Source organism: Candidatus Clostridium eludens (genome assembly GCF_045310515.1).
GTDB lineage: Bacteria > Bacillota > Clostridia > Clostridiales > Clostridiaceae > Clostridium_B > Clostridium_B eludens.
On record NZ_JBJHZX010000035.1, the window covers coordinates 1 to 47,254 of the forward strand.

Genomic DNA, 47,254 nt, shown 5'->3' on the forward strand with positions numbered 1-47,254 from the left:
GAAACCAGTAGATCCTGAGTTTTCTCCCACATTAAATAATATTTTAAAAAAACCGGGTCTATAATATTATGCTTGGGTCTCATTATACAAACATGTTGATTTACTCTTCCACCTACTATATCCTCAGGTACTAAAGTACATCTTAAAGTAGAATTTACATTTGTATTAATCAGTAGGTCTCCCTGTTCTAATTCTATGGTTTTCATCTTTTCTGCCGTATCGGCTTCAATAAACACAAGTCCATTATAATCAAACATATTGTGACATACATTTTGACTTCTTACAAACGGGATTCCAGATTCTTTATAGATTTTCTTACCATCTTTTGGAGTAATTCCTCTGCTTATTTGGGAACAAACATCACCTAATCTAACTTTTTTACGACTATTCTCCATACCCCAGTTCCTCCAAATTAGCTTTTATTGCCTCATCCAACTCATTACTTTCCTTTATCTGTTTATATAGTTTATCTGTAAGTTCATTCATTTTCTTTTTAAAAGGAACATCATTACTTTCCACTGTGACTGTAACATAGTCATTGTTAGTTATGATCTCTCTAATTTCTTCTGTAGAGGAATTCTGAACATCCTTGTAGTTTTCTTCTTTTTTACCTGGATGATGAATATCAACTATCCTTTGAATTCCTTCTGATGTTTGTGCCATTATTACTTCCTCCTAAAGCTGTAAAGCAACAATTTAATATTTACAATTAAATCTATTTTCAAATTCAGTTATTAATTCATCTCTAAATTGAGGGTGTGCAATTTTTATAAGTTCCCTTGCTCTTTCTCTCAATGTTTTACCTTTAAGCCTTGCAATACCATATTCTGTGATTACATACTGAAGATCATTCCTTGAAGTGGTGATTGCCGCACCTTTACTCAAGAACGGAACTATTCTTGAAACCTTACCGCCTCCTGTAGTAGATGATATAGCAAGAACTGATTTTCCACCATCAGCCATACTAGCTCCTCTCATGAAATCAACCTGGCCACCTACACCACTTATCTGTCTTAAGCCTACACTTTCAGCACATACTTGTCCCATTAAATCTATTTCTACACAAGAATTTATACATACTAACTTAGAGTTTTTCATAACCACCATAGGATCATTTACATAATCTACAGGATAAGCTTCTACCATAGGATTATTATTAACAAAATCATATAGTCTTTGCGTTCCCATTAAGAAGGTTACAACTATCTTTCCAGGGTGAAGTGCCTTTTTCTTGTTTGTGATTACTCCAGCTTCAACTAATTCCACAACTCCGTCAGATATCATCTCCGAATGTATTCCAAGATCTTTTTTATTCTTCAAAAACAGGAGTACTGCATCTGGAATAGCGCCTATTCCAAGCTGGAGGGTAGAACCATCTTCTATAAGTGATGCACAATATTTTCCTATTGTTTTTTCCACATCCCCTATTTTAGGAGGTTTTAACTCAACCATTGGACGGGAACTTTCCACTATATAATCAATATCAGAAATGTGTATAAAATTATCACCAAAAACTCTTGGCATATTTTCACTTACTTCTGCAATTACAAGTTTAGCCTTTTCTGTGGCTGCCTTTATATAATCAGTTGATACTCCATAACTACAGAATCCATGTTCATCAGGCTTGCTTACTTTAATAAGTGATACATCTACAGGTATATAATCTTCTTTAAATAATCTTGGTATTTCATGAAAGAAACATGGAATATAGTCTGCTCTACCTGAACTGATAGCTTCTCTTGTTCCTCCTCCTACAAATAGAGAGTTGTAATGTATATGGTTTTCTACTCCTTCTTGAACATATGGTTCATTTTTAGTCATAGGTATCATATTATATAATTGTACACTTCTATACTTTTCCTTATTTTCAGCTAATGCTTCAAGAAGCGTCAATGCTGATGCACAGGCATTACCAAAAACCACCCTATCTCCACAACTTATTTTAGATACAGCTTCATCTGCGCTGACAACCTTACTTTTGTATAACTCCTCCAAATTTTTAAAAATCATTTTTAAAGCCTCCTTTTGAAAAATTGTTTTTATAATTTTTAAATAAAACTTTTTGTAACAATTAAACTTTAAAATTAAAACTTTATCTTATTTTCCATTAAATTATATTGTCTAGTTTAGGTAACGTTTTCTTTGCATGATGTTTTTATATAATATTATATAATAAAAATTGAATTTATAGTTATTTTATGGTATAATAAATTTATAAAATCGTTTAAACTCGTAAGTCACTTTTGTGAATAAGTTAACATAATTAATTATGACTTCACAAAGTAAAGTAACTCGATACAGAAATTAGTCATAAACTATTATTTCTACAATTTTATTTTAACATATACTATAATTTGTACTAATAGTCCTGCTTTTATACAAATCTATAATCTCATAAAAATAACTTTCAACACCACCTTTAAAATAAAATTTTTTCCCTAATAAATTGATAGTTTGTACCAATAAAATTAGCATTAAGCCATAAATTTAAGTTCTGAGGTTGAGCAAAATCTTTATTTCTGGTCAGAGTCATAGAGATTTATGCCAAGTCTTTAATTTAGGTTTTTTGCTTAAATAAAAATACCTTTTTATTTATTTTATAGAAAGGTAGTATATATTTATAAAAAGAGAACACCCAAAGAGTTCTCTTTTTATACCTTAAAATAATAATCTAAAGTTAGAAATAAGATACATCATATACTTAAGGTAATATAGAATCGAAATCTTCCCCACCGCAAGAATTAACAAAAATATTAGGCAGGTCTTCTAGCTCAAATTAATCCTAATTCCTTTGCATTTCCAGCAATATAATTAAGATTTTATCCCCTTATACAATAATGGTGGGCTACATTCTTACATTTTCCCTATTAACTGTTATAACAACACCTAATATTATGTATTAAATTTTCACAAAATACCTATCATTTATTGTAAAATATATCACATAAAATAATCAAAGTCAATATTAATATTGAATAATGTATAAATGCACATAAATAAAAAGTTAAGCAAATAATGCCATTAGAGAACTATCTAATATAACACTACTTGCTTAATATATTTATTAAAAAGACTACATAAGTATTATGATTTTGTCAGAGGCGCTCTTATTCAAGTAAAACCTTTTTTTACCAAGCAATAGACTTTATGGTAAAAAAATCCCTTCAGGATCAATTTTATTGTAAAGTAATTCAACTTGTTTCTTGGTAGGAGGTAATGTTTCTCCAGATACCCTTGACACATTGAGATCAAAACCAACATTTTCAGTAACATCCTTCACGGTAAATCCAGGATGTACTGTTTCAAGGTACATCTCTCCATTTTCATCAAAACGGAATACAGCCATATCGGTAATTACACCAGCAACTCCACCTTGAAAGTATGAACCATAAACTTCTTGTTTTGAACTCCATTCTCCAGAAGGCCATTTCCTTATTTTCCAGCCAGGTGAAGTTATATAATCAACATGCTCTTTAAATCTACGTTTTTCCTGTACCATAATAAATACAGTTCTTTTTGCATAAGCACAGATGTCGGAGTTACCACCACTTCCACTAAACCTTTTTTTAGGGTGATTATAATCACCAATTACTGTACAATTTACATTTCCATATTTGTCAATTTCAGCTCCTCCCAAGAACCCAAGATCAACATATCCTCTGCCAAGCTGACCATAAAATGCATCAAACAATCCAGAAGCTCTGGAAGCCTGATAAGCGCAACGTGCATCACCAACAGAAGTTGGCATATCTAACGGCCTTCCGTCAATACTACCTGCTTCATATACACATACAGAATTTGGAGCATGTTCATGTTGAGCCAAAGTTATGGCTAACATAGGTAATCCAGTTCCTGCAAAAACAACATCACCATCATGAACTTCCCTAGCAGCTGCAGCAGCCAATAAATCTATAGGTTTAAACTCACCTGGTTTACAGTATTCAGCAGAATTACTCATTTATCTCTTCCCCCTCTTTACCCTAGTTGAATAACCCATAATAGAACTTGCACGCAGTTCTTCTAGCTTTTTCACTCCCAATTTTTCTAGATATTCTTCCTGGCTGCTAACACCGAATATCCACTCATCAGCAAATTCATCAAATGCTTCCTGACTACGTACCTTATTAAAATTCTTTAAGAATTCGGCATCTGTATCATAGTAGAACTGTGATCCAGTTGGGTGAGCTGCCCATGGGCATTCAACCACATAATCAATCTGATAACCTGAAGCTATATTTGCAGTAGGATCTCTTCTCAAATATTCATCGGGTACAACTTCTTCACATATTACGATTACTTTTTTACAAGCTTTAATAACTTCTTCATCATTATAAGTCTGAGAGAGTACACGTACAGTGCCTTCATCGCCTACTATAGGTGCATAAACTAAACCTACATCAGGATTTACAGCAGGAAATACTGCACATTCTCCTCTACCAAAGAATGGATCATCTATCATTACATATTTTTTAGCCGGGATATTACGATGTTTTCCATCTCTTAGACCAGCTTTAGCTAACTGATCATATTCTGGATTGAAAATATCACTTCCCATAGCCAATGTACAAGGGAAAAATGGCAATCCCAATGCTCCTGCCATTAATCGTCCAGCATTGTGACCATGACTATAATCATCAACTAAAATTTCCCCATTAATCTGCTTACGTGATAAATTCTCCCCTATTTTACCCAGCATTTCCTGGCCCATAAAAGCGCCTTCCCATATTTTAACACAGCCTGCACCAATCAACAAATCACTGTGGAATCCACCCTGCACTTCAAATAAGTGTAAATCTTTTTTCTTTTGTCTAATTATTTCGTAGCAAAGCGCCACAGGACGTCTCCAAATAGTAAAACCACTAAAAGCAATCTGATCACCATCATTTATCAATGCAGCCGCCTCTTTTAGTGTAATTTTTTTAGGCTTACTCAATTTATATCCCTCTCTTTCTTAATCCATATTTACATATATAAACTTGATTTTCCGTAAAATTATTTCAGATAAGTAATTATTTCAGGAATTTTAGTCATATTTTCAGGTCCATCTTCTGTCATGATAAAACTGCTTTCTGTACCAATCGCTCCTTCCGGAAATACAAATTTTGGTTCTAATGCAAAAGCCATTCCTGGCATAATAGGCATTTTGAATCCTTTTGCCAGTACTGGCCATTCATCTAACTCCAAGCCAATTCCATGCCCCAAAAATTTAACCTTATCCTCTTTATAACCCATAAAGTTATCCTTATATCCCATTTCTTCTGCCATTTTCAGAGCAAGAAAATAGGGTTCCTCCGCTGATATTCCAGGTTTCATAGCTTTTACTACCTCTGATTCAATATAAACCGCATCTTCAAACGCTTTTACCATACGAGGATTAAGTTCCCCCATACAGAATATTCTCGTCTGATCACCCGCATAACCGTCAATAACACAAGTATAATCTATATAAACCACTTCATTACGGTTTACTTTTTTCCACCCAGCGCCCTGAGGAAAGGACAGCGAGACACCCGATCCTCCCACTGGTCCATCAAAAAAACTAGGATAAAATCCACTATCTCCTGTACATACATTGCCATAAAAGAAGTCCTGATTAAATGCTCTAGTTCTACAGCCTGAATAACCTCGCTTACGCATTTCTGCCTCAAATAATGCTGCCAACTCTATTTCTAACATCCCTTCTTTTAAAAAAGAAGGTACAGCCAAAAATGCCTTATCAATTACACTAACAGCATTACGTAAAAGTTCTATTTCGTAAGGCGATTTTATAGCTCTCATTCCTTTAACAATGCCAGAAACATCATAAAATTCAGCATTAGGGAAAATGTTTTTATACGTTTTATAAATATTAAATGGTATTACATCTAACTGAAATCCTATTTTTCTAAAATCTTTATAACCAAATTCTGATAAGATCTCAGGAATTTGTTTAGGATTTTTAATTGGCACAATATTTTTAAGAGGTGATTCATCTTTTCCTCGTCGTAAACTCCTCTTCACCATAAGTACCGGTTCACCACTAACAGGTACATACAGATATGAATTCTGAACCGTACCTGTAAGATAGAACATATCACTATTCAATAAAATAAATGCTCCATTAAGTTCTTGTTCTGTTAGCTTTTTTTGAAAACAGGAAATTCTCATATCAATTTCTGATTTTGGAGTATAGTTCATACTTTATTTTCCTCCTTGTACCTAAAACTACAATTACTTTATTAATTCCGTTTTCATATACCTTTGTGATACTTGCTCAGCTAGTGTATATGGATCCGCTTCTTTGCTAATTAATTTATTAATCATTTTTTCCATTTCTCCATCTGCATTAAGCTTGTTTAACACAGGCTGAAGAATATTGGCCCAGAGCACCTCATTCAGTTCAGCCGTGGCCTTTCGTCGCACACGACTAGATAAAAGTTCGCTTTGGACTAGATATTGATAATGCTCCTCTATCCTGTCACGTAATTCTTCAACATTTTGTGAAAATTTTTTAGGTTCATTAAAACCAGTTACTTTAACAACAGGTATTTTCCAATTCCCACTTTTCGAAGACATAGATATCATGTTTATCAGTTCCTGATAGAGCTTACCGGCACCATCTCTATCTGCCTTATTTATGACAAAAATATCGGCAATTTCCATTAAACCTGCTTTAATAGCTTGAATCTCATCACCCATACCAGGTACTAGAACAACCACCACTGTATGGGCATGATTTATAACATCTACTTCTTGTTGTCCCACTCCACAGGTTTCCACAATAATTTTTTCCTTTTTCAGAGCCTCCATGACATGGATTCCTTCACCAACAGCCTTTGATAATCCACCCATGTAACCTCTTGTGGCTAGACTTCTTACAAATACATCCTTATCCTCAGAATGATTCAACATACGAACTCGATCTCCTAAAATAGCTCCACCAGTAAATGGACTAGTTGGATCAACCGCTAATACACCAATAGTTTTTTTTTCTTTACGACATGCAGTTATAAGTTCATCAATCAATGTACTTTTCCCTGCCCCTGGTGCACCAGTAAGTCCTATTATGTGGGAGCAGCCAGCTGCAGTAAATAGTTCTCTCATAACTACATCAGTACCACTTATTTGATCTTCCAAGTTTCTTATGATATGAGAAGCTGTACGCACATCTCCTGATAGAACTTTTTTACTCAATTCATTCATCATGTTCACATCCTTGGAGTTACATTATTCTTAATCCAGTTAACAGTCTCTTCTAGAGGACTCCCTGGTGTAAAAATAGCCTTAATTCCTGCTTCATACAAAGCTGGCATGTCCTGTTCTGGGATGATACCGCCACCGAAAACACTTATATCTTCAGCTCCTTTTTCCTTTAAAAGCTTAGTTACTTCTGGAAATAAAGCCTTATGTGCACCTGATAAACAGCTTAGACCAACTACATCCACATCTTCCTGAATGGCAACGGATACAATTTGTTCAGGTGTTTGATGACAACCTGTATAAATTACCTCAAAGCCAGAATCACGGAAGCACCTTGCAAGTACTTTGATCCCACGATCATGACCATCAAGTCCTGGTTTAGCAAGTAATACACGAATTTTTCTATTTGACATAACATTTACCTCCCTCAGTTATTTGATTAATATATACCAGGATCACGGTATTCACCGTAAACATCTCGATAAACATTACAAATCTCTTCAACAGTTGCATAGCTTTTAACTGCTTCAATACAATAAGGCATAACATTATCACCTTTCTTACACGCATTTTCCAAGTCTTTAAGAGCTTTAGCAAGCTGATGGTCATCACGTTTTCTTTTTACTTCAGCCAAACGTTTAAGCTGTTCAGCTTCCACAGATTCATCAATTTCTACCATTGGAATATCTACTTTTTCATCCTCTTCAACATATTTATTAATACCAATAAAGACCTTTTTCTTTGCATCAATCTGCTGTTGGAACTTATAAGCCGCATCAGATATTTCCATTTGTGGATATCCTTTTTCTATAGCTGAAACCATTCCACCCATTTCATCAATCTTATTAATATACTCCCATGCCTTCTCTTCCATTTCATTAGTAAGAGATTCAACGAAATATGATCCAGCTAATGGATCTATAGTATTAGCCACACCAGTTTCTTCTGCTAAGATTTGCTGGGTTCTTAAAGCAATTTGAACCGCATGTTCTGAAGGCAGACATAAAACCTCATCTAATGAGTTAGTATGAAGCGACTGAGTTCCTCCCATAACGGCTGCTAATGCTTCAACCGCAGTTCTGATAACATTGTTATAAGGCTGTTGAGCAGTTAAAGAACATCCCGCAGTTTGAGTATGGAAACGCATCCACCAAGAACGAGGATCCTTAGCTTTAAAACGTTCACGCATAAGCTTGGCCCACATTCTACGTGCAGCCCTCATTTTGGCAATTTCCTCGAAAAAGTCAATGTGAGAATTAAAGAAGAAAGATAATCTTGGAGCAAAATCATCAACATTCAATCCTTTACGCCTAACAGCATCCTCTACATATTCCACACCATCTCTCAAGGTGAAAGCTAACTCTTGAACAGCAGTTGATCCAGCTTCCCTAATGTGATATCCACTTATACTTATAGTATTCCATCTAGGTACATATTTGGTACCGAACTCAATAGTATCACTAATGAGCTTTACTGAAGGTTCAGGCGGACACATAAAAGTCTTCTGGGCAATAAATTCTTTTAACATGTCATTTTGAATAGTTCCGCTTATCTTAGTAAGAGGAATACCCTGAATTTGTGCTGATGCACAATACATAGACCACAATATAGTTGCTGGAGGATTAATAGTCATAGACGTACTTATCTTATCTAAAGGGATCCCCTTAATGAGATCCTGAAAATCTTCAATAGTATCTATAGCCACTCCGCACTTTCCAACTTCACCTTTAGCTTTTGGAGAATCACTATTATAACCCATAAGAGTTGGGAAATCAAAAGCCGTACTTAAACCAGTCTGCCCCGTAGATAAAAGATAATGCCATCGTTTATTAGTTTCTACAGCTGTACCCATACCAGAAAACATCCTAAATGTCCAATATTTCCCACGATAGCCAGTAGGATGATTGCCCCTTAAAAATGGATATTGACCTGGATATGCTATATCGTTTTCAAAACTTGTATTTTTAACATCTTCAGGACCATATATTCTCTTTATCGGCAAATCAGAAACCGTAGTCCATTCTTCTTTTTGATCTGCATGTTTAGCAACTGTCTTTTTAACTTCTTCTTCCCATTTTTTGTATAACAAACTAGATTTATCAAGAAATTCTTTATCAAACAATTTCTATTCCCCCCATTTCTTAGTTTAGAGAAATATCTTACAGAACCTCTCTATTAAGTAGTAATTTATAAATATATTTCCCGGCTAATAGCGCGGTTACATAAGATACTTTTTTAAATCAAAACCTATAATTTCTTACTAAGCTTTTATTAAAAAATCAAATTAAAATTAATAACAATAAGCACTTAAATATACTAGAATTTTCAGCTAACAATTAGTATTCTATGCCAGCCCGACCTTCAATTCCAGCTTTATAATGATGCTTAACTTCATTTACATCACTTACCATATCTGCAACCTTTTTGATTTTATCCGAAGCATATCTCCCGGTTAATAACAAGGTTAACTCAAACGGCTTTTTCCTAATTAAATCTATTACCTCTTGTTCAGGAATTAACTTGAAATCAACAGCAACATTAATTTCATCTAAAACAATTAGGTCATATTGTCCACCTTGTACAGCCTCTTGAGCCTTCTGCATACCCTGTTTAGCAAGATCAAGATCTACTGGATCCGGGTTATCTTTCGTTACAAAACTATCAAGACCACATTGAATAATTGTAAGATCCGACAAATATTTTTCTGCAGCCAGAACCTCCCCATATTTTCTTCCTTTCATAAATTGAATAATCAGTACTTTATACCCATGACCAATGGCACGTAAAGCTTGACCAAATGCAGATGTTGTTTTTCCTTTACCATTACCCGTAATTACCATTACTAATCCTCGTTCAGTAACAATATCTTCTGGATATAATGTCCACACATTCTCACCTTCTTTCTTAAATTATTTTAGTCCTGAGCATAACTCTACTGCACAGATAAGAAATAATTCCTTCTTATCACTAAAATATATATCATAGGATTTTCCCTTGTTTAGACATAATTTTTACAAATTACTGAAAACAAAAATATAAATGGGAATCCTCTATGTATCAGCATTAAGACCCTCTCTAGATATTCATAATTCCATAAAACTTGTTATTTTTGTTCTTTTTTTAACAATCTTATATCCTCTGCTATAACTTTCCATTTTATCTCCATTTATTTTATCAGATACTTTTGATTTTTGCAATATAAAAAATTTAATTTTTTCCACTTATACAAAAGTATTGATTAATATAAATATATTTAACTATAAATATATTTATGATTATAATTAAAATTTATTTATAGAATATGACTTACCTTTAAATTATCTGAAATAATTAACTTAGCTTCAGTATTTTTAATTACTTCATTTACCGTGCTTTTTTGAGCTATTTCTTTTAAAACTAGTCCTTCATCCGTAACTTCTATTACAGCTTGTTCTGTAATGATTAAATTCACTACCCCAACGGCTGAAATAGGTAAAGAGCATTTTTCCTTAATTTTAGACAAACCATTTTTAGATTTATGTGTCATAGCAACTACTACTTTTTTAGTTCCCACAAGTATATCTATAGCTCCTCCAAACCCCGGTACATATTTGTCATTTCCATATGGGATTCCCCAGTTAGCTATGCTTCCACCTGAATCTACTTCTAGGGCACCTAATATTGTTATATCTACATGACCTCCTCTTAATATTAAAAAAGATGTAGCTAAATCTACTATAGAACATCCTGGTAATGCAGTTATCGGTGCTCCACCCGCTCCACAAAAAAACGGATCATCTTCTCCATACTTTACACTTGATGTAAAGTTTAAGGCTCCACTTTCAGATTGTAATATAACATTTACTCCATCTGGAATGTAGTTTGCCGCTAAAATAGGAATGCCAAATCCAAGATTAGCTATCATTCCATCTTTTAATTCTTGAGCAGCTCTTTTAGCTATTTTATTTTTTATATTCATTCATAATCCCCCTATCAAAATATCATTTGAACTTATATATCCTATTCCACATTTGCCTCATCTTATACTGATACTGCTCATAACTATATCCCACACATATTGCATTAATAAAAATTCCAGGAGTCTGTATCTCCTCTGGACTGATCTCTCCAGTTTCCACTATTTCTTCAACTTCGGCTATTGTAATATCTGCAGCTGCTGCCATTATTGGGCTGGCATTAGGTGTACCTCTATAAACAAGATTCCCCATCTTGTCCGATTTCTGCGCTTTAATTATAGCTATGTCCGCTTTTAAAGGAGTTTCTAACAAATACTCTTTTCCCTCTACTTTTATTATTCTCTTACCTTTTTCTATTAATGTACCTACTCCCACAGGTGTTAAAATACCTCCTAATCCTGCTGCAGCGCAGCGCACTTTTTCAATAAAAGTTCCTAAAGGATAGTACTCAACTTCAAGCTTATCTTCTATATACTGTTTTACTGCAGTTGGGTTGGTTCCTATATGAGAACCTATAAATTTCTTTACAAGCCCATGATCAAAAAGCAGCCCTATATCGAATCCTCCCCCTGGAAATGAGTTTGTTGAGGATATAAGTGTTAACTCACTTATTTGAAGCTCCACCAGCTTATCCACTGCCATTAATGGTGTATTACTTCCCAAGAATCCCCCAAACATAACACTTGATCCATTTTTTACATATTTTTTTATTGCTTCTTTAATTTCTAGAATTTCTGACATTTTCATATTGTCCCCCCTTATAATACACGTTAATCTTAGCTCATAGTAATTATTTTCCACAACATATGTTCCATATCATTTTATTGCAAATAAATACTATCTGTCAACAAATGGGTATATTCCATGTTAGCAATGGCAGTCTTAGGATAAGTTAGATAACATATAAAGATAAATATTAGTATAAATGATAAAATAGCTGCAAATAATGCAGCTATTAGAAATTATATATTAAGCTTTAAAAACAACTTCCTCCTATAAATTCTCTTAAGATAGAATTATCAGGAACAAATTTTATATCTACAGATTTAAAAAAATGGAGAAAACTTTTAAGTCTTGATGATTCATAGTATACAGGGCTGGAATTTTTTATTTTTAATAATTCTTCCAAGGCATAATCTTTTAATACACAAAGCTCATACACTAGGGTAGAATTAAACATAACATCAGCATTTTCCTGAAATACAAATATATTCTTCTCTTCTCCCCTCTTTATAGAAGGCCACATCTTCAATGTATCTTCCCCGCTGAATCCCCTATAAAGACGATCCCTGACAATTCTCCTTATTATTCTCACATCGGTGGTAGCTATTCTATTGTGATTATCTACATTCAACTGGGTGAGAGCACTTATATATATCTTAAACTTATTTTTGGCCAGTATAGCAGAAGTCAACATTTCATTTAATCCATGTATTCCTTCAACTATAATTACGCCATTAGCTGGAAGCCTTGCCTTTTTACCGCTCCACCTTCTCATTCCTTTTATAAAGTCGAATGATGGAATCTCAATTTCCTTTCCCTCCATAAGAGATTCTAAATGTCTATTAAAAAGCTTTATATCTATAGCATGTATAGATTCGAAATCATAATTCCCATTTTCATCTCTAGGAGTATGTTCTCTATCTACAAAATAATCATCTAGTGAAATTGGAATTGGCCTAATGGCATTTACCCTTAGTTGTATTGAAAGTCTTCTTGCAAAGGTAGTTTTCCCTGAAGAACTTGGCCCTGCAATTAATACAATTTTTACATCTTTTCTTGCAGTTATCATGTCCGCTATATATGCAATTTTCTTTTCATGAAGGGCTTCTGCCACTCTTATCATACTTACAATTTCTTTACTCTCTACTATATCGTTTAAAGAACCTACATCACCTACATCTAATATATTACCCCATTGTTCAGTTTCATAAAATATTTTACTTAACTTTTTATATTCCATAAACTCAGGTAAATTACAAGGATCCGACTCTATAGGATATCTAAGCACAAATCCTGGTTCATAATACATTAAGTCATATAATTTCAATATCCCTGTAGAAAATGCCATAGAGCCATAAAAATAATCATATCTTCCATCTAATTCATATAATTTTACTTTTTCTCCATCTATATGCTTTAAAAGTCTAACTTTATCTTCCATATTATAACTCTTAAAAATCTCTATAGCTTCTTCTTTTTTCATCTCTATCTTCTTTATGTATATATCTTTTTTTATTATCTCATCCATTTTGTTCTTTATAAGTTTTATATCTTCACTGGAAAGTGGAGTATCTTTATGGATCTCCCCAAATATACCTTTACTTAGTGAATGTTCTATAGTAACTTTAGCTTCTGGAAATAAATCATATACAGATTTAATGAGTACAAATTGAAGTGTCCTTACATAAGCTTTATTGCCTAAGTTATCTTTTATGTTTACAATTTCAAAAGTTCCAGATTCATTCAGTAAATTAGTAAATTCAAAATATTTCCCGTTTACCCTAGCTAATACTACTGGTATATTTTGAGTAGGATAATTATTTTTAAATATTTTATATAAGCTAGTTCCATACTTGACTAGTATATCTTTGCTATTTAGTTTAAGTTTCAACATATTGTCTTGTTCTTTTTGTTGAAAATCGTCAATATCTTCAATCTTTAATTCAATCTCTTCATTGCTCATATAAATTTCAACTCCTTTAGTAATATTATTATACTTTATATTTAACCGAAAATGTGCTAATTCTACTTATAATTTTCTATGTTAAATGTAAAAATATAATTATCCATAAAAATTTTCAGAACAAAAATTTATAATTTTAGAAGGTGATGTCTTATGTTTACAATACTCTTTAGAACCATCATTTTATATTTACTAGTTGTAATATCTATGCGCCTTATGGGTAAAAAGCAGATAGGTGAAATGGAACCTTTCGAATTAGCTATAGCAATAATGATATCAGAATTGGCTTCTCTTCCAATGCAAGATACCAGAATTTCTATAACTCATGGAATAATTCCTATAATAACACTTTTAACCTTACAGACTTTAATGGCACTATTCCAACTAAAAAGTGAAAAAATGAGATTATTATTCAATGGTAAACCCAGCATATTAATTGAAAAAGGTACCTTAAACGTAAAAGAACTAAAAAATGAAAAATTTAACCTAAACGATTTAATGGAAGAGCTTAGAATGCAAGGATACTATAATTTATCTGATATAGAATATGCAATACTTGAAACCAGCGGTCAACTTTCAATTATTCCCAAAACAGAACTTGCCCCTGTAACTAGGGCAGATTTAAAAATAAAATCTCCCCAGGATACTTTACCCATAACTCTTGTATTAGACGGAAAAATAAACTCAAGAAATTTAATTAGAGCAAATAAAAATGAAGATTGGCTTTACCAGATGCTGAAAAAAAATAGTATTTACTCTATAAAAGACATATTAATAGCTCTTCTGGATTCAAAAGGAAAATTTTATTATCAGTTAAAAGAAAAAAGTAACTAGGATGTGATTAAATGAAAAGTACAATAGTATCTTTTTCTATATTTATTTTAATGTTATTTTCTATAATATTTTCTATACACTATTTAAACAGCATGTGTGCAAAATTACAAAATTTAAATATGAAAATAGAGCAAGCCGTTGAATCAAATGATTGGGATAAGTCTTATAAAAATTCTGAAGAACTTACGGCAGAATGGAAAAAATATTCTCCAAGATTGTCTATTTTTTCAAACAATAATGAAATCGATGATATTAATAACGAACTTTCAAAACTTATGCAGCACATAACATATAAAAGCAAAGAAGAATCCTTGATATCTATAAGTATAATAAAAAATTCAATTTATGGTATACTTGAGATGCAGCAACTAAACATGCATAATTTATTCTAATGATTTAATTTATGACATTTACAAATAAAACTGCATAAAATTTACTAATAAATACAAGTATATTCATATTGTAGTAAAAATAAAATATTTATGTTATACTATAAGTGTATATTTCATATACTTATAGTACTGTATTAAGTATATAGCATATACTTAATACAGTATCAGCATGATTATTAAATTAAAAATTTTTTTAAAATTAAATTGTAGAAAATAATAAATAGTAAGGTATAATTGAAATTGGAATTAATTATTAATAATACTAGTATTTAAAATCCTATTATGAATATATGTATTTTAACATAAAATATTTTATTATTGAAAGGGTGGAATAGGAAATGGCGTTAGTTACTACTAAAAAAATGTTTGAAAAGGCTTACAAAGGACATTACTCAATAGGTGCTTTTAACATTAATAATATGGAAATAATTCAAGGTGTTGTAAACGGAGCTAAAGCTAAAAACTCTGCTGTTATTCTCCAATGTTCAGCAAGTGCAATAAAATATGCAGGACCAAAATATCTAAAAGCTATGGTAGATGCTGCTGTAGAAGAAACTGGAATAGATATTGCCCTTCATCTAGATCATGGTCCTGATTTTGAAGCTGTAAAATTATGTATAGAAACAGGATTTACATCTGTTATGTTTGATGGTTCACATTTAGACTATGAGGATAATGTATTACAAACTAAACAAGTGGTAGAATATTCTCATTCTCACGGAGTAGTAGTAGAAGCAGAACTTGGTGTACTTGCAGGAGTTGAAGATGAAGTATCCGCCTCATCTCATATATATACAGATCCAGAACAAGCAGTAGATTTTGTAAATAGAACTGGCGTAGATTCTTTAGCTATAGCTATAGGTACTTCCCACGGAGCTTTCAAATTTCCGCCAAATTTCAAACCAAAATTGAGATTTGATATATTAGAAAAAATACAAGAAAACTTACCAAACTTCCCTATTGTCCTCCATGGTGCTTCAGCCGTGGATCCACAAGCAGTGGAAACTTGCAATAAGTATGGCGGAAATATAGCTGGTGCTAAAGGAATCCCTATAGATATGCTTAGAAAAGCTTCTAGCATGGCTGTATGTAAAATAAACATGGATACAGACTTAAGATTGAGTATGACTGCAGCCATAAGAAAAGTCTTTGGAGATAGTCCAAAAGTTTTCGATCCAAGAAAGTATTTAGGTGCTGGAAGAGATGCTGTACAAAAAGTAGTTGAAGATAAAATAGATAATGTTTTAGGTTCGGCAAATTCCTTAGAATAATAACCTTTTAAGAGACTTTCCTCAAATTGGGGAAAGTTTCTTATTTTTTACTAATATCTTATCTAAAGAAGCTTAAAATTTTTTCACAATTTTATTTTATTAAATTAATTATGCTAACTCACTTTTATGGTATAATGCAAAATAAGTAGTTTTGTAAATGGAGTGAAACCTTATGAAAGAATATGAAACAAGAATAATACAAATAGATCCTGAAAACATACGGACTAGACTTAAAAAAGTAAATGCTTTAAAGGTTAAAATGGAAAATCAAATAAATAACATATATGACTTTGAAGACAGAACATTGCTAAAAAATAAAGGTTATGCCAGAATAAGAATTGTAGAAGATTTAATGCATAATTCTACTCACTTTTATATGACTACTAAAAAACTTTTGTGCCAGAATAAATATAAAATAATGGAAGAAAACGAAACAGAAATATTAAATATAGAAGCAGGCAAAAAAATTTTTGAATCTTTAGGGCTAAAACTATTACAATCCATAAAGAAATACAGAGAAAGTTATAAATACAAGCATAGTTTAATTGAAATAGACATAAACGAAACATCCTTCTGTCCGTTTCCTTATTTAGAAATAGAATCAACAAATGACCATGAACTGCATGAAATAGTACACTTACTGGGTTATTCTCTGGATGATACCACATCAGAAACCATATATGAAATATTAGGTAAAAATATACAAGGATAGGAAATTTATATGTTTGGTTATGTAACACCATGTAAAATGGAACTTAAGATAAAAGATTATGAAAAATTCAAAGCTTATTATTGCGGGCTATGTATGTCTATAAAACAAAACTCAGGAAATATACCTAGAATTTCCCTGAATTACGATATGACTTTTTTGGCCTTACTTTTAGATTCCCTTGAATATGATAAGCAAATTTACATAAAGAAAAGATGTTTACTTCATCCAATAAATAAAAAAACTGTTTTAAAGGATAATGTTCCTTTAAAATACGCAGCTTTTTGCAACATATCTCTAAGCTACTTTAAACTTTTAGATGACGTTAATGACGAAAATTCTATTAAAAGTAGAATAATATCTTTATTTTTAAAAAGATATTTAAATAATATGCCTGAAAATTTTAAAAAAACTTTTGAAATTATAAAAAACAAACTTGAAGATTTATATAAACTTGAAAAGAACTTTAAAAATAAATCCATAGACGTTTTATCTCATCCTTTTGGAGATCTTACAGGCTTTATACTAAAATCTTATGATAATGATAAAGATACTAAAGAAGACCTATACTTGCTTGGATACAACCTAGGAAAATGGATATATATTATAGACGCACTAGATGACTTAAAAAAAGATATGTCAAAAAATAAGTTTAATGCTATAAATACCTGTTTTAATAATAAAAACTTGTGTTATGAAAATTTTATAATAGAAATAACACCTAGAATAGATTTTATTTTAGGAACTTGCGCTGCACAATGTATAAATATTTTCAACAAACTTCCTATAAAAAAGAATAAAGAATTACTTTATAATATACTGCAATATGGACTTTTAGATAAAATGGATAGAGTATTTAAAAGGGGTGTTTATAAAAATGAAAAATCCATATGAAATATTAGAAATAAATGAAAATGCTTCAACAGATGAAATAAAAAAAGCTTATAGAACTCTGGCAAAAAGATATCATCCTGACCAATACGGTAATAACCCTCTAAAGGATTTAGCTGAGGATAAAATGAGAGAAATAAATGAGGCTTACGATTATTTAATGAAAAACTCACCAAAAAATACATATAACAGCAGCAAAACTGACCATGGCTATAGTAATTCTAATTCTTCAATTTATCAATCTGTAGAAAATGACATTTATAATGGTAACATTAAAAATGCAGAATCAGTACTTATGGGAATTAATACAAGAGATGCCGAGTGGCATTATCTTATGGGAATTTTAAATATGAGAAGATCCTGGTACAATGACGCTTATAATAATTTAACTACTGCTTGTAATCTTGAACCTAATAATTTTAAGTATCAAAGCGCATTAAATAAACTAAGAGGAATGAATAACTCTTACAGACAACCTTATTATGACACCAGAAGAAGAGATTCTGACATATGCAATATTTGTGCCACTTTATATTGCCTGGACTGCCTTTGCGATTGCGGAGATTGCGGAGGCTGTTAATTGAAGGAAGAAGGGATGAGTTTTCAGTATGGTTAAAAATTCAAATACTACCTCTTATATAGCCAAAGGAGGTCTTTTAACTACAATAGGAGTTATTTTAGTGTATTTAAGCGGGATAGTTCCTATAAACAAAGCTTATCTATTAGCTTTATCTTCATTTATTATACCTTTAGCTGTAATAATTACAAATGAAAAAAATGCTGTAGCGGTTTATATGTCAACTTCCTTATTATCTATCTTAATATGTGGATTAAAATTAACAGTACTATCCTATGTGGTATTTTTTGGGCTTTACGGATTAGCTAAATACCACATAGAGAAGCTTAGAAAACTTCCTATTGAAATTATATTAAAATTAGTGTTTTTCAATTTATGCTTACTAATATTATTCTTATTATATAGTCTATTTTTCCCTGGACTTTTAAAAATAAAAGTCCATTTATATTTAATTATAATAGTTACACAAATAGTATTTTTAATATATGATTACTTATTGACTTTATTTATAAATTATATTAACAAGTATATATTAAAAGCTCTGAAATAATTTATAATTTATGAAAATGAAACTATTGACATATAAATTTATGATGATATAATATTTAGTGTTGAGATTCACATAATATTGCCCATTCGCCAAATGGTAAGGCACCTGTCTCTGGAACAGGCATCTGTTGGTTCGAATCCAGCATGGGCAGCCAAAAGAGGACTCTTATTTTACGGGTTCTCTTTTAAAATAACTTTTAAACTACAATAATTAGTAAAATTTTTAAAAAAAATTATATTTATATACAGACTTATACAAATTAATTCTTGACAAAAAGTTAATTAATGTTATAAAATGTAAAATAATTCAATACTTAGCTTTGAAGAAGGAATAGTAGTATTTATATCACCAAAGAGAGCTGTTGCAAGGTGAAAAACAGCGTGAACAGAATATGAACTCACCTTAAGAGCTTATCTGAAAAAATCAGATACGGTAAAAACCGTTATTTATTTGAGGGAAATCAATTTTATTGATTTAATTAGAGTGGTACCGCGGAAAATAGCTTTTTCGTCTCTTATATTTTAAGAGATGAAAAGCTTTTTTATATTCTAAAACTATACTGAAATAAAAAAATGTGGAAGTCCAACTAAAGATTATTAGAAAACTACTGTTTCTTATCAGATCTGTTTAATTCATAAAATCACAAGTAAAGGAGAAAATATCATGTACAGTACTAAAACAGATAAAAAATGGCAAAACAAATGGGAACAAACAAATATTTATACATTTGATGAAAAAAAATCAGATAAAAAATTATATACTTTAGAAATGTTTTCTTATCCTTCTGGGAGCAACCTCCACGCCGGTCACTGGTTCAACTATGCCCCTGTGGATTCCTGGGCAAGAATGAAAAGAATGCAGGGATACAATGTATTCCAGCCAATGGGATTTGATGCCTTTGGCCTTCCAGCTGAAAACTATGCTATAAAAACCGGCATACACCCAAAAGATTCTACTGAAAAAAATATTGATACTATGGAAAAACAACTTAAATCTATGGGAGCTATGTTTAATTGGGAAAATGAAGTCGTCACCTGCCGTCCTGATTATTATAAATGGAATCAGTGGTTATTTTTACAATTATACAATCATGGATTAGCTTATAGAAAAAATGCCCCTGTAAACTGGTGTCCCAGCTGTAATACAGTACTTGCCAACGAACAAGTAAAAGAAGGCGAATGTGAACGCTGTAGTACGGAAGTCACAAAAAAAGATTTAACACAATGGTTCTTTAAAATTACAGATTACACTGAAGAATTACTTAAGGATCTTGACAACATAGATTGGCCGGAAAAAACAAAAGCTATGCAAAGACACTGGATAGGTAAATCCACAGGTACAGATGTAACTTTTAAAGTAGTAGATTCTGACATAGAATTCAATGTATTTACTACCAGAGTTGATACCTTATTTGGTGTTACCTACGTAGTTATATCTCCTGAAAACAATCTAGTGGACAGTATAACCAAAGAAGAGTATAAGGACGAAGTAGAAAAATACAGAGAAGCTGCTAAAAAGCAAACTGAAATTGAAAGGCAATCAATTACCAGAGAAAAAACAGGTATATTTACTGGTTCTTACGCTATAAATCCTATAAACGGAAGAAAAGTCCCTATATGGATAGGAGACTATGTGCTGAATACCTACGGCACAGGTGCTGTAATGGCAGTTCCAGCTCATGATGAAAGAGATTTTGAATTTGCTTCAAAATATAAATTACCTATTGAAAGAGTCATAGAAGGCGGTTCCTCTCTTCCACATATAGAATATGGAAAAATGATAAACAGCGATAAATTTAATGGATTATATACTCCAGAGGGAAAAGAAGCCGTAACTAAAGAATTAGAGAATATGGGTATAGGTTCCGGAAAAATAAACTATAGGCTAAGGGACTGGCTTGTATCAAGACAAAGATATTGGGGAACACCTATACCTATAATACATTGTGAAAAATGTGGTACAGTTCCCGTACCAGAAAATGACCTGCCAGTTGAACTTCCTTACGATGTACAATTTTCTCCTGATGGAAAATCTCCTTTGCTAAAATCAGAAGAGTTTATGAACACCACATGTCCTAGTTGTGGTGGACCTGCTAAAAGAGAAGCTGATACATTAGATACCTTTGTGTGTTCTTCCTGGTATTATTTAAGGTATGCTGATAATAAAAATACTGAAAAACCTTTTGACAAAGATAAAATAAATAAGATTCTCCCTGTAGATATGTATGTAGGTGGTCCAGAACATGCATGCATGCACCTTTTATATGCTAGATTTATCACCAAAGCACTTAGGGACATGGGTTTTTTAAGTTTTGATGAGCCTTTTTTATCCTTGAGGCATCAAGGCTTAATACTTGGACCTGATGGACAAAAAATGAGTAAATCTAAAGGTAATACTATATCTCCAGATGACTGTATACAAAAATATGGTTCAGATGTATTTAGAATGTACCTGATGTTCGGTTTTGACTATAGTGAAGGCGGAGCCTGGAATGATGATGGAATTAAATCTATGAGCAAATTTGTAGATAGAATTGATAGAATTGTAACCATGGCAAAAGAAGTTATAAATGCTGGAGACGCTAATAAAACCATGGGTACTGCAGAAAAAGAATTAAATTATGCAAGAAATTTTTCCATAAAATCTGTATCAGAAGATGCCGGCAAGTTTCAATTCAATACAGCCATTGCCAGAATTATGGAATTCACAAATTCACTTTATAAATACATGCAGGAACATAATAAAAATACATCCTTTTTAAAAGACACTATACTTGATTTTATAAAAATAATAGCTCCTTTTGCACCTCATTTTGCAGAAGAACAATGGGAAAAACTAGGACAGAATTATTCTATATTTAACGAAAAATGGCCTGAGTTTGACCCTAAAGCTTTAATAAAAGAAGAGGTAGAAATAGCTATTCAAATAAATGGCAAAATTAAAGCTAAAGTAAATATACCTACAAATTTAAGCGATGAAGAAATAAAAGAGCTATCTCTTTCCAACGAGGATATTAAACCTTTATTGGAGGGAAAAGATATAAAGAAAGTTATAGTAGTAAAAGGAAGACTTGTAAATATAGTAATTAAACCTATTTAACCACCAGAACACTGGTGGTTTCTTTTTAAGACATATACTTTTATTATTTGTACATTCTGAGTAATTTTTCTGTGGCCCTTAATAAATTTACTAATTCAAACACTTCTCCTTCTTCTATTAATTTGTTTAGCTGACCTTGATATCTGGTTGCTTCAACTAGTTTACCCATAGATGACAAAGTCAATATATTATTCATTATATCAGAAACTAAACTTGATTTTACTTCAAATAGTTTTTGAGCGTCTTTTATTTCATCTTTAATTTCAAGCATCTGCTGATCCAGCTGAAATGCTGCATCTCCTGCACTTTTAAGTTTTAACTTGATATCATCCGGTATATCTTGTTTATATTTGTAGTTTAAAGAATGCTCTATGGTAGCCCAAAAATTCATAGCAAGTGTTCTTATTTGAAATTCAGCTAATATTTCCATTTCTCCATCAGCCATATTAACCGGATATTTAATTATAATATGATAACTTCTATAACCACTTTCCTTCACATTAGTTATATAATCTTTTTCATACATTATACTCATATCTTTTCTGTTTCTTACTATCTCAACTACTTTTTCTATATCATCTACAAACTGGCACATAACTCTTATACCCGCTATATCCTCTATCTCATATCCAATTCTATCTAATGGTATATTAAACTTATTGGCTTTTTCTAATATACTGGATATCTCTTTTACCCTACCTGTAACAAATTCTATTGGCGAATATTCATTCCTTTTTCTATATTCTCTTCTTATACTTTTAAATTTTACTTTTAATTCTTCAACAGCTTGATCATACGGTATTAAAAATGTTTTCCATTCCCCTATAGCCATATAGACTCACCCCCCAACAGATATTATCATCAAATCTTACAATACTATTATACCAAATATAGCAAAAACATATCATTTTAGCAGTATAATTTAATGCTTATTTTTGATATAATAATTGTACTAATTTGTTGGAGGTGATACAGACATGTTTGAAAAAACATCTTCAAATTCAGACACTTCAGCTCATGAAGATGAACTATATGAAAAAGATAAACAGAAATTGTTGCTTTATAATAAAAAAATAACTTGTCCTGTTTGCGATACAAAATTTAATGCTAGGGCCATAAAAAAATCCTCCTATAGAATATTAAAAAAAGACTCTGACTTTTTTATACGATATTCAATTATAAATCCTTATTTTTATGATGTATGGGTATGTGATACCTGCGGTTATGCTGCCATAAAAACTGACTTTGAACATCTAGACGATTTTGATGCAAATACAGTAAGAAATGAAATTTCACCTAAATGGCATAGTAAATGTTATCCTGAAGTATACGATATAAACTTAGCAATACAAAGGTACAAACTATCCCTTTTAAATTACCATGTTATTAATGCTAAATCCAGTAAAAAGGCAATTAATTTACTAAAAATAGCCTGGATGTACCGTCTTAAAGAAGATAAAAAAAGTGAATTGGAATACTTAAAACATGCATTGGAAAATTTCAACGATGCCTATTCTAGCGAACACTTTCCTATATGTGGTATGAACAGATTTACTACCATGTACCTTATAGGAGAACTGTACAGACGTACAGGTAAAGAGGATGACGCCTTATTGTGGTTTGGCCAGGTAATAACCTCACCTCTAGCACCTCAAAAAATTAAAAATATAGCCCGTGATCAAAAAGATTTGATAAAAAGCAAAATTGAAGATACTAAACCTGAAGATAATTTAAAAAATAATAAAAAGCAGAGTATTTTTTCTAAATTTCACAAATAATAAAAAAAATTTTACAGGTTAGATGCAAATAACTTTGTAATATAACCTGTAATTTATCCGAATGCTATCATTGCTAATACCCCTCCTCTTCAAAGTTGGGTATAAGCACTGCTACGCACCTGGATAAGTTCTTCCCCTAAAGGATAACGTATTCTAAGTGCTAAAGACACTAAGAATACTGTTAATAAGGTTCAGATAGAGAAAAGCATTCCTCATGAGCAAACTCCACCTGAACCTAAGAATCACTTGATCCTAAATTATCTTTATTGGACAAAAATCTATACAATCTGCAGAAGTTAACATGTATTCCACCCCATTTATAAATCCCTTCACTGATCTTGAAAGAGCTTCTCCATGGAGATGTCCATATATAACTTTTTCCACGTTATACTCCTCAAATATATATCTAAATCCAGAGTTCATAAACTTTTCCCCTACAGGGGGATAATGAATCATTACTATAAATTTATCATATCCAGCCTCCACTGCACAGTTTAAAGAATTTTTCATTCTTAGAAGTTCTCTATTATATATTTTATCATCATGAGTCGAAAAGTTTTCGCTGCCAGGACAATTCCATCCCCTGGTACCGCATATTGCATAATCTTTATATGTAAAAAAATTATTCTGTATAAAATCCATATCTTCATACAGATTATTTAGCTTAGTAATACTACCCCACCAATAATCATGATTACCTCTCACCATGATTTTTCTTCCAGGCAAATTATGAATCCACTCTAAATCACCAAATCCTGTTTTCATATTCATAGACCAAGATATATCTCCCGCTATAAGTATTGTGTCCTCATAAGTTATCTTACTCATCCAATTTTTTTTAATTTTTTCATCATGCTCAATCCAGTTATGCCCAAAAACATCCATGGGTTTATTGCCTGTTATATCTAAATGCAAATCTGATATCGCAAATAAAGCCACATAATCACCTTCTACTTATATTTTTGTCTATATCTATCACATAAGCTATTACTTTTGCCACTGCATCATACAGTTCAACAGGTATACTATCTCCCACATCTACATTACTTAAGAGATTAGTAAGCTCCTGGTCATAAACTATAGGCACATTACTTTCTCTGGCTTTATTTAATATATTATCCGCTATTTGTCCAATGCCTGCCGCAGTAACCATAGGTGCTTCATAATTTTGCTCATATTTTAAAGCCACTGCCTTTTTTCTCTTTTTCATAACATTCCCCTTACTTATTGTGAGATATCTCAATTTATAACTCAATCATTTACAATTTCCAAAAAAATATATGCTTATAATAATCAAACCCTAATATTTAATGTTCCTATATCATTATCATCAAAAAACTCTCTGCAAGTAGATATATTCATTTCTTCTTTCTTTTCATAAAACGCAACATCTATATTATACTTCATGTTTGATAAACTCTCCAGTATTCTTTTATGTCCCTGTGACAGTAGATTTAGCCATTCTTTACTACACTTAATGTCTATATTCATTTTACTATTATTTACTGTTAAATAGGCATCTACTACTCCCATATTCTCAGTACTTATAGATGTAATTATTTTAACATTAGTGGAATCTATTTTTTTTCCTTTTTTTCTATCATCTTTAATCATAAGTTTACACTGATAATCTGTATCATTCAGATTTATAGGTAAATCCATATAATAATATGAGTTAGAAATAGTATTAAATAATTTAAAATCATTTATATTATTGTTTAATTGGTAAATTATATTTTTAGAAAATTCGTTTTTACCATCACTCTTTTGTTCTAAAAACTGCCTTATAATATCTTTTATTTCATCTGTTTTCGCATTTACCTGATCTTTTATCTGACTTACAATTTCATCTATGTTCTCAGCAATAATATTAGCATTTCTAGCACTATGGGAAGACATTTCCTTCATCTTTCCATCAAAATCTAAAGTATTACTCAATACACTTTTATTATTATTTTCATATGTCTGTTTAGAATCAACATTTTCATTTATATCCAATTTATTCCTATTATTAACCTGCAGCTTTTCTTCGGTATTTACGTTTTTTACTTCATCTAAAATTTTATTTAATTTATCGGACTCTGTATTATTTTCAATTACACTAGACTTTGTATTAACATCTAATTTTGGTTGATTTGAATAATTAATTTTTTCATCAGCTTTTAAAGTATTTACTTTATTGCCAATACTATTATCTTCTCCATTTTTATATGAATTAGATTGTTTCACATTATCATTGTTTTCCTCATTATTATAAATTGATTTATCGCTTTTTAAAATATCTCCTAAATACTTAATTTCGTTATATATGGTACTATCCTTCTTAAATACATTATTAAAACTTTTTATATTATCTTCATTTAATTCCACATTATTTTCTAAAAAAATAAATAAATCTTCCTTATCTATGTTTTTCAATTCATTAAAAAAATTTTTTAGAGTGTCTTTTATCGCATCTCCTTTTTGGCTATCAGGATTTATACTTTTACTAAGCAGATAATTTTGTATAAATACATCTTCCTCCTTTGGGTATTGTTTTATTTTATTTATAAAATCCAATATAGTTTTTATATTGGAGATATTCTCCTTAGTAAGTGGTATTTCACTTTTAACCATCTTTTCTATGATTTCATAATCTTCACTGTTTAAGTTAAGAGAATTTTCTTTAATGAAAAGTTTTATAGAATCCTTACTTTCATTTTGCTGGCTTTCTTCTGACTTAACAACTTTTAATTTAAGCTTATCATTTTCAAAACCTTCTACTTGTAGTCTTATAAGTTTATTTTCTAAAATACTTTCAGGATTGTCTATTTCCGCTGAAAACTGCCATCCGTCCAAGAGTTTCAAAAGTATTTCTCCTGTTAATTTATTCAGATTTAAAACCCTAGCAGAAAATTTCTCTCCTATCTGAAAAGACAACTTTGTAGATATTTGTTTGCTATTAGCATTATATACACTATTTATATTCCATATTCCCGCCAACTTAATCACCCTTTGTAATTTGTTAAAAATATTTCTTAATTAAAATTATATAAATTATCGTATAGAATTACTATTTCATAAACATAAAAAATCCGGAGTAACCCCCGGATTTTTATTAATTATTATGTTCTGTTAAATTTTCGCTTTTTCTGATTTGCTAAATTTGCTATGCTCTTGCTTTAACAGTGGAGAAACACTCTTATAAAGAACTAGTGTAAGGATAGTAAGGGCTATGCCTTTCAACAAGTTAAATGGTACAATAACAAATAATACAAATGTAGTTAAATCTGTTACAATACTGTTTAATTTTCCTGCTGCTGCAACCATTGCACTTATAGGAAATTTAAAGAGTTTCTCATAAAGCGGAAGCAATATAAAATAATTTAACAATGCAGCAGCTATTGACATAGTAACAGTTGCTGTTCCCAAACCAATTATTGCCGTCTTTTTAGTTTTATTTCTATTATACATATATCCTGCTGTAAAAACCAAAACTGAACCCACAGCAAAATTTGCTAATTCTCCTACAAACCCGGTTGTCCCATCAAATATTCCATGCAGTACATTTTTTAAAAATTCTATGGCAATTCCAGCTCCAGGTCCCAATGCAAAAGCTCCGATTAAAGCTGGTAAGTCACTTATATCAATTTTCAAAAATGATGGGAATATTGGAATTGCAAATTCCATGAACATAAGTAAAAATCCTATTACACCTAATAATGATACCTTAACTAACCTATTCAATTTACTATTATTCATATTAAATACCCTCCTAAAATATTAAGTATAATCTTCTAGGTGAACAGTTCAATAAAAAAAACCTGGCAAAAATACCAGGGCTAATAAACATACTATTCTCTCTTCTTCCATCCAGACTGTACTGTCGGCCCCTGAATTTCACAGGATCATGCTGTTTAACAGCTCGCGGGCTATACCGCCGGTGGGGAATTCCACCCCGCCCTGAAGATCATATTTTAATTTCAACGATTTCATTATAATACTTTTAACGACAAAATTCAATACATTGTTAAAATAATTTTTATTTATTAATAAATATTGATATCTATTTCATGCTTAACGCAATTCTTTTCCTTTTTTCATCCACTTCAAGCACAGTTACATTTACAATATCTCCTACTTGAACTACATCTAAAGGATGCTTTACAAACTTATCAGACATTTGACTTATATGTACCAATCCATCCTGGTGGACGCCTATATCTACAAAAGCACCAAAATCTGCTACATTCCTAACTGTACCTGCAAGTACCATTCCCTGTTTAAGCTGGCTCATATCAACTATTCCTGTTTTCAATATGGGTTTCGGTAATTCTTCCCGGGGATCTCTTCCTGGTTTTTTTATTTCTTTTATTATATCTCTTAAAGTTGGAATTCCTACACTAAGTTCCTTCGACACACTATCTATACTAATTTTTTCAATTCTGTTATCTATGTCTGTAAGGCCGCTATTTTTTAAATCTTTACTGTTATATCCAAGGGTTTCTAAAAGCTTTTTAGCAGCGCTATAGGATTCTGGATGCACCGATGTATTATCAAGTAGTTCATCACTTTCCATAACCCTTAAAAATCCTGCACACTGTTCAAAAGCTTTTGCCCCCAGCCTTTTAACTTTTAAGAGCTCTTTTCTATTTTTGAACTTACCATTTTCTTCCCTATAGGCTACAATATTCGCAGCTATACCTGAATTTACCCCCGATATATAGGATAATAATGATGTTGTTGCCATATTTAAATCTACACCTACACTATTTACACAATCTTCTACGATACCCTCTAAGGACTCATCTAATTTTTTTGGAGAAACATCATGTTGATATTGACCTACTCCTATAGATTTAGGATCTATTTTTACAAGTTCCGCTAGTGGATCCTGCAGTCTTCTTCCTATGGATATTGCGCCCCTCAAAGATACATTTATGTCAGGATATTCTTTGGCAGCTAGCTCTGAAGCAGAATATACAGAAGCGCCAGCCTCAGATACCACTACATAATAGAGAGTCTTATTCTTTTCTTCTTTTACTTCTTTTATAAGTCTTACTATTACTTCTTCTGACTCTCTGCTTGCAGTTCCATTCCCAAGAGATACAACACTAACATCATATTTATATACTAAGTTCTTCAATATCTTTATGGCACCTTCTATATCATTTTGTGGCACAGTAGCATAAACTGTAGCTGTATCCAAAAGTTTTCCCGTATCATCTAAAATTGCTATCTTACATCCTGTCCTAAACCCAGGGTCATATCCAAGTACATTTTTTCCTTTTATAGGAGGCTGCATTAAAAGTGCCTTTAAATTTGCCTTAAATATCTTTATGGCACCTTCTTCTGCTATATCTGTAAGCTGGGTTCTTATTTCTCTTTCAACAGAAGGATATATAAGTCTTTTTAAAGAATCCTCTACACTTTTTTCTATATAACTATCAGTTACTTTATTTCCCTTTAAACATTCACCCTTTAGATATTCTATTATTCTATCCATATCGCAAGTTATTTTCACAGATAAGACTTTTTCTTTCTCTCCCCTGTTTATAGCAAGTATTCTGTGTGGGGGAATAGACTTTACGGCTTCACGGTAATCATAATACATTTCATACGGAGTTGGTTCTTCACTTTCACCTTTTGTTTCAATTGTTCCATTATCTTGGACAAATTTTCTCATCCACTTTCTATATTTGGCTTCATCGGATATGATTTCACTTATTATGTCTACTGCTCCCGCAAGTGCATCTTCTATGGAATTTACTTCTTTTTCTTCATTTATAAACTGCTCTGCATATTTCTCTATGTTATCTGCAAAATTACCACTTAATATTATTTGAGAAAGTGCTTCTAAGCCTCTTTCCTTTGCAATAATAGCCCTGGTTCTCTTTTTTGGCTTATAGGGTCTATATATATCTTCAACCTCTGTTAAAGTATTGGAGTTTTCTACGGATTTTCTCAATTCTTCTGTAAGCTTACCCTGTTCTTCTATTATTCTCAGTACATCTTCTTTTCTAGTATTAAGATTTCTAAGATATGTAAGCCTTTCTGCTAGTTTTCTTAAAGTGATATCACTCATACTTCCTGTTAATTCTTTTCTATATCTAGCTATAAAGGGTACTGTATTACCTGAATCCAATAATTCTATTACATTATCTACATATTTTTTATTTACGTCCAGTTCCCTAACTAATATGTCTGTTATATTGTTCATTTTGACCTCCTGCCCAATCTTATTGATTGTATTCAATTTATGTAAACATCCTGTTAATTAACTTTTAAGTAAATTTAGGGTAAAGGTTTTATAAATTTATATAAAGCTAATTAACTAAAAATATATTACAACACTTATATAGATTTTTGCAAATTAATATAGACTTATCTTTTAGCATATGAAAAACTTCTGTGCAATTTTTATGTACTATAACACTTCCCAAATTCCTTGCTGTAAAAATTTATCTGCTTTCTCTTGGGCCTCACTTACAATATCATTGTTATATCCTAAAATACCTAGAAGTTTTATAGCATTCTGGGTTGTGGCCCTACCATTATGAATTTTGTAGTCAAATAATATTTCACCATTTACAATTTTCTCTTGAAAATGATAATTCTTAAAGTACATTTCCAACATGTAGGTAAGCTCTATATCATGGGTAGCAGCTATGCATATACAGTTGCTTACAGTCAAATATTTTAAAACTTGAGAAGAAGCCGCTATTCTTTCCACCGTATTAGTTCCTCTAAGTATTTCATCCACAAAACATATAGTTGGTATTTGTTCGTTTAAACTATCAATGATTCTCTTCAGCGACTTAGTTTCTGCAATATAATAACTTTCATTGGTAAATATGTTATCTTTAAGTGCCATGGAAGTATACAATTTTACATAACAAGATTTAAAATACCTTGCAGTACAAGTACATATAGTTTGAGCAAATATTATATTTATAGCAACAGTCTTCAAGAAAGTTGATTTTCCTGAAGCATTTGAACCCGTAATTAAAATAGAATCTAAAATATCTATAGAATTCCCTATAGCACTTTTTATAAGAGGATGGACTATATCATGAATTTCAATATTTTGTTCTTTTTTTTCACTGCACTTATATAATTGAGGAACAGCATAAAACTGCAACCTGTCCCTATAGGAAGCAATTGCTATACAACTGTCCAAAATTCCTACTAACTGAAATATAACTTTAAATTCATAACTTTTTTTCTCAAGGGCAATACACATTTTTTCATAATTTACCAAATCCCTTAAAAAAAGTATATTAGCATACTCAAACATCAAGGATATATCTGTACCATTATTATTTAAATTGAAAGATACATTTTTGATACTTCTTATGGAATTTAAAGAACCTTTAATTTTTTGGTTATAATATTCTAAGTTACTTATATTTTGTTTTAAAATTGAATTAGCACATTTTATTATTTTAATCATATAGATAAAATCCCGTAACTTATGGTCTATCTTATTTTTTTCATTATAATGTACTGCCATGTTTATCCCAAAAAATATTATTAACCAGGCACCTGCCAGATGTATATTAAAAAAAACTAAAATTACTGACACTAGAGGCATAATTCCTAATATTCTATAAATAGTTAAAGAGGATTTTCTCTTTTCACTGCCACTATAAAAATAATCAGTTATGGAGAGTCCTCTCCTTTTCCCAAGTTTAGCCAGTAAATATTGAAGGCTTTTTCTATCATCCTCATGATCTTTAAAAAAATTTATCATTTCATGTCTATGTTTAAGTTCTTCTTCATTATATAATGGCTCTCTTAAAATAGTATATAGACACTCTTCCCCTGGAGTACTCTCTGTGCTATTCACATCCTGAAAAATTTCATTCATATCTAAATCATTCCAGGTGATTTCATCAATAAAGAAATTTTCCTTTCCATGCTGGATTCTATTGATGAAATACTTTGATATACTGGCCATATCTTCCCCGTTGTACTTTTTTTCTGGTTCTTTTCCCCACTGTAATATTATTCTTTTTCTAATTTCACTATTGTTCTTTATATCTGAACTCGCAGAAATGAAAATCATTACTATGTATCCTATAACAGCTTCCATTTCATTTTTTCTCCTCATTTCTAATTTTTTCATACTTTGCAAATTTAAATATACCTCTTGATTTGGGAATATAATTGATTTGTATATAAAACAAATTAATGCAAGCCGCACACAAATATCAGCAAAATTACAAATTGCTATAGAATTAATTAAATAATCTCTAATATAACCAAAATCAACTATATTATACCATTTATGTGCATATACAGCAAAGATAAATTAGACTGCTATAAAATCCGCAATAAAAAGATGCTCTCGGGTTACAATTACCCTCAGCACCTTTTTACTATTTACCACTTTGTTGTTTTAAATAACCCTTTATAAAAGTATCTATATCACCGTCCATTACAGAAGATATATTACCATTTTCTACACCAGTTCTATGATCTTTTACCAAATTATAAGGATGAAATACATAAGATCTTATCTGGCTTCCCCATCCCATATCCTTAAGTTCTCCTGTAAGATCTTCTATTTTATCTTTATGAGCTCTATCTTTTAAATCCACAAGCTTTGCCTTTAATACTTTCAATGCTTGATCTTTATTATAATGTTGGCTTCTTTCATTTTGGCACTGTACAATTATTCCAGTAGGTATATGAGTTATCCTCACAGCAGACTCAGTTTTATTTACATGCTGTCCTCCTGCACCTCCTGACCTAAATGTATCTACCTTTAAATCCTCAGGTCTTATTTCTATGTCCTGATCACTTGTGAGTTCAGGAAGCACTTCTACAGATGCAAAAGAAGTCTGTCTCTTTCCATTGGCATTAAATGGTGATATCCTGACCAAACGATGAATACCTTTTTCACTCTTTAAATATCCATAGGCAAATTCTCCAGTAATACTAAGAGATACACTCTTTATTCCTGCATCCTCTGCTTCAAGCATATCTAGAGTACTAACTTTATATCCTTTTCTTTCTGCCCATCTTGTATACATCCTCAATAGCATTTCTGTCCAATCCTGTGCGTCTGTGCCTCCAACACCTACATGTAAATTTAATATAGCGTTATTTTTATCATATTCTCCACACAAAAGTATTTCTGTTTTAAATGCGTCAACCTGAAACTCTATATCTTTTATATCATTTATAACTTCTTCAAAAGATACCCCATCATCCTCTTCTTTTATAATCTCTAATAAAACCTTAGCATCTTCCACCTTTTGTAGTAATAAAGTATATCTATTTAGTCTACCTTCTAGATCTTTTTCCTTACTGGCTACCTTCTGTGCAGTATCTATATGATTCCAAAAATCAGGTTCTTGCATTTTTGCCTGTAATTCCTCTATTTTGTTTTTCAAATTATCTAAGTCAAAGAGACTCCCTTATTTCTTTTATATTTTCACTTAAACTATTTAACTTATTAAGGCTTTCCTCTAATTGCAACAGCATACAATCACCTTCCATTTATATATTTTAAATAACTCTTCCACAACAATTTTTATATTTTTTCCCACTACCACATGGACAAAGATCATTTCTCCCTACAGTCTTTTCTTTCTTCACAGGTTTTTTTCTTGCAGAATCCTCTCCTTGATTGGTAATTACATTTTTAATTACTCTTTCTCTTTCTGGAGCCTTCTCAATTTGTACATGAAGTAGATATTTTATAGTATCCAGCTTTATATTATAGATCATTTCCTCAAACATTTCACTGCCTTCAAACTGATATGCCTGCGCTGGTTCCTGCTGTCTATATGCCCTAAGTCCAATAGCCCTTTTTAAATGTTCCATATCATCTATATGATCCATCCATCTGGTATCAACAACTCTTAACAATATTACTCTTTCAATTTCCCTCATCTGTTCTGGAGTAAACTCTATTTCTTTCTGTTCATAGATTTTTTGAGCTATTTCTATAAATTTATCTTTAATTTCTTCATTAGAAAGATTTGTAATATCCTCTGCCTTAATAGAACCCTTAGGTATGTATATATCCTCAATATATTCAATGAGTTTTACTATTTCATCCTCAAACTCCTCTTCTACACCGGATATATGGGAATCTACAATAGAATTTATTAAACTCTTTATCATATCCTGTATATCATTTTTTAGATCTTCTCCTTCAAGTACTTGGGATCTCTGCTTATATATAATTTCTCTTTGCTTATTTATTACATCGTCATATTGAAGTAAAGTTTTCCTTATATCAAAATTATTGCCTTCTACCTTTTTCTGTGCATTTTCTATAGCATTTGAAACCATTTTACTTTCTATAGCTTCATCATCTTTAAGTCCTAATTTTTCAACTATACCTTGAAGTCTATCTGAGCCAAATATTCTCATAAGATCATCTTCCAGGGATACATAAAATCTTGACATACCTGGATCTCCCTGACGTCCAGAACGTCCTCTTAACTGGTTATCAATTCTCCTTGATTCGTGCCTTTCTGTTCCTATTATTTTCAATCCGTCTAAGGCAATTACTCCCTTTCCCAATTTTATGTCAGTACCACGTCCTGCCATATTAGTAGCTATGGTAACAGTTCCCTTTTGACCTGCATAAGAAATTATATCTGCCTCTTTCTCATGAAATTTTGCATTTAGAACTTGATGTGGTACTCCCCTTTTCTTCAACATATCTGAAAGAAGTTCAGATTTTTCTATACTTACTGTACCTACTAGAACTGGCTGGCCCTTTTTGTAAGTCTCATATATTTCGTCAGCTATGGCTTTGAATTTACCTTTTGCACTTTTATACACCACATCTGGAAAATCTTTTCTTATTATTGGCTTATGAGTAGGTGTTACTATTACATCCAATCCATATATATGTCTGAATTCATTTTCTTCAGTCTGTGCAGTACCAGTCATACCTGACAATTTGTTAAATATTCTGAAGTAATTTTGGTAAGTAATAGTAGCAAGAGTTTTAGATTCCCTTTCTACTTTAACTCCCTCTTTAGCTTCTATAGACTGATGAAGCCCATCACTATACCTTCTACCCTCCATCATTCTTCCCGTAAATTCATCTACTATGAGCACTTCTCCATTTTTCACCATGTAATCTTTATCTCTTTTCATTATGTAATTTGCCTTTAACGCTTGAACTACATAATGTTGTATTTCCATATTTTCAGGATCAGCATAATTTTCAAGACTAAAGAAATTTTCCGCTTTCTTTATTCCTGTATCAGTGAGCATTACTGCATTTGCTTTTTCATCTACTGTGTAATCTTCCTTTTCCAAAGATTTGGCAAAGCCACTTGCAATATTATAAAATTCAGTTGACTTTTCTCCTTCTCCCGAAATAATAAGTGGTGTTCTAGCCTCATCAATTAAAATAGAATCCACTTCATCCACTATAGCAAAATTTAGTTTTCTTTGAACTCTTTCCTCTTTGTAGATAACCATGTTATCTCTTAAATAATCGAATCCAAATTCACTATTAGTTCCATAGGTTATATCGCAGTTATAGGCTTCCTGCCTTTGAGATTGGCTCATGTCATGTAAAATAACACCTACTTTAAGTCCTAATGCCTCATATATGGGTGCCATGGTATCTCTATCCCTTTTTGCAAGATAATCATTTACTGTAATTATATGAACTCCTTTACCTGTAAGAGCATTCAAATATGCTGGTGCAGTAGCAACAAGAGTTTTACCTTCACCAGTTTTCATTTCTGCTATTCTTCCCTGATGGATTACTATTCCTCCTATGAGCTGCTCTCTATATTGTTTTAATCCTACATTTCTATATCCTGCTTCTCTAACAACCGCAAAAGCTTCAGGCAGTATTGAATCTAAAGATTCTCCCTTAGAAATTCTATCTTTAAATTCATCAGTCTTTGCCCTAAGTTGTTCATCATTTAATGCCTGTATTTTTGAGTCCAAACTATCTATCTTATCAACTATAGGTATAATTCTTCTTACCTCTCTTTGGCTGTATGAGCCAAATATTTTTTGAAAAAGTTTCATTCTCTTCATCCTCACCCGTTAAATTTTATAAAAAAGTACATCTTTTAGATTATATCACCTAATTATAAGCTATTCAACTTAAACACCAGTTTCACATTTAACAATTAATGTATATCTCAAACCATAAAGAGAGGAAGCTTAGCTTCCTCCCTGTAGTTAACTTCTAAAATTCAGGTTCTATTAATCCATAATTTCCGTCTCTTCTTTTATATATCACATTTACATCTCCATTTTCAGCATCCTGATATACAAAGAAACTATGACCTAAAAGTTCCATCTGGAGAACTGCTTCTTCTGATGACATAGGCTTTACCGCAAATCTTTTAGTCCTCACTATTTTATGTTCTTCTTCATCAGTTCCTTCTACATCTGGTATAAGCTGAAACTTTAAAGATTTAGAATTGTTTCTTTTCAAAAGCTTTGTTTTTTGTTTTCTTATCTGTCCCTCTAATTTATCTAAAACCAAATCAATTGAAGCATACATATCATCATTTTCTTCTTCTCCTCTTAGTATAACCCCTCCAAATGGAATTGTAACCTCGATCCTCTGTCTATTCTTTTGCACACTTAATGTAACATGAGCTTCTACATCAGGGTTGAAATACTTGTCAATCTTAGATAGCTTTTTCCTTACTGCACTTTTCAATGCCTCTGTCAGCACAATATTTTTTCCATTTACAGTTATTTTCATATTTCCAGCCCCTTTCTTATTGTTATCCTTGGCATATAGATATGTAAAGGATAAATTTTATAAAATTATATTTACAAAATTATTATTAATTGTTAATTACATTTTAATACTGTTCACCATAAATTACAATAGAGTTAATAGTAAATTAATAAAAATTTAGTTTTCGCAGGCTTTGTCCTACATAGTTTAGAGCTACTTCACCACAAATCGGAAATACCTATATTACCAGTGTTAGATACCTAAAAAAAATAACAAGTCAATATATTGACCTATTTTACATAATACCATTGCAGAACCTTATAAACCATTATCTTGTCCTATATAAAATATTCCTCACATCTTTGACTTGTTATTTTTTAAATTTGCTATTTTTAAAATATCAGAACGTTACTTTTATACTTCTACAATCCATCCTTCAGGAGCCTTTACATCTCCAAATTGAATCCCATAAAGTGTATCATAAAGTTTTTTAGTTATAGGACCCACTTCTGTCTCACTATAGAATACATGAAGTTTTCCTTCATATTCTATACCTCCAATAGGAGTTATTACAGCTGCTGTTCCACAAGCTCCAGCTTCAGCAAATTCGTCTATTTTATCAATATAAACATCTCTTTCTTCAACCTGCATATTTAAATATTCCTTTGCTATGTGCATTAAAGAATATTTTGTGATACTCGGTAATATAGACGGTGACTTTGGTGTTACAAATTCATTATCCTTAGTAATTCCAAAGAAGTTCGCCGCTCCTACTTCTTCTATCTTAGTATGGGTAGCCGGATCAAGATATATACAATCTGCAAAACCTTTTTTAGCGGAATTTTCATGAGGAAGTAAACTTGCAGCATAATTTCCTCCAACTTTTGCTGCCCCTGTACCGTATGGTGCTGCCCTGTCATAGTCTGAAATCATAAAGTTAACAGGTGTAACGCCTCCTTTAAAATATGGTCCCACCGGACAGCAGAACACGCAAAATATGTACTCGTCAGCAGGCTTAACTCCAATATTATCACCCACACCTATTATAAATGGTCTAAGATAAAGAGTTGCCCCTGTACCATATGGTGCAACATACCCCTCATTAGCCTCTGCAACCTTAACACATGCATCAATAAATTTCTGTTCTGATATTTCAGGCATTAACAAACGTCTGCAGCTATTCTTTAGTCGTTTTGCATTTTGATCTGGTCTAAATAGCTGTATTTTGCCATCTTTCCTACGATAACATTTCAACCCTTCAAAACATTGTTGTCCATAGTGAAGTGCTGGTGAACCTTCACTTATAGTAAGCATATTATCTTCTACCAACTTTCCATTATCCCAGCTGCCATCTTTCCAAACAGAAACATATCTGAAATCCGTTTTGATATAATCGAATCCCAGACTATTCCAATCGATATTTACAGTTTTGCCCATATTAATCCTCCTCCAAATCTAAAATAAAATATTATACTTAATTTTTAAAAATGACACTTCATTATTTATTAAAGTTTTAATATATTACTATTATAAAACTTTATTATCCAAATACAAAATTACATTATTGCACTTACATAAGTACTATTATCCATTAAAGTTATATATTAGATTATATATTACAATTTCGTAAAAAAACATTTTTTTACTTATTATAGTACTTTAATAAATAAAAGTATATAACACAACTCACCATAATAGTAAATTATACTTAATTAATATATAAAATCTAATCATTTTTTGACATTCTATTTAAATTATTATATATTAATTTAGATAGAATTATATTAATATAATATTTTGTATAATATTTTCATATTAATATAAAAATATTATAACAAAATTGTACAAAATGTTTATTTTGTACAATACTTAGTTAAGGAGAATAATTATGGCAAAAAACAACGAAAGTAAAATTAAATATTTAACACAGCAGGAAGCATACGCTCTCTTTAAAGCAATTCAAAATACATACTCTTCTCATTCTCTTAGAGATTTAGTAATCTTTCGAATTGCCTACAGATGTGGTTTAAGGGTTTCAGAAATTGCTTTACTAAAATTGCAGGATTATAATGCTTCTAAAGGTGAACTTTACTGTAGGCGGCTAAAAGGTAGTAATAACAACACTTTAAGGCTGGATTCTAAGACAAAATCCATTCTAGATAAATATATTACTGAAAATAGAATAACTTCCACCTTTCAGGTATTATTTCCAAGCCAAAAGAATAATCCCATTTCAAGACAAACCTTAGATTATCTTATGAAAAAATATTGTTCAATGGCTGGTATTGAAGATAAATCCAAACATCATTTTCACGCTTTAAAGCACACAACTGCTGTTCATCTGGCAGAATCTGATATGGATATAAAAGAACTACAATGGTGGTTAGGCCATAAGTCAGTTTCAAATACGGAAATATACTTTCAATTTACAACTAAACAACAAGATAGGATGTATGCAAAATTGGATGAAAAGAGCGAAATGGTATAATTTTCGCCACTTCAATAACCTTCTCATATCTCATATAATAGTGTTATACGAAATATAGGCTCCATTTTAAATATAGAATAGAGCTTTTTAAAGTTTAATGTTTATTAATATTATTCATTAAATTTTAAAAAAATACAAATTTAATTAATCAATACAACACCATACTGTAACAGTAAATACATACAATAATAAATAGATTCTGTTAATTAATATCAAATGTGATTCTTTGGTTCAGGTGGAGTTTACCTATGAGAAATATTTTTCTCCATTTGAATCTTAGAAAAATTCACCTAGAGGTGTAGGGTGATCACCCCTCACTTTAAAGAATCTATGGGTGTTGGCAAAATACTAGCCTTGACATGAAAAACATTATATGAAGATGGGGTTTAATATGAATTTAAAAAAGTATAGAGAATATTATTTTGATAATTTAAAACTATTATTAATTACTTTAGTAGTAATTGGACATACTATAGAACCATTAATTGGCTCCTACTTAAATATTAAATTATTATATACACTTATATATTCTTTTCATATGCCTTTATTTGTTTTTACTTCAGGATATTTTTCAAAAAACATTAATACTGATGAAAAATTTTTCTCTAAAATTAATACCATCTTTGTACCATATATTATATTCCAGTTATTATATTCCTTATTTAATATTTATATCCTAAAAGCGCAAAATTTTAAAATTACTTTTGTTTATCCTTATTGGATTACATGGTATCTACTTTCCCTTTTTATATGGACCCTTATTTTACCTTATTTTTCAAAAATTAAATATTCCATTATAATAACAATTTTTATTTCCATATTATGTGGATATGATAATACTATTGGATACTATTTAAGTTTATCAAGAACTATAACATTTTTCCCTTATTTTCTCATAGGTTATTTTACTCAAAGACACCACATAAATATTATTAAACAATACATTACAAAAAAATATGCCATTTCAGCCTTATTGATTATTTCAATACTGTTCTATTTAATGAATACTAAAATTGACTATAGATGGTTTTATGGTAGCTTTTCCTATTCACAGCTAAATAGCTCTATCTATCCAAACTATATTATTCGTACAGTTATCTACGGATTAGCCATAATTATATCTATTTCTGTATTAATACTAATTCCAGATAAAAAATTCTTTTTTACACATTTAGGCTCAAGGAGTATGACTGTATACATATTTCATGGTTTTATTATTAAATTATTGCTTAAATATAAGTTTTTTGATTATATAGACTGCCTTAAAAATGAAATATTTATTATTGTACTCTCATTATTCATTGTAATAATTCTTTCTTCTAAATATATTAATAAAATTGGTAAAATACTAATTTATCCAAGATTACTAAAACAAGCTACTAGATAACATAAAACATTATAATAGGGAGTTACAATACTCCCCATTTTCTCATTCTTTAATCTTTATTTAAATTAAATTGCTGTTTTCGCTATTCTCTCTAAATCAATTGCTGATGATGCTAACTGTTCCATAGAAGCAGAAATTTCTTCTGTAGAAGAAGCTTGTTCTTCTCCAATTTCAGTAATTTCTATCAAAGTATCAACCATATTTGACACACCCGTTTGAATAGACTGAAGAATTGTACTTATATCTTTTACAGACTTAGCACTGTTACTTGCCATCTTTCGTATTTCTTTAGCAACCACTGTAAATCCCCTGCCTTGCTCTCCTGCTCTCGCTGCCTCAATGGCCGCATTTAACCCAAGCAAATTTGAACTTCTTGCAACTTCATTAACAAATTGTAATATTTCCGATGTTTTTTTAATTTCATGAATTACACTTTCTCCCGCTTCCTTTAAAGAGTCTAAATCCTGAGCAAGCCTTGTAGATATACTAGCTAATTCTTCTGTAGTTGAACTTATTTGTTCTGTAGTTGAAGCAATGGTTTGGGAAGCATCATATAATATCTTTTGTGTATTAATACTTATACCCATACCTAATGCCCCAATGATGTGATTTTCTTTATTTCTAATTGGAATCGAGCTGGACTTCACAGGAATTCCATAAACTTCTTTAGGTAAAACCTGTAGTGTCTTTTTCCCAGTTTGTTGACATATGTACATTCCAGACTGATGAGGTACAGGATCTCCTGGTGAAACTTTTACATTTATACTTTCCCCTGAAACATAATATAAAAATTTTTCTTTATCTGTCACAGCAAACATGCTGTCCACAGGTAAAGCATCTTTGATAATAGGAATTGCTTCTATTAAGGATGTAATAATGCTTTCTCTTTCGTTTTCAATTAATTTTTCCATGTGTATTTAATTCTCCTTTATCATGTTAATTGCCTAACTTTATATTACATAAAAACAGTTTACATCTTCACTATAGCTCTGAAATTGTAAAGATTAATTAGAAAGAGACGGAATAGCACCCTAGGTGCTGTCCACAAATAAATCCAGTGAATCTAGTGAATCTTATGATAAATTATGAAGTAACATAATTTATCAATTCATTTATATTATTTTTCTTTGTAAAATCCACTGCCTTGTCATATATGGCAAGCATACCTATTTCATCAGCTGTTAATTTATCTTTCTCTTTACTTTTTATTTTCAACTTTAATAATGTCATAAGAACTTTATCAAAAGGATTTAGTTTACTATAATTAAATCCACCCCGTAAATAAAAAAACTTGATATATTTTTGTTGCTCTGGAGTAAAGTTTTTATCTCTAACTTCATTTATTACACTTTCTCTTGATGGTGATGCTCCCGTTGCAAAGACCACTACCTTTTTATGCTTAAGTTTGTCAATATTTTTTGTTATTAATTTTACTCCATAAATACCTACCGCATACAAACTGCCACCATAAATTATGGTATCATATGCAGTAAGCATATTGACAGTGATCTTTGATGCGTCAAAAATATCAGCTGACAAATCTTCTGCAATCCATTCTGCATATCTTTTTGTATACCCTGTTTTTGACTTGTATATTACCACAGTCTTCATTATTTTTCACCCCATAATAACTTAATCAACTATATTAGAATATTATAACCTATTTTTTTCTGGATTAAAGCATTTATTACAGATCATTCCTTACCGATAGCTTTAGCTGCATCCTGTAGTAGAACCACATTCTAAACAAACCATACAAGTTCCATTTCTCACCATTCTAGTACTGGAACAATTAGGGCAAACTGATCCATATACCCTTTCACCATGGATCTTTTTTACCCCAGTTTCACTGTTTTCAATTTTGGGTGAATCCAATGTAGAAGATGAATTTCCTAAAACTAAACTATTCTTATCATAATTTTCTGGTTTAACCTGGCACTTAGAAAAATCTCCGAGCTCTATGTCAATTATTTTACTTATAAGATCTGAAATAGATGATACATATTTTATATAAGGGTGTTTTTGTACAAATCCATAGGGTTCATATTTTTGGCCTCTCAGCATCCTGGATATATCCTGGGGTGCAACATGGTACTGAAGCATTACGGATATTGCTTTGGACAGGGAATTTAAAAGACCCATTATTATAGTTCCCTCTCTATCTGTAGTTATATATATTTCAGATATTTCTTCATTTGAACGCCTATTTACTGTAGTATATATTTTTACATCATCAATTTGTGCTGGATGAGTAGTACCCCTGCGAATTCCTACGGGCTTATCTCTCTTAGAGTACTGTACACCCTGCTCAAGGTTTTTAATCCTATGTAAAAGTTGGTCATATGTCAAATCTTCTAATTTTGTATCACCTAAACCGGATAAATTGGTATTTAATGGCTGGGCTGCCTTTGAACAATCCCTATAAAGAGTAATCCCCTTAATACCAAGCTTCCATGAACATAAAACCACTTCTTTAAAATCTTGAATTGAAGCAGCCCGCGGCAAATTTACAGTTTTAGATACGGCTCCGGATATAAGCGGGGTTATGGAAGCCACCATTCTTACATGTCCCATAGGCTCTATATATCTTTCACCGCTGCCGCATTTATTTGAAGTATCAAATATTGCAAGATGTTTATCCTTTAAATGAGGAGCCCCTTCTATTTTTCCGTCTAAAATCTTTCCGCAATTAAAATCATCTTCAGCCATGTTCTCCTTTTCAAGTATATAGGATAATATGTCTTCTATTTGTTCATCATTATAGCCTAGCTTTTTAAGGGCAACAGTCATTACTGGATTTATAATTGTCATAACACCTCCTCCAGATAATTTTTTATATACAATATGGCTGAAGAATGGTTCTATTGAAGTAGCTCCACAGTCCATGGCAAAGGATATAGTGCCTGTAGGAGCTATAACCGAAACCTGGGCATTTCTATAACCAAACTCAAGTCCACTTTTCAGAGCATTTATCCAGCAGCTTTCCAGTTCATTTCCTATGTAAGAAAATCCTTCTTTCTCCAAAAGTTCCAAATCCACCTTTAATGGCCTATAATTTAGTTCTTCAAATTCACTTGAAAATTTATATCCTAAATTTCTTGAAAGGGCTTCCATGTCTATAGATGCTGTCCTGGCGTGATTTCTAATTACTTTCATCATATAAGGCTTATTTATTTCAAACTTTTCAAAGGAGCCTATCTCCTTTGCCATAAGAGCGGATATATAGTAAGAATGACCCGTAAGTATTCCTATCAACGAGGCTGCTAAGGCTCTGGCTTTATCAGAATCATAGGGATATCCCATGACCATAAATAATGAAGCCATATTGGATATTCCAAGTCCCGTAGCCCTGAAAAGATAAGTTTTTCTTGCTATATCAATTGTAGGAAATTGCCCCCAGTGTATTGAAGATTCCAGAATAAGTTGGACAAGTCCTATTATGTGAAGATAACCTTCTATATCAAAACTGCCTTTATCTGTATTATAAAATTTATATATATTTATAGATGCTAGATTACAGGAAGTATCATCTAAAAAAGCATACTCTCCACAGGGATTTGTGGAATTAATTCTGTTATAGGAAGCATTTACATCTCCATCTTCTCCGGCAGGGCATGTATGCCAGGCATTGAAAGTATCACTAAATTGAGGCGCAGGATCCGCACATTTCCATGCAGACATATTAAAAGCATTCCAAATATCTTTTACCTTTTCTATTCTGTTTATATTTTTATCAACCCTACCTGTAAGAGTAATGATTTCGTCAGGATTTTCCTCTAATCTGTCAACTTTACTCATAAAGTCATGAGAAAATCTCACTGAATTATTACTATTTTGGCCAGATACAGTTTCATAAGCTTCCCCATCCATGTCTGTGTCATATCCCATTTTCCCAAGAGCTCTTACTTTATCTTCTTCTTTTGATTTCCAGTTTATAAACTCCATAATTTCAGGGTGATTTACATCTAAACATACCATTTTTGCAGCTCTCCTGGTAGTACCCCCAGATTTAATGGCTCCTGCATTTCTGTCCAGCGCCTTTAAAAAACTCATGAGTCCAGAAGAAGAGCCACCTCCAGATAGGCGTTCTCCTTTGGCCCTTATACTAGAAAAGTTGGTGCCAGTTCCAGATCCTCCTTTAAATAATTTTGTCTCTGTGACAAATTGTTCAGATATGGAATGGGAACCTAAAAGCTTATCTTCAATTGAAAGTATAAAGCAGGCAGAAGCTTGAGTTCTGGTATAATTATCTTTGCATTCTACTACTTTATGAAGTTTATCATCAAAATAATAATTTCCCTGACTATTACCTTTTATGTCATAGGATAATTTAAGTCCTGTGTTGAACCACTGGGGAGAATTAGGAGCGTACATTTGGTTTAAAAATGCATATACACATTCATCGTAAAAAATGGATCCTTCTTCTTCTGTTTTTATTAATCCTTCATCTTTTAAAGATTCACACCAAAAATTCACCATCCTATGTACTACGGCTCTCATACTGTCTTCATAATTTTTTTCTCCAAGAATTCCAGCTTTTCTGAAGTATTTAGAAGCTATTATGTCACATGCATTTTGAGAATAGTGTTCTGGAAATTGCAAATCTTTCATGTCCACTAGTACTTTATCTGTCTTATGATCTTTTAAAAATACATCTACTTTTTTCCATTTAAATAAATCATACACTGTTTTATTCTTATCTTTCTCCAGAGGTTTTGTATAATATCTCTTAAACAAATCTTTTATGCAATTCAATTGGTTTACCCCCTTATATCAAACATATACTATATATAGTATATAAAATACTTTAAAGCACCATATATAGTATTTATATATTATAAGATATATTCTACCAAAATTCAATTCATACAATACTAAAATTATGAATTAGCTGCATTGTTCTTCATAAATTTTTACTATGATTGAATCAATATAAACTATATAATTAAAATATATTGAATTCAAAATAATCAGAAATTATGATTTGTTTTAAAATGTAATTAATAAATAACTTAGAAGGAGTGATAAGATGAATAGTAAAATTGGAGAGGCTATAAAACTTAAGAATCAACCAGTTGCAGTATTCCGAACAGATGTTAAACCCCAAACAGCTCTACAATTTCAGGAAGGAAAGTGGGGATGTGTAATCTCAATGTTAAATGCTGCTTCCAAAGGTCGTGCCGCTGTATTTGATGCTAATACAACTACCTGTATGGGCGGTAAAGCTGGATTGGGTTTCAAACGGTATGAGTTGGGCTACATTGAATATTTTCTATCAACGGGCGGCACAGGAAATAAGGAAGGAGAATTTTATAAAAAGAACCCTGAGCTAGCTGCAGAATTTATTACTAAATTACCTGAATTTAATACAAAAAACTATATGGTTTTTAAACCCTTAAAAGAATTAACCGAGGAAGAAACACCAGAAATAATTATTTTCCTAGTTAATGCTGATCAACTTTCCGCCTTAGTTCAGTTTGCCAATTACGATAAGCCAACTCAAGATAATGTGAAAGTTGACTTTGCTTCTGGCTGTATGCAATCAGTACTCTATGCTATAAAACAGACAGAATCTCAGAACCCAAAGTGTATTATCGGGCTCACTGACCCATCAGCTCGCAAATTTATCCACAAAGATATACTTTCCTTTAGTATACCATATAAACGCTTTTTAGAATTAGAAGAACAAGTTGAAGAAAGCTTTTTGACTAAGAAAACATGGTTGGAAATTTCAGAAAGAATTTAGTTATATGAATAATTCATACTAATGCTACAAATACTATTAAAAAGAACTTCACGAAGGATATGAAAAAAATATAGGTGAGGTGTTAGTATGAGTGATAAATCTAAAGTTATAAAAGTGAAGAAAAATTCTCAGGGAGATATAACCAATGTAATGCTTGAAAACGGGAATGTATATTCAATAGACGAAGCAATAATGATGACAAAAGATAATTTAATAGAAGGTGTAAATGTTGGAAAATCCAAAAATGGCAGACAGTATTTAAGAAGCAATCCTAACGGAGATGAAAGTGATAATTTGGACAATAAACCGACCTTTTAAACTTAAGTAAAAACTGCGTGAACTTTTTATTAATACTCAAATAAAAAAATATTTATAAATACTGGTAAAGGATATATTATATTTACATAATATATCCTCAGACCGTAGGTAAACGGCACTTTTTAGTTAATTGGAAAGTGCCGTTTGTCTACGGTCTGAGCTTTTCTTTAAGAAAAGCTTAAAATGACATTAAAAATCATTAACAATCTGTATCTAAAAATATATAGTCACTTTTTTAACGTTATTTTTCCTATTTTGTTGAAAAGTAAATAGCTATAAAAATACATCCTGCTATAATCCTATAAATTATAGATATGACAAATTTATTATATTTTAGATAATTTAACAAAAACGTGATACTTAAAAATCCAAACACAGCAGATGTTAAAATGCTCATAGTAAATGATGGCATATTGCTAATTGGAATATGTACTAAGTCTTTTAATTCTAGTAATCCAGCCCCTAAAACAATTGGAGTAGAAAGGAGAAATGAAAATCTAGCCGTATCTTCCCTTGAAAGACCAGAAAACAATTGGTTATTTCTTTACTTGATTAAATAACCAGTCTCGTACGCCTTCAATTGTGTAAGCATACTGCCAAGTATATCTGTGGCTACCGCCCTTGAATACCGTATAATTGATGCTGCAGTTTGAAGCCAGCATTTTACTTACGTCAGTTGCCAATTCATCTTTACTAGCTTCTGCATTCCAAGTTGCCTTGCTT

43 protein-coding genes, 1 tRNA gene, 1 riboswitch and 1 other annotated feature are annotated in these 47,254 nt (G+C 31.3%); of the genes, 15 read left to right on the top strand and 29 right to left on the bottom strand.

The window, feature by feature from the left end; genetic code table 11:
- From ACJDU8_RS19090 to ACJDU8_RS19150, 13 genes are all read right to left on the bottom strand, one after another.
- Nucleotides 1-395, bottom strand: a 395-nt coding sequence (locus ACJDU8_RS19090) for a restriction endonuclease subunit S (RefSeq protein ID WP_406793761.1), incomplete at its 3' end; no start/stop codon positions are given.
- Nucleotides 385-663, bottom strand: coding sequence for a hypothetical protein (locus tag ACJDU8_RS19095; protein WP_406793762.1), 279 nt, complete (start codon nucleotides 661-663; stop codon nucleotides 385-387). The genes ACJDU8_RS19095 and ACJDU8_RS19090, both read right to left, overlap by 11 nt.
- 33 nt (nucleotides 664-696) lie before the next feature.
- Complete coding sequence (locus ACJDU8_RS19100; protein ID WP_406793763.1) at nucleotides 697-2,010, bottom strand: acetyl-CoA hydrolase/transferase family protein; 1,314 nt, start codon at nucleotides 2,008-2,010, stop codon at nucleotides 697-699.
- Between the two features lie 1,135 nt (nucleotides 2,011-3,145).
- Nucleotides 3,146-3,958, bottom strand: a complete 813-nt coding sequence (locus ACJDU8_RS19105) for a CoA-transferase subunit beta (RefSeq protein WP_406793764.1) — start codon at nucleotides 3,956-3,958, stop codon at nucleotides 3,146-3,148.
- Entirely contained in the window at nucleotides 3,959-4,933 is a 975-nt protein-coding gene (locus ACJDU8_RS19110) for a CoA transferase subunit A (RefSeq protein ID WP_406793765.1), read from the bottom strand.
- Between the two features lie 59 nt (nucleotides 4,934-4,992).
- Nucleotides 4,993-6,177, bottom strand: a complete 1,185-nt coding sequence (locus ACJDU8_RS19115; protein WP_406793766.1) for a M24 family metallopeptidase — start codon at nucleotides 6,175-6,177, stop codon at nucleotides 4,993-4,995.
- A gap of 33 nt (nucleotides 6,178-6,210) precedes the next feature.
- On the bottom strand, nucleotides 6,211-7,185 hold the full coding sequence (gene meaB / locus ACJDU8_RS19120) for a methylmalonyl Co-A mutase-associated GTPase MeaB (protein WP_406793767.1): 975 nt from the start codon (nucleotides 7,183-7,185) through the stop codon (nucleotides 6,211-6,213).
- A gap of 2 nt (nucleotides 7,186-7,187) precedes the next feature.
- Nucleotides 7,188-7,592, bottom strand: a complete 405-nt coding sequence (locus tag ACJDU8_RS19125; RefSeq protein ID WP_406793768.1) for a cobalamin B12-binding domain-containing protein — start codon at nucleotides 7,590-7,592, stop codon at nucleotides 7,188-7,190.
- A 26-nt stretch (nucleotides 7,593-7,618) separates the two neighbouring features.
- Nucleotides 7,619-9,301: a methylmalonyl-CoA mutase family protein gene (locus ACJDU8_RS19130; protein ID WP_406793769.1), complete on the bottom strand. Its 1,683-nt coding sequence runs from the start codon at nucleotides 9,299-9,301 to the stop codon at nucleotides 7,619-7,621.
- A gap of 214 nt (nucleotides 9,302-9,515) precedes the next feature.
- The gene (locus tag ACJDU8_RS19135) at nucleotides 9,516-10,067 is read right to left on the bottom strand and encodes a cob(I)yrinic acid a,c-diamide adenosyltransferase (RefSeq protein ID WP_406793770.1); all 552 of its coding nucleotides are present in this window, start codon (nucleotides 10,065-10,067) and stop codon (nucleotides 9,516-9,518) included.
- 404 nt (nucleotides 10,068-10,471) lie between these two features.
- Entirely contained in the window at nucleotides 10,472-11,137 is a 666-nt protein-coding gene (locus tag ACJDU8_RS19140) for a CoA-transferase (protein ID WP_406793771.1), read from the bottom strand.
- Between the two features lie 22 nt (nucleotides 11,138-11,159).
- Complete coding sequence (locus ACJDU8_RS19145) at nucleotides 11,160-11,882, bottom strand: CoA transferase subunit A (protein WP_406793772.1); 723 nt, start codon at nucleotides 11,880-11,882, stop codon at nucleotides 11,160-11,162.
- 229 nt (nucleotides 11,883-12,111) lie between these two features.
- Nucleotides 12,112-13,752, bottom strand: coding sequence for a nucleoside kinase (locus ACJDU8_RS19150; RefSeq protein WP_406793801.1), 1,641 nt, complete (start codon nucleotides 13,750-13,752; stop codon nucleotides 12,112-12,114).
- 222 nt (nucleotides 13,753-13,974) lie between these two features.
- Between ACJDU8_RS19150 and ACJDU8_RS19155 the strand changes: the two genes are divergently transcribed.
- From ACJDU8_RS19155 to leuS, 9 genes are all read left to right on the top strand, one after another.
- Nucleotides 13,975-14,655 carry a YetF domain-containing protein gene (locus ACJDU8_RS19155; RefSeq protein WP_406793773.1) on the top strand — a complete coding sequence of 227 codons (681 nt, stop codon included), beginning with the start codon at nucleotides 13,975-13,977 and terminating at the stop codon, nucleotides 14,653-14,655.
- An 11-nt stretch (nucleotides 14,656-14,666) separates the two neighbouring features.
- Complete coding sequence (locus ACJDU8_RS19160; protein WP_406793774.1) at nucleotides 14,667-15,047, top strand: DUF4363 family protein; 381 nt, start codon at nucleotides 14,667-14,669, stop codon at nucleotides 15,045-15,047.
- 338 nt (nucleotides 15,048-15,385) lie between these two features.
- A complete protein-coding gene (gene fba / locus ACJDU8_RS19165) occupies nucleotides 15,386-16,318 on the top strand; it encodes a class II fructose-1,6-bisphosphate aldolase (protein ID WP_406793775.1) in 933 nt (310 codons plus the stop codon).
- A gap of 172 nt (nucleotides 16,319-16,490) precedes the next feature.
- Nucleotides 16,491-17,030: a class IV adenylate cyclase gene (locus tag ACJDU8_RS19170; RefSeq protein WP_406793776.1), complete on the top strand. Its 540-nt coding sequence runs from the start codon at nucleotides 16,491-16,493 to the stop codon at nucleotides 17,028-17,030.
- A gap of 9 nt (nucleotides 17,031-17,039) precedes the next feature.
- Nucleotides 17,040-17,921, top strand: a complete 882-nt coding sequence (locus ACJDU8_RS19175; protein ID WP_406793777.1) for a DUF5685 family protein — start codon at nucleotides 17,040-17,042, stop codon at nucleotides 17,919-17,921.
- Nucleotides 17,905-18,498, top strand: a complete 594-nt coding sequence (locus ACJDU8_RS19180) for a J domain-containing protein (RefSeq protein WP_406793778.1) — start codon at nucleotides 17,905-17,907, stop codon at nucleotides 18,496-18,498. The genes ACJDU8_RS19175 and ACJDU8_RS19180 overlap by 17 nt, the downstream gene beginning before the upstream one ends.
- A gap of 28 nt (nucleotides 18,499-18,526) precedes the next feature.
- Nucleotides 18,527-19,045: a hypothetical protein gene (locus ACJDU8_RS19185; protein WP_406793779.1), complete on the top strand. Its 519-nt coding sequence runs from the start codon at nucleotides 18,527-18,529 to the stop codon at nucleotides 19,043-19,045.
- Nucleotides 19,046-19,124: 79 nt separating this feature from the next.
- Nucleotides 19,125-19,199 (top strand) — tRNA-Gln (locus ACJDU8_RS19190).
- Nucleotides 19,200-19,355: 156 nt separating this feature from the next.
- Nucleotides 19,356-19,563: a binding site (T-box leader), on the top strand.
- A 145-nt stretch (nucleotides 19,564-19,708) separates the two neighbouring features.
- Entirely contained in the window at nucleotides 19,709-22,144 is a 2,436-nt protein-coding gene (gene leuS / locus ACJDU8_RS19195; protein ID WP_406793780.1) for a leucine--tRNA ligase, read from the top strand.
- Between the two features lie 43 nt (nucleotides 22,145-22,187).
- Here the strand turns inward: leuS and yjbM are convergent, their stop codons facing one another.
- Nucleotides 22,188-22,976 (bottom strand): GTP diphosphokinase, encoded by a 789-nt coding sequence (gene yjbM, locus ACJDU8_RS19200; RefSeq protein WP_406793781.1) that lies wholly within the window; start codon nucleotides 22,974-22,976, stop codon nucleotides 22,188-22,190.
- 145 nt (nucleotides 22,977-23,121) lie between these two features.
- Between yjbM and ACJDU8_RS19205 the strand changes: the two genes are divergently transcribed.
- Nucleotides 23,122-23,922 carry a DUF2225 domain-containing protein gene (locus tag ACJDU8_RS19205; RefSeq protein ID WP_406793782.1) on the top strand — a complete coding sequence of 267 codons (801 nt, stop codon included), beginning with the start codon at nucleotides 23,122-23,124 and terminating at the stop codon, nucleotides 23,920-23,922.
- A 252-nt stretch (nucleotides 23,923-24,174) separates the two neighbouring features.
- On the opposite strand, the gene ACJDU8_RS19210 is transcribed toward ACJDU8_RS19205, so the two are convergent.
- The 10 genes from ACJDU8_RS19210 to ACJDU8_RS19255 form a co-directional block, all read right to left on the bottom strand.
- Nucleotides 24,175-24,861, bottom strand: coding sequence for a metallophosphoesterase (locus ACJDU8_RS19210; RefSeq protein ID WP_406793783.1), 687 nt, complete (start codon nucleotides 24,859-24,861; stop codon nucleotides 24,175-24,177).
- A 4-nt stretch (nucleotides 24,862-24,865) separates the two neighbouring features.
- Complete coding sequence (locus tag ACJDU8_RS19215) at nucleotides 24,866-25,132, bottom strand: EscU/YscU/HrcU family type III secretion system export apparatus switch protein (protein WP_406793784.1); 267 nt, start codon at nucleotides 25,130-25,132, stop codon at nucleotides 24,866-24,868.
- 83 nt (nucleotides 25,133-25,215) lie between these two features.
- The gene (locus tag ACJDU8_RS19220) at nucleotides 25,216-26,913 is read right to left on the bottom strand and encodes a hypothetical protein (protein ID WP_406793785.1); all 1,698 of its coding nucleotides are present in this window, start codon (nucleotides 26,911-26,913) and stop codon (nucleotides 25,216-25,218) included.
- A gap of 123 nt (nucleotides 26,914-27,036) precedes the next feature.
- Nucleotides 27,037-27,663, bottom strand: coding sequence for an ECF transporter S component (locus ACJDU8_RS19225; RefSeq protein WP_406793786.1), 627 nt, complete (start codon nucleotides 27,661-27,663; stop codon nucleotides 27,037-27,039).
- Between the two features lie 95 nt (nucleotides 27,664-27,758).
- Nucleotides 27,759-27,876: riboswitch (FMN riboswitch) on the bottom strand.
- A gap of 91 nt (nucleotides 27,877-27,967) precedes the next feature.
- Nucleotides 27,968-30,121, bottom strand: a complete 2,154-nt coding sequence (locus ACJDU8_RS19230; protein ID WP_406793787.1) for a Tex family protein — start codon at nucleotides 30,119-30,121, stop codon at nucleotides 27,968-27,970.
- A gap of 207 nt (nucleotides 30,122-30,328) precedes the next feature.
- On the bottom strand, nucleotides 30,329-31,996 hold the full coding sequence (locus ACJDU8_RS19235; RefSeq protein WP_406793788.1) for a MutS-related protein: 1,668 nt from the start codon (nucleotides 31,994-31,996) through the stop codon (nucleotides 30,329-30,331).
- A 286-nt stretch (nucleotides 31,997-32,282) separates the two neighbouring features.
- A protein-coding gene (gene prfB / locus ACJDU8_RS19240) for a peptide chain release factor 2 (RefSeq protein WP_406793789.1) occupies nucleotides 32,283-33,393 on the bottom strand; the annotation gives its coding sequence in 2 pieces (ribosomal slippage) (nucleotides 32,283-33,314 and nucleotides 33,316-33,393; 1,110 coding nt in all).
- 24 nt (nucleotides 33,394-33,417) lie between these two features.
- The gene (gene secA / locus ACJDU8_RS19245) at nucleotides 33,418-35,922 is read right to left on the bottom strand and encodes a preprotein translocase subunit SecA (protein WP_406793790.1); all 2,505 of its coding nucleotides are present in this window, start codon (nucleotides 35,920-35,922) and stop codon (nucleotides 33,418-33,420) included.
- Nucleotides 35,923-36,085: 163 nt separating this feature from the next.
- Nucleotides 36,086-36,613: a ribosome hibernation-promoting factor, HPF/YfiA family gene (gene hpf / locus ACJDU8_RS19250; RefSeq protein ID WP_406793791.1), complete on the bottom strand. Its 528-nt coding sequence runs from the start codon at nucleotides 36,611-36,613 to the stop codon at nucleotides 36,086-36,088.
- Nucleotides 36,614-37,006: 393 nt separating this feature from the next.
- On the bottom strand, nucleotides 37,007-38,029 hold the full coding sequence (locus ACJDU8_RS19255; protein WP_406793792.1) for a branched-chain amino acid aminotransferase: 1,023 nt from the start codon (nucleotides 38,027-38,029) through the stop codon (nucleotides 37,007-37,009).
- A gap of 451 nt (nucleotides 38,030-38,480) precedes the next feature.
- Between ACJDU8_RS19255 and ACJDU8_RS19260 the strand changes: the two genes are divergently transcribed.
- Complete coding sequence (locus ACJDU8_RS19260) at nucleotides 38,481-39,080, top strand: tyrosine-type recombinase/integrase (RefSeq protein ID WP_406793793.1); 600 nt, start codon at nucleotides 38,481-38,483, stop codon at nucleotides 39,078-39,080.
- 391 nt (nucleotides 39,081-39,471) lie between these two features.
- The gene (locus tag ACJDU8_RS19265; RefSeq protein ID WP_406793794.1) at nucleotides 39,472-40,467 is read left to right on the top strand and encodes an acyltransferase family protein; all 996 of its coding nucleotides are present in this window, start codon (nucleotides 39,472-39,474) and stop codon (nucleotides 40,465-40,467) included.
- Nucleotides 40,468-40,532: 65 nt separating this feature from the next.
- Here the strand turns inward: ACJDU8_RS19265 and ACJDU8_RS19270 are convergent, their stop codons facing one another.
- The 3 genes from ACJDU8_RS19270 to ACJDU8_RS19280 form a co-directional block, all read right to left on the bottom strand.
- Nucleotides 40,533-41,378 (bottom strand): methyl-accepting chemotaxis protein, encoded by an 846-nt coding sequence (locus ACJDU8_RS19270; RefSeq protein ID WP_406793795.1) that lies wholly within the window; start codon nucleotides 41,376-41,378, stop codon nucleotides 40,533-40,535.
- A 172-nt stretch (nucleotides 41,379-41,550) separates the two neighbouring features.
- On the bottom strand, nucleotides 41,551-42,078 hold the full coding sequence (locus ACJDU8_RS19275) for a flavodoxin domain-containing protein (RefSeq protein WP_406793796.1): 528 nt from the start codon (nucleotides 42,076-42,078) through the stop codon (nucleotides 41,551-41,553).
- 102 nt (nucleotides 42,079-42,180) lie between these two features.
- Nucleotides 42,181-45,222, bottom strand: a complete 3,042-nt coding sequence (locus tag ACJDU8_RS19280) for a vitamin B12-dependent ribonucleotide reductase (RefSeq protein ID WP_406793797.1) — start codon at nucleotides 45,220-45,222, stop codon at nucleotides 42,181-42,183.
- Nucleotides 45,223-45,496: 274 nt separating this feature from the next.
- On the opposite strand from ACJDU8_RS19280, the gene ACJDU8_RS19285 reads away from it, so the two are divergent.
- Both ACJDU8_RS19285 and ACJDU8_RS19290 read left to right on the top strand, forming a co-directional pair.
- Complete coding sequence (locus ACJDU8_RS19285) at nucleotides 45,497-46,213, top strand: DUF169 domain-containing protein (RefSeq protein ID WP_406793798.1); 717 nt, start codon at nucleotides 45,497-45,499, stop codon at nucleotides 46,211-46,213.
- Between the two features lie 87 nt (nucleotides 46,214-46,300).
- The gene (locus tag ACJDU8_RS19290) at nucleotides 46,301-46,531 is read left to right on the top strand and encodes a DUF3892 domain-containing protein (protein WP_406793799.1); all 231 of its coding nucleotides are present in this window, start codon (nucleotides 46,301-46,303) and stop codon (nucleotides 46,529-46,531) included.
- Between the two features lie 250 nt (nucleotides 46,532-46,781).
- Here ACJDU8_RS19290 and ACJDU8_RS19295 read toward each other — a convergent pair whose 3' ends face one another.
- Entirely contained in the window at nucleotides 46,782-47,003 is a 222-nt protein-coding gene (locus ACJDU8_RS19295; RefSeq protein WP_406793802.1) for a hypothetical protein, read from the bottom strand.
- Between ACJDU8_RS19295 and ACJDU8_RS19300 the strand changes: the two genes are divergently transcribed.
- Nucleotides 46,921-47,091 carry a hypothetical protein gene (locus ACJDU8_RS19300; RefSeq protein ID WP_406793803.1) on the top strand — a complete coding sequence of 57 codons (171 nt, stop codon included), beginning with the start codon at nucleotides 46,921-46,923 and terminating at the stop codon, nucleotides 47,089-47,091. The two genes, ACJDU8_RS19295 and ACJDU8_RS19300, sit on opposite strands and share 83 nt — an antisense overlap.
- On the opposite strand, the gene ACJDU8_RS19305 is transcribed toward ACJDU8_RS19300, so the two are convergent.
- Nucleotides 47,068-47,254 (bottom strand): hypothetical protein (locus tag ACJDU8_RS19305; RefSeq protein WP_406793800.1); only part of this gene is annotated, 187 nt, incomplete at its 5' end. The genes ACJDU8_RS19300 and ACJDU8_RS19305 overlap by 24 nt on opposite strands.

Excerpts from the sequence above, each read along its gene's own strand:
- ACJDU8_RS19235 (WP_406793788.1), bottom strand. The coding sequence starts at position 31,996 with ATGGAAGCTGTTATAGGATACATAGTAATGATTTTCATTTCTGCGAGT.
- ACJDU8_RS19255 (WP_406793792.1), bottom strand. The coding sequence starts at position 38,029 with ATGGGCAAAACTGTAAATATCGATTGGAATAGTCTGGGATTCGATTAT.
- ACJDU8_RS19180 (WP_406793778.1), top strand. The coding sequence starts at position 17,905 with ATGAAAAATCCATATGAAATATTAGAAATAAATGAAAATGCTTCAACA.
- ACJDU8_RS19285 (WP_406793798.1), top strand. The coding sequence starts at position 45,497 with ATGAATAGTAAAATTGGAGAGGCTATAAAACTTAAGAATCAACCAGTT.
- ACJDU8_RS19275 (WP_406793796.1), bottom strand. The coding sequence starts at position 42,078 with ATGAAGACTGTGGTAATATACAAGTCAAAAACAGGGTATACAAAAAGA.
- ACJDU8_RS19225 (WP_406793786.1), bottom strand. The coding sequence starts at position 27,663 with ATGAATAATAGTAAATTGAATAGGTTAGTTAAGGTATCATTATTAGGT.
- ACJDU8_RS19230 (WP_406793787.1), bottom strand. The coding sequence starts at position 30,121 with ATGAACAATATAACAGACATATTAGTTAGGGAACTGGACGTAAATAAA.
- ACJDU8_RS19205 (WP_406793782.1), top strand. The coding sequence starts at position 23,122 with ATGTTTGAAAAAACATCTTCAAATTCAGACACTTCAGCTCATGAAGAT.
- ACJDU8_RS19145 (WP_406793772.1), bottom strand. The coding sequence starts at position 11,882 with ATGAAAATGTCAGAAATTCTAGAAATTAAAGAAGCAATAAAAAAATAT.
- leuS (WP_406793780.1), top strand. The coding sequence starts at position 19,709 with ATGTACAGTACTAAAACAGATAAAAAATGGCAAAACAAATGGGAACAA.
- ACJDU8_RS19100 (WP_406793763.1), bottom strand. The coding sequence starts at position 2,010 with ATGATTTTTAAAAATTTGGAGGAGTTATACAAAAGTAAGGTTGTCAGC.
- ACJDU8_RS19125 (WP_406793768.1), bottom strand. The coding sequence starts at position 7,592 with ATGTCAAATAGAAAAATTCGTGTATTACTTGCTAAACCAGGACTTGAT.
- ACJDU8_RS19185 (WP_406793779.1), top strand. The coding sequence starts at position 18,527 with ATGGTTAAAAATTCAAATACTACCTCTTATATAGCCAAAGGAGGTCTT.
- ACJDU8_RS19095 (WP_406793762.1), bottom strand. The coding sequence starts at position 663 with ATGGCACAAACATCAGAAGGAATTCAAAGGATAGTTGATATTCATCAT.
- ACJDU8_RS19260 (WP_406793793.1), top strand. The coding sequence starts at position 38,481 with ATGGCAAAAAACAACGAAAGTAAAATTAAATATTTAACACAGCAGGAA.
- ACJDU8_RS19105 (WP_406793764.1), bottom strand. The coding sequence starts at position 3,958 with ATGAGTAATTCTGCTGAATACTGTAAACCAGGTGAGTTTAAACCTATA.
- ACJDU8_RS19160 (WP_406793774.1), top strand. The coding sequence starts at position 14,667 with ATGAAAAGTACAATAGTATCTTTTTCTATATTTATTTTAATGTTATTT.
- ACJDU8_RS19150 (WP_406793801.1), bottom strand. The coding sequence starts at position 13,752 with ATGTTGAAACTTAAACTAAATAGCAAAGATATACTAGTCAAGTATGGA.
- ACJDU8_RS19215 (WP_406793784.1), bottom strand. The coding sequence starts at position 25,132 with ATGAAAAAGAGAAAAAAGGCAGTGGCTTTAAAATATGAGCAAAATTAT.
- ACJDU8_RS19155 (WP_406793773.1), top strand. The coding sequence starts at position 13,975 with ATGTTTACAATACTCTTTAGAACCATCATTTTATATTTACTAGTTGTA.
- yjbM (WP_406793781.1), bottom strand. The coding sequence starts at position 22,976 with ATGGCTATAGGGGAATGGAAAACATTTTTAATACCGTATGATCAAGCT.
- fba (WP_406793775.1), top strand. The coding sequence starts at position 15,386 with ATGGCGTTAGTTACTACTAAAAAAATGTTTGAAAAGGCTTACAAAGGA.
- ACJDU8_RS19300 (WP_406793803.1), top strand. The coding sequence starts at position 46,921 with ATGCTCATAGTAAATGATGGCATATTGCTAATTGGAATATGTACTAAG.
- ACJDU8_RS19115 (WP_406793766.1), bottom strand. The coding sequence starts at position 6,177 with ATGAACTATACTCCAAAATCAGAAATTGATATGAGAATTTCCTGTTTT.
- hpf (WP_406793791.1), bottom strand. The coding sequence starts at position 36,613 with ATGAAAATAACTGTAAATGGAAAAAATATTGTGCTGACAGAGGCATTG.
- ACJDU8_RS19170 (WP_406793776.1), top strand. The coding sequence starts at position 16,491 with ATGAAAGAATATGAAACAAGAATAATACAAATAGATCCTGAAAACATA.
- meaB (WP_406793767.1), bottom strand. The coding sequence starts at position 7,185 with ATGATGAATGAATTGAGTAAAAAAGTTCTATCAGGAGATGTGCGTACA.
- ACJDU8_RS19290 (WP_406793799.1), top strand. The coding sequence starts at position 46,301 with ATGAGTGATAAATCTAAAGTTATAAAAGTGAAGAAAAATTCTCAGGGA.
- ACJDU8_RS19175 (WP_406793777.1), top strand. The coding sequence starts at position 17,040 with ATGTTTGGTTATGTAACACCATGTAAAATGGAACTTAAGATAAAAGAT.
- ACJDU8_RS19265 (WP_406793794.1), top strand. The coding sequence starts at position 39,472 with ATGAATTTAAAAAAGTATAGAGAATATTATTTTGATAATTTAAAACTA.
- ACJDU8_RS19270 (WP_406793795.1), bottom strand. The coding sequence starts at position 41,378 with ATGGAAAAATTAATTGAAAACGAAAGAGAAAGCATTATTACATCCTTA.
- ACJDU8_RS19140 (WP_406793771.1), bottom strand. The coding sequence starts at position 11,137 with ATGAATATAAAAAATAAAATAGCTAAAAGAGCTGCTCAAGAATTAAAA.
- secA (WP_406793790.1), bottom strand. The coding sequence starts at position 35,922 with ATGAAACTTTTTCAAAAAATATTTGGCTCATACAGCCAAAGAGAGGTA.